Source organism: Roseobacter sp. GAI101 (assembly GCF_000156335.1).
Classification (GTDB): domain Bacteria; phylum Pseudomonadota; class Alphaproteobacteria; order Rhodobacterales; family Rhodobacteraceae; genus Sulfitobacter.
Window position 1 is genome coordinate 568,382 of sequence record NZ_DS999213.1, and the last position, 44,938, is coordinate 613,319.

The 44,938-nt window shown below is 58.6% G+C and carries 42 protein-coding genes and 3 pseudogenes; 18 read left to right on the forward strand and 27 right to left on the reverse strand.

What is annotated here, in order from left to right; translation table 11 throughout:
• From RGAI101_RS22310 to RGAI101_RS02635, 4 genes are all read left to right on the forward strand, one after another.
• Positions 1 to 827, forward strand: an 827-nt coding sequence (locus tag RGAI101_RS22310) for a cbb3-type cytochrome c oxidase subunit I (protein WP_254655232.1), incomplete at its 5' end; no start/stop codon positions are given.
• Position 828: 1 nt separating this feature from the next.
• On the forward strand, positions 829 to 1,464 hold the full coding sequence (locus tag RGAI101_RS02625) for a cytochrome c oxidase subunit 3 (RefSeq protein ID WP_008226731.1): 636 nt from the start codon (positions 829 to 831) through the stop codon (positions 1,462 to 1,464).
• Positions 1,461 to 1,772: a cytochrome o ubiquinol oxidase subunit IV gene (locus RGAI101_RS02630; protein WP_008228337.1), complete on the forward strand. Its 312-nt coding sequence runs from the start codon at positions 1,461 to 1,463 to the stop codon at positions 1,770 to 1,772. Before RGAI101_RS02625 ends, RGAI101_RS02630 begins: the two co-directional genes overlap by 4 nt.
• 110 nt (positions 1,773 to 1,882) lie before the next feature.
• Complete coding sequence (locus RGAI101_RS02635) at positions 1,883 to 2,275, forward strand: tautomerase family protein (RefSeq protein ID WP_037227189.1); 393 nt, start codon at positions 1,883 to 1,885, stop codon at positions 2,273 to 2,275.
• Between the two features lie 100 nt (positions 2,276 to 2,375).
• Here RGAI101_RS02635 and RGAI101_RS02640 read toward each other — a convergent pair whose 3' ends face one another.
• Both RGAI101_RS02640 and RGAI101_RS02645 read right to left on the reverse strand, forming a co-directional pair.
• The gene (locus RGAI101_RS02640; RefSeq protein WP_008228047.1) at positions 2,376 to 4,088 is read right to left on the reverse strand and encodes a ubiquinone-dependent pyruvate dehydrogenase; all 1,713 of its coding nucleotides are present in this window, start codon (positions 4,086 to 4,088) and stop codon (positions 2,376 to 2,378) included.
• 27 nt (positions 4,089 to 4,115) lie between these two features.
• Positions 4,116 to 5,747 carry an FMN-binding glutamate synthase family protein gene (locus RGAI101_RS02645; RefSeq protein ID WP_008227544.1) on the reverse strand — a complete coding sequence of 544 codons (1,632 nt, stop codon included), beginning with the start codon at positions 5,745 to 5,747 and terminating at the stop codon, positions 4,116 to 4,118.
• 395 nt (positions 5,748 to 6,142) lie between these two features.
• On the opposite strand from RGAI101_RS02645, the gene RGAI101_RS02650 reads away from it, so the two are divergent.
• Together RGAI101_RS02650 and cls are read left to right on the forward strand one after the other, a co-directional pair.
• Entirely contained in the window at positions 6,143 to 6,862 is a 720-nt protein-coding gene (locus RGAI101_RS02650) for an endonuclease/exonuclease/phosphatase family protein (RefSeq protein WP_050763235.1), read from the forward strand.
• Positions 6,859 to 8,292, forward strand: coding sequence for a cardiolipin synthase (gene cls, locus RGAI101_RS02655; protein WP_008227572.1), 1,434 nt, complete (start codon positions 6,859 to 6,861; stop codon positions 8,290 to 8,292). Before RGAI101_RS02650 ends, cls begins: the two co-directional genes overlap by 4 nt.
• Before the next feature lie 38 nt (positions 8,293 to 8,330).
• Here cls and RGAI101_RS02660 read toward each other — a convergent pair whose 3' ends face one another.
• From RGAI101_RS02660 to RGAI101_RS02670, 3 genes are read right to left on the reverse strand one after another with little or no spacing between them, the layout of a single operon-like run.
• Positions 8,331 to 9,119: a class II glutamine amidotransferase gene (locus RGAI101_RS02660; RefSeq protein WP_008229041.1), complete on the reverse strand. Its 789-nt coding sequence runs from the start codon at positions 9,117 to 9,119 to the stop codon at positions 8,331 to 8,333.
• Between the two features lie 10 nt (positions 9,120 to 9,129).
• Positions 9,130 to 10,527 (reverse strand): sensor histidine kinase, encoded by a 1,398-nt coding sequence (locus tag RGAI101_RS02665; protein WP_008225811.1) that lies wholly within the window; start codon positions 10,525 to 10,527, stop codon positions 9,130 to 9,132.
• Positions 10,514 to 11,191, reverse strand: coding sequence for a response regulator (locus RGAI101_RS02670; protein ID WP_008226234.1), 678 nt, complete (start codon positions 11,189 to 11,191; stop codon positions 10,514 to 10,516). Before RGAI101_RS02670 ends, RGAI101_RS02665 begins: the two co-directional genes overlap by 14 nt.
• Positions 11,192 to 11,356: 165 nt before the next feature.
• On the opposite strand from RGAI101_RS02670, the gene RGAI101_RS02675 reads away from it, so the two are divergent.
• The 6 genes from RGAI101_RS02675 to RGAI101_RS02700 all read left to right on the forward strand — a co-directional run bounded on the left by RGAI101_RS02675 (position 11,357) and on the right by RGAI101_RS02700 (position 16,515).
• Complete coding sequence (locus RGAI101_RS02675; RefSeq protein WP_008228312.1) at positions 11,357 to 11,920, forward strand: HdeD family acid-resistance protein; 564 nt, start codon at positions 11,357 to 11,359, stop codon at positions 11,918 to 11,920.
• Between the two features lie 72 nt (positions 11,921 to 11,992).
• A complete protein-coding gene (locus RGAI101_RS02680) occupies positions 11,993 to 12,643 on the forward strand; it encodes a DUF1003 domain-containing protein (protein ID WP_008226530.1) in 651 nt (216 codons plus the stop codon).
• Positions 12,630 to 15,218: a bifunctional lysylphosphatidylglycerol flippase/synthetase MprF gene (gene mprF / locus RGAI101_RS02685; RefSeq protein ID WP_037227191.1), complete on the forward strand. Its 2,589-nt coding sequence runs from the start codon at positions 12,630 to 12,632 to the stop codon at positions 15,216 to 15,218. Before RGAI101_RS02680 ends, mprF begins: the two co-directional genes overlap by 14 nt.
• Positions 15,219 to 15,231: 13 nt before the next feature.
• Positions 15,232 to 15,555, forward strand: coding sequence for a YidH family protein (locus RGAI101_RS02690; RefSeq protein ID WP_008226975.1), 324 nt, complete (start codon positions 15,232 to 15,234; stop codon positions 15,553 to 15,555).
• Positions 15,542 to 16,177: a hypothetical protein gene (locus tag RGAI101_RS02695; RefSeq protein ID WP_157044615.1), complete on the forward strand. Its 636-nt coding sequence runs from the start codon at positions 15,542 to 15,544 to the stop codon at positions 16,175 to 16,177. The genes RGAI101_RS02690 and RGAI101_RS02695 overlap by 14 nt, the downstream gene beginning before the upstream one ends.
• Before the next feature lie 38 nt (positions 16,178 to 16,215).
• Positions 16,216 to 16,515 (forward strand): YrhK family protein, encoded by a 300-nt coding sequence (locus RGAI101_RS02700; RefSeq protein ID WP_008226365.1) that lies wholly within the window; start codon positions 16,216 to 16,218, stop codon positions 16,513 to 16,515.
• Between the two features lie 20 nt (positions 16,516 to 16,535).
• Here the strand turns inward: RGAI101_RS02700 and RGAI101_RS02705 are convergent, their stop codons facing one another.
• The 9 genes from RGAI101_RS02705 to RGAI101_RS02745 form a co-directional block, all read right to left on the reverse strand.
• On the reverse strand, positions 16,536 to 18,083 hold the full coding sequence (locus RGAI101_RS02705; protein WP_008227633.1) for a DHA2 family efflux MFS transporter permease subunit: 1,548 nt from the start codon (positions 18,081 to 18,083) through the stop codon (positions 16,536 to 16,538).
• On the reverse strand, positions 18,080 to 19,084 hold the full coding sequence (locus RGAI101_RS02710; protein ID WP_008225068.1) for an HlyD family secretion protein: 1,005 nt from the start codon (positions 19,082 to 19,084) through the stop codon (positions 18,080 to 18,082). Before RGAI101_RS02710 ends, RGAI101_RS02705 begins: the two co-directional genes overlap by 4 nt.
• Before the next feature lie 64 nt (positions 19,085 to 19,148).
• On the reverse strand, positions 19,149 to 19,673 hold the full coding sequence (locus RGAI101_RS02715) for a DUF1269 domain-containing protein (protein WP_008226952.1): 525 nt from the start codon (positions 19,671 to 19,673) through the stop codon (positions 19,149 to 19,151).
• A 51-nt stretch (positions 19,674 to 19,724) separates the two neighbouring features.
• Positions 19,725 to 19,970, reverse strand: a complete 246-nt coding sequence (locus tag RGAI101_RS02720; protein ID WP_008229466.1) for a hypothetical protein — start codon at positions 19,968 to 19,970, stop codon at positions 19,725 to 19,727.
• Positions 19,971 to 19,996: 26 nt separating this feature from the next.
• On the reverse strand, positions 19,997 to 20,779 hold the full coding sequence (locus RGAI101_RS02725; protein WP_008227139.1) for a 3-hydroxybutyrate dehydrogenase: 783 nt from the start codon (positions 20,777 to 20,779) through the stop codon (positions 19,997 to 19,999).
• A gap of 1 nt (position 20,780) precedes the next feature.
• The gene (locus RGAI101_RS02730; protein WP_008226964.1) at positions 20,781 to 21,401 is read right to left on the reverse strand and encodes a cytochrome b/b6 domain-containing protein; all 621 of its coding nucleotides are present in this window, start codon (positions 21,399 to 21,401) and stop codon (positions 20,781 to 20,783) included.
• 6 nt (positions 21,402 to 21,407) lie between these two features.
• On the reverse strand, positions 21,408 to 22,154 hold the full coding sequence (locus RGAI101_RS02735) for an acetoacetate decarboxylase (protein WP_008225289.1): 747 nt from the start codon (positions 22,152 to 22,154) through the stop codon (positions 21,408 to 21,410).
• Positions 22,155 to 22,168: 14 nt separating this feature from the next.
• The gene (locus RGAI101_RS02740; RefSeq protein WP_008227580.1) at positions 22,169 to 23,272 is read right to left on the reverse strand and encodes a DUF3734 domain-containing protein; all 1,104 of its coding nucleotides are present in this window, start codon (positions 23,270 to 23,272) and stop codon (positions 22,169 to 22,171) included.
• A gap of 179 nt (positions 23,273 to 23,451) precedes the next feature.
• Entirely contained in the window at positions 23,452 to 23,859 is a 408-nt protein-coding gene (locus RGAI101_RS02745; RefSeq protein ID WP_037227194.1) for a hypothetical protein, read from the reverse strand.
• 233 nt (positions 23,860 to 24,092) lie between these two features.
• Here RGAI101_RS02745 and RGAI101_RS02750 point away from each other — a divergent pair, with 233 nt between their 5' ends.
• A complete protein-coding gene (locus tag RGAI101_RS02750; RefSeq protein WP_008227377.1) occupies positions 24,093 to 25,040 on the forward strand; it encodes a mechanosensitive ion channel family protein in 948 nt (315 codons plus the stop codon).
• Between the two features lie 475 nt (positions 25,041 to 25,515).
• On the opposite strand, the gene RGAI101_RS02755 is transcribed toward RGAI101_RS02750, so the two are convergent.
• From RGAI101_RS02755 to RGAI101_RS02805, 13 genes and pseudogenes are all read right to left on the reverse strand, one after another.
• Positions 25,516 to 26,850 carry a DUF6538 domain-containing protein gene (locus RGAI101_RS02755; protein ID WP_008229413.1) on the reverse strand — a complete coding sequence of 445 codons (1,335 nt, stop codon included), beginning with the start codon at positions 26,848 to 26,850 and terminating at the stop codon, positions 25,516 to 25,518.
• A 500-nt stretch (positions 26,851 to 27,350) separates the two neighbouring features.
• The gene (locus RGAI101_RS22315; protein ID WP_254655312.1) at positions 27,351 to 27,776 is read right to left on the reverse strand and encodes an alpha/beta fold hydrolase; all 426 of its coding nucleotides are present in this window, start codon (positions 27,774 to 27,776) and stop codon (positions 27,351 to 27,353) included.
• Positions 27,661 to 28,050 carry an alpha/beta fold hydrolase gene (locus RGAI101_RS22320; protein WP_254655233.1) on the reverse strand — a complete coding sequence of 130 codons (390 nt, stop codon included), beginning with the start codon at positions 28,048 to 28,050 and terminating at the stop codon, positions 27,661 to 27,663. Before RGAI101_RS22320 ends, RGAI101_RS22315 begins: the two co-directional genes overlap by 116 nt.
• The gene (locus RGAI101_RS22325) at positions 28,047 to 28,508 is read right to left on the reverse strand and encodes a hypothetical protein (RefSeq protein ID WP_008228425.1); all 462 of its coding nucleotides are present in this window, start codon (positions 28,506 to 28,508) and stop codon (positions 28,047 to 28,049) included. The genes RGAI101_RS22320 and RGAI101_RS22325 overlap by 4 nt, the downstream gene beginning before the upstream one ends.
• Before the next feature lie 257 nt (positions 28,509 to 28,765).
• Positions 28,766 to 29,035: pseudogene (locus RGAI101_RS21475) on the reverse strand (transposase); the annotation flags it as partial.
• Between the two features lie 150 nt (positions 29,036 to 29,185).
• On the reverse strand, positions 29,186 to 32,143 hold the full coding sequence (locus tag RGAI101_RS02770) for a kinetoplast DNA-associated protein, putative (RefSeq protein ID WP_008226643.1): 2,958 nt from the start codon (positions 32,141 to 32,143) through the stop codon (positions 29,186 to 29,188).
• 50 nt (positions 32,144 to 32,193) lie between these two features.
• Positions 32,194 to 32,667 carry a recombinase family protein gene (locus RGAI101_RS02775; RefSeq protein WP_254655234.1) on the reverse strand — a complete coding sequence of 158 codons (474 nt, stop codon included), beginning with the start codon at positions 32,665 to 32,667 and terminating at the stop codon, positions 32,194 to 32,196.
• A 356-nt stretch (positions 32,668 to 33,023) separates the two neighbouring features.
• The gene (locus RGAI101_RS02780; protein ID WP_037228929.1) at positions 33,024 to 34,163 is read right to left on the reverse strand and encodes an alpha-hydroxy acid oxidase; all 1,140 of its coding nucleotides are present in this window, start codon (positions 34,161 to 34,163) and stop codon (positions 33,024 to 33,026) included.
• The gene (locus RGAI101_RS02785; protein WP_008229154.1) at positions 34,163 to 34,906 is read right to left on the reverse strand and encodes an SDR family oxidoreductase; all 744 of its coding nucleotides are present in this window, start codon (positions 34,904 to 34,906) and stop codon (positions 34,163 to 34,165) included. Before RGAI101_RS02785 ends, RGAI101_RS02780 begins: the two co-directional genes overlap by 1 nt.
• An 8-nt stretch (positions 34,907 to 34,914) precedes the next feature.
• A complete protein-coding gene (locus RGAI101_RS02790; protein WP_008227597.1) occupies positions 34,915 to 35,679 on the reverse strand; it encodes an SDR family oxidoreductase in 765 nt (254 codons plus the stop codon).
• A 2-nt stretch (positions 35,680 to 35,681) separates the two neighbouring features.
• Positions 35,682 to 36,980: a M24 family metallopeptidase gene (locus RGAI101_RS02795; protein ID WP_037227199.1), complete on the reverse strand. Its 1,299-nt coding sequence runs from the start codon at positions 36,978 to 36,980 to the stop codon at positions 35,682 to 35,684.
• A gap of 59 nt (positions 36,981 to 37,039) precedes the next feature.
• Positions 37,040 to 37,849, reverse strand: a complete 810-nt coding sequence (locus RGAI101_RS02800; protein WP_008228919.1) for an SDR family NAD(P)-dependent oxidoreductase — start codon at positions 37,847 to 37,849, stop codon at positions 37,040 to 37,042.
• Between the two features lie 21 nt (positions 37,850 to 37,870).
• Positions 37,871 to 39,616, reverse strand: coding sequence for an ABC transporter substrate-binding protein (locus RGAI101_RS02805; RefSeq protein ID WP_157044616.1), 1,746 nt, complete (start codon positions 39,614 to 39,616; stop codon positions 37,871 to 37,873).
• Between the two features lie 295 nt (positions 39,617 to 39,911).
• On the opposite strand from RGAI101_RS02805, the pseudogene RGAI101_RS02810 reads away from it, so the two are divergent.
• The 5 genes and pseudogenes from RGAI101_RS02810 to RGAI101_RS02830 form a co-directional block, all read left to right on the forward strand.
• Positions 39,912 to 40,857, forward strand: a pseudogene (locus RGAI101_RS02810) (sugar ABC transporter substrate-binding protein).
• Positions 40,858 to 40,937: 80 nt separating this feature from the next.
• Positions 40,938 to 41,735, forward strand: coding sequence for an SDR family oxidoreductase (locus RGAI101_RS02815; RefSeq protein WP_037227201.1), 798 nt, complete (start codon positions 40,938 to 40,940; stop codon positions 41,733 to 41,735).
• 66 nt (positions 41,736 to 41,801) lie between these two features.
• Positions 41,802 to 42,776, forward strand: coding sequence for an ABC transporter permease (locus RGAI101_RS02820; protein WP_008225204.1), 975 nt, complete (start codon positions 41,802 to 41,804; stop codon positions 42,774 to 42,776).
• A 12-nt stretch (positions 42,777 to 42,788) separates the two neighbouring features.
• Complete coding sequence (locus RGAI101_RS02825) at positions 42,789 to 43,790, forward strand: ABC transporter permease (protein WP_008228582.1); 1,002 nt, start codon at positions 42,789 to 42,791, stop codon at positions 43,788 to 43,790.
• Positions 43,787 to 44,938, forward strand: a pseudogene (locus RGAI101_RS02830) (sugar ABC transporter ATP-binding protein); the annotation flags it as partial. The gene RGAI101_RS02825 and the pseudogene RGAI101_RS02830, both read left to right, overlap by 4 nt.

The following is a 44,938-nucleotide window of genomic DNA, read 5'->3' on the forward strand; positions in this document are numbered from 1 at the left end:
ATTTCACCGTTCACAACAGTCAATTCGTCGTCGCGCATTTTCACAACGTGCTGCTGCCCGGCACTCTCTTTGCGGTACTGGCCGGGATCTATGTCTGGTTCCCGAAGTTCTTCGGTTTTCGGCTGAACGAACGCTGGTCCGCCACAACAGCGTGGCTGTTCATCATTGGCTTCACCTTCGCTTTCATGCCGCTTTACATGGTTGGTTTGATGGGCCTGCCGCGCCGCAGCCCGGCCTTCGACGATCCCAGCTATATCCCCTATATGATTGTGACGATGGGCGGGGCACTTTGCGTGTTTGCAGCGCTCTGCACCTTGATCGGCACCTTCGTTGTCTCTGCAAAGCGGCGCGAAGAGCTTGCGGTGCCGGGTGGTGATCCGTGGGACGGACGTACGCTGGAATGGGCCACGCCCTCCCCGGTGCCGGAATGGAATTTTGCGTTTCTGCCAGAGGTGAAATGTCAGGATGCCTTTGCGGTCGAGAAGGCGCAGGGCAAGGCCTACAAGATTGAGCGCGAGGATTTCGAGGATATCGAACTGGCCCCAAAAAGCTGGATTGGCCTGACGATCATCGTGTTCGGCACGCTTTTGGGTTTTGCCATGGTGTTCTGGATCTGGTGGCTTGCGGTGCTGTCTGCCGTTGCTTTGCTGGCGCACGCCATCGGCCTTGGCTTCGTACGTGACGAAGGCGAAATCATTCCCGCAGACGTGGTTGAACGCACCGAACGCGACTGGATAGCGGCGGCACGGCAGGGGCAGTGCACCGACCGAACCGATGAAGTGTCAGCGCGCAATCGCGGCTTTTCTGCCCGCATCACGGAGGCGTAACGTGACCACATCGACCTCTCACCTCAAAAGCCATCCGGGGCTCAACCTTGGGGCCGCGCACGGGCAAGCCCACGAAGATGCAGAACCTGTCGTATTCGGATTCTGGATCTTCCTGATGAGCGATCTCGTCACCTTTGCGATGTTCTTTGCCGTCTATGCCACGTCCCTTCAGGCCACCGCCGGAGGGCCGGGCAACGCTGATATTGTCGATGTGACCAGCATCGCGCTGCAAACCGCTGCACTGCTTGTCAGTTCGTTGCTGTTCGGCATTGCGACGGTCGCGATGAAACACGGATCAGCCGCCCGCACCGTGATCTTCTGGCTTATCGCCTCACTCGCCTTCGGGCTTTGTTTCCTCGGCCTTGAAGTCCGCGACTTTATCGACGCGGCGGAGAAGGGGGCGGTGCCTATGCGATCCGGTTATCTCAGCGCTTTTTGGGCGCTGGTCGGACTGCACGGACTGCACGTGGCCGTGGGAAGCATCATGATCCTTGTCGTCTGCGCCCAGATCGCCTTCTTCGGCTTTGCGTCAGACGTCAAAACCCGCGTGCTCAGGCTTGGGCTTTACTGGCACTTTCTTGATATCATCTGGATCGGGATTTTTTCTGTCGTCTTTCTGCCGGGGCTGCTGACATGAGCGAAAAGAACCAACGCGCACATGATCTGCGCATGTATTTCACCGGGTTTGGATTGGCGGTCACACTGACAGCCCTCTCATTTCTGACTGCCATCCTGCAACCCTTCGGGCCCGTTGGCCTTTTTGCAACCCTCGCCGTGCTGGCCATCGCGCAGGTCGTCGTCCATTTCCGCTTTTTCCTGCACATCGACCTGTCGCGCCAGGCGCGCGAGGATCTGCAGCTGATCCTGTTCACCGGGCTTCTCATCGCGATCATGGTCGCAGGAACAATATGGATCCTCGGCGATCTCATGACACGTATGATGTGACGCACCGGTGAGACGGAAAGGTGCCTGTCGGCCCAGAGCCGAAGGCGCAGCGTTCTGTGGGTCGCAAAGCCCCCGGACACAAATTTTCTCTACAACAAAGGAAAGACAACATGCCACTAGTACGAATTGACATGATCGAAGGACGCTCGGACGAGCAGCTTCAACGCCTTCTGGATACGATCCAGAATTGCGTCGTCGAAGCGTTCGGCGTTCCTGAGACTGACCGCTACCAGATCGTCCACGAGCACAAGCCCGGGCGTATGGTGTTCCTCGATACCGGGCTGGGATTCGAGCGCAGCGATCAGATGATCTCGATCCAGTTCTTCACCAGTCCCCGGACCCATGTCGAAAAGATCAAGGTTTACAAGCTTCTGTCCGAAAACCTGCAAAAGGAATGCGGGCTGGATCCGAACGATCTCTTGATTTCGGTTTTCACAAATCGAGAAGAAGACTGGAGCTTCGCTCAAGGCGAGGCGCAATATGTGACAGGCGAGCTGCCCTGACGACGAACGCCCCCTGAGGGCGATTAAGACGGAAACGGCCCGCAGATGGTGCTTCATCTGCGGGCCGCTTTTTTAAAGACCGTCGGCCGGGCCGCCGACCCTACCTCAGGAAGTTGTCGCGCAGGAGCGATACGACCTCGCGCGTGCGACCGTTCAAGACAGCCTTGATCCCGAACAGTGCCGTGCTGGCAACTTGGCCAGCCTTGATCTTTGGCGGCATGACAAGCTCCATCTCGCTGGTGCAGACGTCAAGGATCGCGGGACCGTCGGCGGCCAGCCAGTCTGTCATCGCGCCCTCAAGCTCGTTCGCGTTCTCGACGCGCCAGCCCTTCAGGCCGCAGACCTCTGCCAGCTTGGCAAAGTCAGGGTTTTCCAGATCGGTGTAGCTGTCCAGCAAGCCTTCCACGCGTTGCTCCATCTCTACAAATCCAAGAGATCCGTTATTGTAGATCAGGATCTTTACCGGCAGTTTTTCCTGCTTCAGCGTTAAAAGGTCGCCCATCAGCATCGTCATCCCGCCATCGCCGCTCATCGAAATGACCTGTCGGCCCGGATAGGCGGCTGCTGCCCCCATCGCCTGCGGGTAGGCATTTGCCATCGTGCCGTGCAGCAGGCTGGTCAGAAACCGCCGCTCACCATTGGCCGTCAGATGCCGCAGCAGCCAGACCATGGGGGACCCGCCATCTGCGGTGAAAATCGCGTCTTGCGCGGCCAGGCGGTCAAGCGTGTGGGTAACGAATTGTGGATGGATCAGCGTAGGATCGCTTTCTTCCGCCTCCCCGACATATCCTTTGAGGTCCTCTTTCCACTGCTTGCGTGCGGCGTCCAGGTGCGACGTGTCGGTCTTTTGATCCAGCCTGTCCAGCAGCGCATCAATGGTTGGGCCGACGTCCCCGACCAGACCCATGCCCACCGGTGCCCGGCGTCCGATATGGGTCGGGTCGTGGTCGATCTGAATGACCTTGTCCTGGCCGGGATAAAACTGGGTATAGGCAAAGTCCGTCCCGAGGCAGAGCATGATGTCAGCGGCATCCACTGCTTCAACCCCGGCCTTGTTGCCCAAGATACCGATCATGCCGATGTTGTAGCTGTTGTCGGGTTCGATGAACTCCTTGGATCGGCTTGTATGCGCAATGGGCGCCGCCAGTTTTTCAGCCAGCGCGACGAGCTGGCGCTTTGCTTCCCGCGCACCGATACCTGCATAAAGCGTGACCTTCTGCGCCGCATTCAGCCGTTCGGCCAAGGCGTCAAGTTCTTCGTCGACAGGGCGCAGGTTTGATTTGGGTCGGTGAACGGACCAGGACAGGTCATCCTTGGTGTCTTCTTCGAACATGTCGCCGTTGACGATCACGACCGCAACGCCGCCCTTGGTCAGCGCCGCCTGTGCCGCCTGCACCACGATGCGGCGCGCCTGATCGGGATGAGAGATGTATTCGCAAAACACGCTGTATTGTTCGTAAATCTTGCGCTGATCCAGTTCCTGCGGGAACCCAAGGCCGGTCTCAACGCGGGCGACGTCGGATGCGATCAGCAGGACAGGCGCGCCGTTTCGGTGGCTTTCGAACATCCCGTTGACAAAGTGCAACGTGCCCGGGCCGCAGGTGCCCGCACAGACCGCCAGTTCACCGGTAAAGTAGGCCTCGCCGCCCGCTGCCAGCCCGCCGACCTCTTCGTGGCGGACATGGACCCACTCAAGGTCGGATTTCCGCACCGCGTCCGTGAAATGGTTGATCGTATCGCCCACAATCCCCCAGCAGCGCTTTGCGCCAGCCTCAAGCAGGGTGTCTACGATGATTTCGGATACTTTGGTCATTTAGTTGGTCCTTGTAATAAGCGTGGTTCAGCTTGCCCGAGCCCGCGCAAGATCAATGGCAGGGCGGAAACTTTCGGCTTGGGCCGCGCGCCAGAAATCGGCGTAGATCGTGTCATCCGGCGCATCGAGAAGCGCGCCATCGGGCAGGAAATGGTGGACCTGATCCATCGGCAGGGCCTTTTCGGGTCCGACGCGATGCATCATGTGATGCGGTTGCAGTTCGCTGGGGTGGTCCAGACCAGCGGAAGCCACGATTTCCATCAGCGCATCGACGGTCTTTTCGTGAAAACGGGCCGAGCGTTCGCCCTGTACCTCGGGGACCAGTCCACGCTGGCGTGCAGGGTCCTGTGCTGTCACGCCGGTCGGGCAGGTGCCCAGATGGCAGCGTTGCGCCTGAATGCAGCCCACGGAAAACATGAAGGCCCTCGCCGCGTTGCACCAGTCCGCGCCCTGCGCAGTGTTCCGCGCCAGGCCCATGCCCGAATAGACCTTGCCGCTGGCCGCCAGCCTCACATGCGGCTTGACCCCCGCGCCGACAAGGGCGTTGCGCATCAGGATTAACCCTTCGGACAATGGCATCCCCACCCAGTCCGACAGCTCGACCGGTGCGGCACCTGTCCCACCTTCACCGCCGTCCACGACGATGAAATCCGGGTGAATCCCCGTCTCGACGATGGCTTTGGCAATGGCAAACGGTTCATGGGGGTGCCCGATGCAGAGCTTCAGGCCGACGGGCTTGCCGCCCGACAGCTCGCGCATCTGAGCCGCAAATTCCAGCATCTCGATCGGTGTGGAGAAGGCGGAATGGCCACGCGGCGACAGGCAATCCTCGTGCGCGGGAACCTGACGGATCTTTGCTATCTCCTCGGTGACTTTGGCGGCGGGCAAAAGACCGCCGTGGCCGGGTTTTGCCCCTTGGCTCAGCTTGATTTCGGTCATCTTGACCTCGTCGCGCTGTGCGGTTTCGGCAAACATCGCGGGGTCGAAATTGCCGTTCTTGTCACGCGCGCCAAAATAGCCCGAGCCCAGTTCCCAAACGATGTCTCCGCCGTGCTCAAGGTGGTAGGGGGACAACCCTCCTTCGCCGGTATCGTGGTAATATCCGCCTTTTTTCGCACCAAGGTTCAGGGCACGCACGGCATTGGCCGACAGCGCGCCAAAGCTCATCGCCGAAATGTTGAGGACGGACGCGGAATAGGGCTTGCTGCACTGGTCCGAGCCGACGCCCACGCGGGGCGACTTGACCGGGTCTTTGGTGGGCGCGATTGAGTGGCCGACCCAGTGATAGGTATCTTCATCGGTGTTGCGCTCGGTCCCGAAGGGTTGCGTGTCGGTCAACCCTTCGGCACGCGCGTGAACAAGGCGGCGCGCCGCAAGAGAGAAGGGCTTGCCGCCGATATCGTCCTCGACAATGTAGCTGTGCAGGTAGGGCCGCAGATCGTAAAACAGCCATCTTATCCGCCCGGCGACCGGATAGTTTCGCGTGATCGTCCAGCGTGACTGGAAAGCATCGTATAGGCCCAGCAACACGACAAGCGCCAACACGACCACGAGCCATGTCCACCCGTAGGCCAGCGCCACGACGCCCAAAACCGCAGCGGCAATCGGTACCACCGCCCGTTTCGCAATATCCAGAAGGCTTTTCAGTCGGTCATTCATTGCGTCGGTCTTTCTGTTCAGGGCTTGTCTTGCGTGTGTCTGTTCGAAGGTATTGAAGTTAGACTTTCTCTAAGCTTGTCCAAATTCTTACATTTTTTTCAGATACGTATGAGGCGCAGTCTTGTTACCTTTTCTGCACGTTTCTGGTTGCAGAACCGGTCATGGGCGAAAGCGGTAAAGGATTGAGAGATATGGGCTCAGCGAAACGCTCCGCTCTGGTGCAAAGCGGCTGTTGGGTGTTTTATGAAACCTGCAATGAGAATGTATGAAGCAGCCCGATCCGTAGTCGCCACTCGCTCGAGAGGTCGAAACTTCCGTTCAGGATTTTCGCGGGAACCGGATGATCGTCAACGTTGTCTGGCGCCGCGCGCATCCTGCGATGTCCGGTGCAAAAGATGAACGCGCGTCAGGGGGCGGCTGAAAGGCATACCATACGGGTCGCAAGCTATAATATTCGCAAAGCCGTCGGACTGGACTGGCGACGGGATCCCCACAGGATCGCTGACGTTCTGGCCGAGGTTGATGCCGATGTCATTGCCTTGCAGGAAGCGGACAAGCGGTTGGGCGCGCGCGCAGGTGTACTGCCTCTTCAACGTCTGGAGGCCGAGCTTGGGTACCGTATGGTCGAGGTTTCCATGCGCCCTCACAGCCATGGCTGGCAGGGTAATGCGATATTGGTACGGTCGCACCTGCGTGATTACGTTGCCGAACGGATCAGCTTGCCAACGATGGAACCGCGCGGGGCCGTATCCGTTCGTCTGCAAGAACCCGAGCTTGAAATAATCGGCCTGCATCTTGGCCTGACACCGGGGATGCGGCGAAAACAGATGTTGAACCTGCAAAAGCTGATGGCGGAACGGGAGCACCCGGTGCTGCTGGCTGGCGATTTCAACGAATGGAACACCGGTCGGATGCCATTTGCGCCACCCAGCACAGTCGTGACGCCGGGGCCAAGTTTTCACGCGCGCAGGCCCTCGGCCCAGCTTGACAGATTCGTTCTGGGGCCGGGACTACGCTCCGTCTCATCCCATGTGCATCAATCGCCGCTCTCGAAACGGGCGTCTGACCATTTGCCCATCGTTGTCGATATCGCTTTCACAGGGATCTTCAAATGACTGAACTTTTGATTTTCGTGCATCTGGCTATTTTGATCGGCTTCACGATCAGAATCCTGCTGCGCGATGATCTTTCGCCCCAGGCGCGTCTGGCCTGGTTCATCCTGATTGCCGCGCTGCCTTATGTCGGAAGTGCGATCTATTTTCTGTTCGGCGAAATTGATCTTGGCCACCACGCCAACAAGCGCCATCGTGAGGTGCTGGACCAGATCCACAGCAAGGCAGCTCCGCTTTTCGGCACACCCGCCGAGACGGACCGCCTGATCGATCCGCTTTACAGTTCTGCGTTTCGCTACGCGGGATCCATCAATGGATTTCATGCGGTTGACGGTAACCGGGCAGAGTTGATGGCCGATGCCGCAGAGACGAATGCGCGTCTGATCGCAGATATCGACGCGGCGCAAAGCCACGTTTACGTTCTTTACTACATCTGGCTGGACGACACGACCGGGACAGATATCGCCCGGGCGTTGATCCGCGCGGCGGAACGGGGCGTGATATGCCGGGCGATGGCCGATGGATTGGGGTCGCGTGCGTTCATCAGGTCGTCGCTTTGGCAGCGCATGAAAGAGGCGGGGGTTCTTACTGCCACAGCGCTGCCGTTGGACAATTTGATCCGCACGGTGCTGACAAGCCGTATCGATCTGCGCAACCACCGCAAGATCACGGTGATCGACAGCAAAATCACCTATTGCGGCAGCCGGAACTCTGCCGATCCGGAATTCCGCATCAAGGCCAGATATGCCCCCTGGGTCGATATCATGCTGCGTTTCGAAGGTGCGATCGTGGCACAGAATGAACTGCTTTTCATCAGTGACTGGATGCAACCCACCGGAGAAAAATTTGAAGATTTCAACGTGGTACCCCACGCCATTCAGGGCGGCTTTCCCGCTCAGGTCATGGGGGATGGCCCGACCGAGCGGCGCGGTGCCACGCCGCAGCTTTTTTCTGCGCTTATTGCCTGCGCGCGGGAAACACTGACGCTGTCGACGCCGTATTTCGTGCCGGATGCCACCGTCTACGAAGCGCTGTGTTCTGCAGCCCATCGCGGGGTCAAGGTCACGTTGATCTTTCCGAAAAACAACGACAGCTGGGTCGTCGCTGCGGCAAGCCGCAGCTATTATCGCAAATTGCTGTCAGCCGGATGTTCGATCCACGAGTTCACAGGCGGTCTATTGCACGCGAAGACGCTGACACTGGACGGTTGCGTCACCCTCATAGGATCTTCGAACCTTGATTTACGCAGTTTCGATCTGAACTACGAAAACAATATCCTTCTGCAAGACGCTGACATCACCCGCGCCGTGCGACACCGGCAGGATGACTACATCGCCAGCTCTGATCCTGTGACCCTTGACGAGGTGAAGGCATGGCCACGGTATCGGCGTATCTGGAACAACACTGTCGCGACCATCGGCCCCGTTCTTTAACGTTGTTTTGATGCGGCGAAGTCGTCGCGCCCCCGTGATCAGGCGATGCGCTGCGCCTCGATCACGCCGTCCTTGAGCATCATCACCGTTCCACGCTCCAGCGGCTCCCATCCCTCGGGATCCAGCGGCACGGACGCAATCAGATGAAGCGGGCCGGACACCTCCGAGATACTCGCTCCCGCCGCGTCCCATCGCTGACCTGCGTGACGCTTTCCAAAGCTACGGATGTTCAGGCCGGGCTCTCGCGGTTCGGTCACGCCGTCTTTGGTCTCAAAACGGCGACGGTCTGCATGCACAAAAAGCCGCTCTCCGTCGAAGAACAGGAAATTCGCACTCCCTAATTCGCGCATCTCTGCGGCGAAACGGGCGAAGATATCGAACCGTTCCGCCGGATCGTAGGGCGCAGATGCCTGCAGACGGTCCAGCAGCAACAGGAAGGCCAATTCTGAATCGGTATCGCCGATCCTTTGCCCAAGCAGGTGCCGCGTGTCCTCGCGGTCTTCGATCCCCGGCAATCCGCCGTTGTGCGCAAAGGCATGGCCGCGTCCATGAAGCACGCGGTCGAAAGGATGGGTATTGGCCAATTCCACCCCGCCGACGCTTGCACGGCGCACATGGGCGATAAGGTGTTTGCAAGGCCGCTCGTTGCGCACGACCATGCGGGTCAGCTCGCTGGTCGCGGCGGGATCGGGTTCGCGGAAGATGTAGCAGTCGCGTTCCTGCGCGAAAAGAATACCCCAGCCATCGCGGTTTCGGTGTTTCTCGCCGCCTTCGGCAGCAAAGAGGTCAAGTTCGTATCGGACCGTATGCGGCTCGGTTGCGCTCATCGCGAACAACTCACATATGATCCTGCCTCCCATCCTTGTCAGCAAAGGCGGGCAGGCTCACTTCGACGATCAGGCCGGGATGATTGTCTTTCAGCGCAACACTACCGCGATGTTTTTCCACGATTGCACGAACAAGCGCGAGGCCAAGCCCACTTCCCGGTTTGGACCGGCTGGGGTCCAGCCGGTGGAAAGGCTCAAAGGCACGCTCTTTCGAGGCGTCCGGGATTCCGGCCCCCCTGTCGGCCACCGTTAGGAATATTTGTGTGCCCGCACGGCTTAGTTGTACGGAGATCACATTTCCTTCGGGACCATGGGTCACTGCGTTCTCAAGCAGGTTTGCCATCAGTTGCTGAAGCATCTGGCCGTCGCCCATGACGACAAAGTCCTGTCCTTCCTCAACCTCAATCTGGGCGGTCTGTCCTGCATCCTCTGCAATCGGTGCAAAGGTGTCGACCATATCGATCGCCAGTTCCCGCAGATCGACGCGCGTGGTCAGATTTTCCGTCCCGGCCGCCTCAATCCGGGAAAGCTGCAAGTACGATTCGAAAATGACGCGCATGTTCTCCAATTCGGACTGCGTGTCAGCAAGCGCATCAGTCGGATCCTCGTTTCGCTCCGCCAGGGACGTGGCCCGTTCCAATGCGAGATAGGCACGGCCCAGCGGGGATTTGAGATCATGTGCCGTGGCAGCCGCGGTGTTGCGGGTTGTCGCAATCATCCGTGACAGCCGGTCAAAATGCTCATTCATCTGGCGCGCGATCCGGTCTATCTGCGTGGAGCCGCCATGTTCAGATATCCGAACGTCCGAAGCGCCTTCGCTGGTCAGGGACAAGGCGGTTTCGATTTCCTTGAGACGCCGCAGGCTTTTTGCGCTGAGAAAATAGCCGAACGCTAACATCGTCAGAACAACGATAAAACCGCTCAGCATGAGCGTCCGGAATACTAGAACCTGCGTGCGATAGAGAAGGTCCAGCCGCAATCCGACAGTCAATTTTCTGTCGTTCAGGTATCCTGTGAAATGAATATACTCCTTGGTGAAATCCTCGGGCGATGCAGCGGCGTGATCAAGCGGTCCGATCTGCAATCCCGTGCCATTGGGTATGGTCTGGATATTGCCGACAAGCAGAGTGTCGCCCTCATCAAACAGGGCCACTGCGTGATGAGCACTCTTGATGCGTTGTGACAGGTTGGTGATTGCCTCAACGACGTGGTCCTGTCCCTCGCTCTCATGCTCGGCGGCAAGGATGTCCCAACGGTGCTGGACGTCATCGCCCAGTTCCGCAATCAGGCTCCGCTCGACGTAGATCAGCGTCACCCATCCAAAGACGACCAGCACAACGATAAAGACAAGAGCGGATCGCAGTACAGCCGCGAACGCATCCCCCGAAAGGATATCACCGCGGTCCATGCATCGAATATCCCGTGTTGCGGATTGTGTGGATCAACGGCGTATCAAAGGGTTTGTCGATCTTGGCGCGCAGCCGGCTCAGATGCGTTTCGACGACGGTTGTGTTGGGTTCAAAGTTGAAATTCCACACCCGCTCCAAAAGCTGTGTGCGTGTCACGATCCTTCCAGAATTACGCATCAGGATTTCGAGGATCGAGAATTCCTTGTTATGCAGTTCGATCAGGTTCCCTTGCCGCGTCGCGGTCCGGGCGAGAAGATCAAGCGTCAGGTCATGCACCGTCAGAGAAGGCTCGGCAGTTGTCTCGCTCTTGCGGCGGACAATAGCGTCGATGCGGGCGGTGAGTTCGGAAAAATGGAACGGTTTTGTCAGGTAGTCGTCACCACCGGCGGCAAGCCCTTCAACCCGGTCTTCCACTTGCCCCAAGGCCGTCAGAAAGAGGACCGGCAATGATTTCTTCGACGCGCGCAGTGCCTTGAGGACAGACAGCCCGTCCATCCCCGGCAGCATCCGGTCGAGGATTGCCATGTCGCAATCGTTGTAAAGACAATAGCTCAGCGCGTCCCTCCCATCTGAGACGTGATCGACCGAATGACCATTTTCTGAAAGGCCGGCAACGATGTAGTCGGCAATCTTGGGATCATCTTCTGCAAGCAGGATTTTCATTTGTGGCATTCTCCTTGATGCCTTTCTAATGATTGTGAGCGCCGTTTTTCCAGTCAAACCCGGTTCTTTGCACGTTTGTAAGGTTCGCGCGAAGCGGGAGCTATGGGCTATCCTTAGACATCTTTGAAGATGGGCCCCGTAGGTGTCCCTGATGGAGTCGATAAAATGCAGACATATCTATCCAACCTGAAAGCCTCTGTCCGGCCTGACATGGCCCGTAAAGATAGCACCAAACTGAGACAGGTCGGCATCATCCTGCTTGTGATCGGTGTCGTTGCGATTGTCCTGCCTCATCTTGCTACCCTTGCGGCCGAACTTCTGACTGCGTCGATGCTCGCACTCTGGGGCGCGATCGGTCTTTGGTTTTCATGGGCGATACGGCCAGCGCCCGAAGCCCGGATTGGCTTTGCGGCCTTCGGCCTGATGTTCGCCATCGGCCTTGCGTTGATCCTGTTTCCCTACGCAGGCATTGCCGCGCTGACGGTAATCATCATCCTGGCGTTCCTGATCGAAGGGCTTCTTTCGATCCTCTTTGCCCTGCGCAGCAGCGCTTATGTCGGGAACTGGGGATGGCTTGTCTTCAGCGGGCTATGTTCCTTCGCTGCGGGCCTCGTCATCCTGTTTGGCTGGCCTTGGACAGCAAGCTGGACCTTGGGTCTGATGCTGGGCCTGAACTTTTTCTCGACCGGCTTGTCGCTGGTCATGCTGGCAAATCCTGCAAAAAGATAACCGACGATGAAGAGAAAGAGGGATCGGGCTGAGGCACCGTGCACCTGCCATGTCTGTGGAAAAAGGGTGCCTATGTTAGAGGCGCGGTCCTTCTCCAGCCTGCGTCCAGGCGTGTCCGCCGTCATCGCGGGCGAGGTGCCGTGCTGGGCCGAAGGGGCGGTGATCTGCAAGACTGATCTGGCCCGGTTCCGCAGGCTCTATATCGAGCGTCTTCTTGAGGGTGAGCGCGGAGAGCTCGACGAACTTGACCGGCAGGTCATTGCAAGCCTCGAGTTGGATCGACCCATTTCGCAAAATACCGAAGAGGTGCTTTCCGAGCGTATCAGCTTTGGCGAACGTCTGGCCGACAAGGTGTCGGAGTTCGGCGGCAGTTGGACATTCATCGTCGGATTCCTCGTGCTGCTTGTCGCATGGATGACCACAAACGCGCTGCTGCTCGGGGCAAAACCCTTCGATCCTTATCCCTTCATTCTGCTCAACCTGCTTTTGTCCTGCGTGGCGGCATTTCAGGCGCCAATCATCATGATGAGCCAGCGCCGTAAGGATGCCAAGGACAGGCTGCGCGCGGAGAACGACTACCGGGTCAATCTGAAATCCGAGCTGGAAATCCGTTTGCTGCACGAAAAGATCGACCACCAACTCGCACATCAATGGAAGCGGCTCGCAGAATTGCAGCAAATCCAGATCGACCTTCTTGAGGAAGCCGTCAATGACCGACGCTAAGACTCCTACATTCATGACCCGTATCCTCGCCCTAGTCGAACATCGGGCCTTCAAGATCACGATCCCCGTGGCCATCGGGGTCATTGCGTTGTTCGTTCTGCACGATCTGGCAAGCCACGTGCGATGGACCGATGTGCGGACCGATCTCGCCGCAGCGCGCCCCATGGCGCTTCTGGCGGCTGTGGGCTGCACAATGATAAGCTTCGTCGGTATAGCAGCCTATGACTATCTTGCTCTGCGGGCGGTTGCGCCAGGATCCATGCCGATGCGTGTTCCTATGGTAGGGGGTGCAGCGGGATACGCGGTCTCTGGTCTGCTCGGGGTGTCCTACCTGACCGGCACGGCGGTCAGATATCGGGTCTATTCAACCTTCGGCCTCGACATCGTCAAGATCACCGCGATCGTCGCAATTGCGTGGACGGGCTTCGTCGCAGCCCTGCTTCTGGGCTTCGGGGTGCTGTTGACGCTGCATCCCAAGGGGCTGAGCGCGGTCATCAATGTCTCGCCCACCGTTGAGACGGCACTTGGATGTGCCATGCTGGCCGGGTTTGGTGGCTACCTGCTTTGGTTGGCGACGGGCAAAAGGCACCTTGGATCGGGCGACCATGCCATCGCGTTGCCGGGGCCGATGCAGGCCATCGGCCTGACGCTGGCGGGGGTTCTTGACCTTTCGGGGGCTGGCCTGACGCTTTACGTTCTGATGCCCGCCGACATCGTGCCGAACTTTGCCGTTTTTGCGACCGTGTTCGTCGCGGCGGTCGGGCTTGGTATTCTCAGCCATGCGCCCGGCGGGTTGGGCGTGTTTGAAGCAACGATGATCGCGGGGCTTGGGGCCGCCGGGCGCTCTGACGTGCTGGCGTCGCTGGTGCTCTACCGGATGATCTATACCGTGCTGCCGTTTCTGGTGGCCTCACTGGGGCTGGCCATCGCGGCAGCACTGGCCAATCGCGGAAAGCTGCACGGCAGCTCCCGCGTGCTCTGGCGTGCGGTCAAACCCATTCTGCCAACCCTTGCCGCTGCTCTTGCCATGCTGGCGGGCACCATCCTTCTGGTATCTGGGAACCTGCCGGGCGAAGGCTCCCGGCTGGATATTCTGCGCGAGATTTTGCCTCTGGGTGTGGTGGAAGCGTCGCATCTTGTGGGCAGCCTTGTGGGTGCCTTGCTGATCGTCGTGGCGGCGGGGCTTTACCGCAAGCTTTACCGGGCGTGGCTTTTCGCCGTGTCGCTTGTCGCCATCGGCTTTGTCGTGTCACTGGCCAAAGGGCTCGACTGGATCGAAGCCTTGACGATGGCTGCAACGCTCGGGGCCTTGACCATGATCAGACCCGCCTTCTATCGGGCCGAGGGAAGCTCGGTGTTCCGTCTGGACAGACGATGGATGCTCAGCCTGTTGATCCTGTCTGCGGCGATCACCTGGGTCGGTTTTTTTGCCTACGATCACGTCGAGTACCGCAACGCCCTTTGGTGGCAGTTCAGCTGGAACGGCGACGCGCCGCGCTTCCTGCGGGCCAGTCTTGTGCTTGCAATCGTTGTCGCGGCGGTGATCGTTAACTCGCTTATTAGCAACCGTAAGTCGGTCCGCGCCCTGCGCGAGATCCCCGATGTTGTCCGGCGGCTGGTGGCAGAAAGTGACGACACCGAAGCCAACATGGCGCTGACAGGGGATAAGCTGTTTCTTGTCTCGCCGGATGAAAAGGCCTTTATCGCCTATGCCGATACCGGCACATCGCTGATTGCCAAGGGCGATCCGGTGGGCGACAGGAAAGCCGGACAAGCACTGATCTGGTCCTTGCGCGAACGCGCCTGGCGCGACGGCAAACGGGTGGCGTTCTATTCGGTCTCGCCAGCTTATCTGCCGACCTACCTCGATCTTGGCCTGTCGATCCTCAAGATCGGTGAAGTGGCCCGTGTTGATCTGAGTACCTTCACGCTCGACGGCTCCCAGCGCAAAGGCCTGCGCGGCGCGCGCAACCGTGCCGCGCGTGACGGGTTCATGTTTGAGGTCGTTCCGCGTGACGCCGCGCAAGCGATCCTGCCGGACTTGCGGCGCATCTCTGACGCCTGGCTGGCGCAGAAACAGGGCGAGGAGAAGGGGTTTTCGCTGGGTGCCTTTACCGATGATTATATGAGCAACTTCGACATGGCCGTGCTGCGCGACCCGGATGGACGTATCGTGGCCTTCGCCAATCTCTTTCAAGGTGCTGAGCGTAACGAACTGTCGCTCGATCTCATGCGCTATCTGCCCGACGCGCCGCATTTTGCGATGGACGCGCTTTTTGCGGAGATGATGCTCTGGGGCAAGGCGCAGGGTTTTCGCTGGATGTCGCTGGGGGCCGCGCCCTTTGCGGGTGTCGAAAACCGCGCTCTTGCGCCGCTCTGGAACCGTATCGGCGGGTTCATCTTTGAACACGGCGAACACTTCTACAATTTCGAAGGCCTGCGCGCCTTCAAGGAGAAATTTGATCCGGTCTGGACCCCGAATTACCTCGCTTGCCCCGGCGGGCTGGCCGCGCCGCGCATTCTGTATGAGGTCAACGTGCTGGTCTCGGGCGGTCTGCGCGGGCTGATCAAATAGAAGGAGCCGCTTGATGATCGTCAATTTCGAAACGCACGCGTCGAACGAAAGAACGTTTTTGGCTTGGGTGCGGACAGCCGTTGCCATTGTCGGCTTTGGCCTCGCGGCGGCGCGTCTTGGGGCGAAGAATGTACCGCTCTGGTCGACATACCTGCTGTTTGGGGCGGGTGCTGCGGTCGTGATCATTGCCTGGCTGCGGATGCGTCATGTCCGCAAGCGGATCGACCTCAAGGAGTCTTTGCCGGACGATGACGGCCCGGCAGAGGCGTTTCTGCTCCTGCTGCTGATGGCCCTGTTTGTTTTGCTTGGGACCTTTGCTGTCCATGTCACGCCCTGAGCCCGGACCAAACCGAAAGGGTCCACCCGGTCTGCGGCAATTTCCATTCACGCTTGGCTTCCTGTTGGTCATGGTGGTGGCGAACGGCCTTGCCGGTTCGTTCACCGGGCCGCTTGATCCGCAAATACTGGCCAAATGGGGTATCGGTGTGGATGCCCTGCGGGGCTTTGACATATCGCGGTTCATGACCGCCATTTTCCTGTCGCACGATCCGTCGATGCTGGCACGTCAGTTCTTCTTTGCCGCAGGAGTAATCGGACTGACAGAATGGATCTGGGGCAGTTGGCGTGCCGCTGCGCTATTCTTTGGATTGGACATTGTATCAGCTGCGGCGCTGATTGCTGTCATCGCGTTCTTTCCGGTGCTTGATCCATTGGCAGAGGTCACGGATGTCGGCATGTCCCTGGGTGGATTTGGATTGATCGGCGTTCTGCTTTCCATGTGGCGGCACCGATGGATCGGGCTGATCGGTGTCAGTGTTCTTGTGGCGACGAAATATGCTTTTGCACCGGACCCCGTTGCGGACGGCGGGCATGTCATCGCTCTTATGATCGGCTTCTGTGTCGGTCTTGCCCGGTTCCACATTCCGGGCCTTTCCGCCTTCCCATCAACCCAAGTCTGACGCAAAAGCCGGACGCCAAGCATTTGAGGAATGACCGAATGAAACTGTTCGATCCTAGAAACCACCACCTGAGCGCCCGGCATCGCAAGATACACGCGACCACCGAGCTGCTTTATAATTTCGTGGATTTTCTTGCCGCCTTGCTGTTCGTGATCGGCAGCGTCCTGTTTTTCAGCGAAAGCACGACCTATCTGGGCACCTGGCTGTTTCTGATCGGCTCAATCCTTTTCGGCACCCGCCCGACCATCAAGCTGTGGCGGGAGTTACTGTACCTGCGCGAGGGCATAGATCCCGATGCGCCCCCGTCGCAGGATACGAGCGATCTGCGCCTGAACTGACCCTGCTCCCCGCCTCTCGGTCAATGTGCCATGGCAGGCGCGGCGTGTGCTTTGGGGCGTTGCAGGATCAGCACGACTGGCAGCATCAGAAAGGCTGCGATCCCGGTCAGCAGAAACGCATCCTGAAACGCAAGCAGACTGCCCTGTTGCTGGATCTGCCCAGCGATGAATAATGCGCCCTCTGACGAAGAAGGATCAAGGTCGAGTGGCGCCAGATAGCTCTGTGCTGTTGTGTCGAAGGGTGTAATACCCGCCGCAAGTGTCGCGTAGTGGTACTGCATCCGGCTCGCAAGCTGCCAGCCCACCAGGGCGATTCCCAGTGACGATCCCAGAGACCGTGTGACACCGTAAATGCCGGAGGCTTCGTCCTGCCGCTCGGGGCCGATATTCTGGAAGGCCAATGTGGACATCGGAACAAAGAACAGACCCATGCCGAGACCTGACACCATGCCCGGCAGGGCAAGCTGCCAGAAGTCCGCGTTGAGATTGAGGAATGCCAGCAGGATGTTACCCGTACCTGTCAGGATAAGTCCCAGCATCAGCAGCTTGCGCGGATCGAAGCGATTAACCAGTACCGCCCCCGTCAGGATCATGGATGCTCCGGCCGCAATGCCACGCGGGATAAAAAGGAAACCGGCATCCAGCACCGGGTAGCCGAGGAGACCCTGCACAAACAAAGGCAGGATGGCGATAGACCCGAACATTGCCACGCCAAACCCCATGATCGCCACGTTGGCACCAGCAAAGCTGCGGTCGCGTAACAGCGAAAAGTCGATGATGTTGTCAGCTTTGCCCCGGCCCCGCCAGACAAAAACTGCACCGCAGGCGATCAGCGTGAGCGCAGCGATCTGGATCAGTTTGGAGGCAAACCAATCGCGGCTTTCGCCAAGGTCCAGCATCAATTGCAGTGACGCAATCGCCGCAATCATCAGTGCAAGGCCGACCCAATCCACCGTGAGCCGCTTCGTGTCTTCACGTTCAAGCTCGCCCGTCATCATCATCAGCGCGAAGGCCGCCAAGGGCAGGTTTACGTAAAACACCGCACGCCAGGAGAAATACTCGGTCAGAAGCGCGCCCAGCGTCGGGCCCAACACCGGCGCGACCACGACCCCAAGACCGAAAAGCGCCATCGCTTGCCCGCGTTTTTCCTTGGGAAAACTCTCGAACAGGATGGACTGCGACAGTGGGATCAGAAATGCGCCGAAGATGCCTTGGCCAAGGCGGCAGGCGACCATGACCTCGACGCTCCAGGACAGGCCGCACAGCGCAGAAAACGTGGCGAACCCGATGATGGCGGTTGTGATCAGCCTCCGACGACCGACCATCCGCACAAAAAAGCCGGTCAGCGGCATGACCACGACAGAGGCAACGATGTAGCTGGTCAGAATCCAGACGGTTTGATCGTTGGTGATGCCGAAAGCGGCCTGAATCTGCGGCAGGGCCACGTTGACGATGGTGCTGTCGAGCACCTCCAGCACCGCGGTCAACACGACCGCCAGCACGATGGTCCAGCGGACAGCCTCGCCCGTGCTGCGGCGCGGTACGGAAATGTCAGGGGCGGCGGTCACTTTGTTGCATCCAGACCCGATGTATCGATTTCGACGCTGACGGTCGCACCGGCCCGCAGTTGCAGCGCCGGATCGTCCGGGCGACTGTCTAGGCGAATACGGACGGGAAACCGCTGTGTGACCTTGACCCAGTTGCCACTCGCGTTTTGGGGCGGCAGCAACGAGAAGATGGTACCAGAGCCCGCGCCAAGGCTGTCGACTGTCCCGCCCAACGTCAGACCGGGATACATATCAATGCTGACCGTGACAGGTTGATCGGGGCGCAGGCGGGCAAGGTCGGTTTCCTTGAAATTTGCGGAAATCCACCAATCGCCATCCTCGACGAGTGAAAACTGCGGTACACCGGCGGCCACAATTGCTCCGGGACGCAAATCGAAATTCGCGATCCAGCCGGATGCGGGGGCCGTCACCTGCGCCCGCGCCAGATTGATCTGTGCGGCAGTCAATTGTGACTGCGCCGCGCGGACACTCGCATTTTCCTTGCCGGGGGCGCCCGCCCGCTTTTGTCCGGATTTCAATGCAGCTTGGGCGGTATCAAGCGCCGCTTGCGCCTGATCGCGCGCCGTTGTCGCCTGATCGAGCGCTGCCTGTGACACGTCGCCCATTTTGAAGAGCGCATCTGTACGGTCGTAGGTGTCTTGCGTATCGGTCAGGGCCGCGCGTGCGCTGTCGACTTGGCCGGTCAGTGAGGTCAGGCCCGTGATCTCGGCCCCAGCTTGCTGGACCGCCTCGTCATAGCGCGCCTCAGCGGCCTGTACCGCCAGTTCCAGATCGTCTGTCTTGTTTGAAAACAGCAGATCACCCGCCGTGACATACTGGTTTTCAACGACGGCAATCTGGTCAACCGTGCCGCCAACCTGAGGCGCGATCGTCAGCACGTTGGCCTGAAGATAGGCATCGTCGGTGGAGGGATGGATGCTTTCATATTGCCACCGGAGCCACAGGCCGCCGCCGATTGCGGCAACGGTGGCAACAAGAAGGATTGGTTTGAGATATTTCATGATCTTGCCCGGACGATTTTGGCGGAGCTACCCGGGGCAGGTCCGCCAACCTGTTGTGACGCGCCTAGGCTTTTGTAAGCGCTGCAGCTTCAGTTTTGGCCTTGTGGGCCTCATCGAAGGCGCGGCGCAGATGGTTCTCCGCATCCGTATCGAGGTTGGTGCGCAGCACGCGGCCCCCGTGTTCCCCCAACCGCTCAATCACCCGGTCGGACGCTTCCCGGCGCATCATCATGAACAGCGCTGCCTGCCCCGGCTGGAGCACGCTCGCCACGTCTTTCATGAAGTCGTCATTGATGCCGTAGTCGGTCAGTGCACCGGACAGAGCACCTGCACCAGCACCGACTGCCACACCGAGAAGCGGGTTGAAAAAGAGCACACCAATCAGAAGGCCCCAGAACGCGCCGCCGGTTGCCCCCGCGGTCCACATATTGACCATCTGGTTCAACTTGATGTTGCCGGTATCGTCTGACACGGCGACAACTGCATCGGCGACATCGACAAGATACTCCTGCGCCATGGTCATAAGTTCGGCGCGCGCCTCTTCGGCTCTTTCGGGTGTATCGTACCCGATGACGATAAGTTCTGACATGTTCTGGTCCTTTCAAAGTAGAGTAAGGTCCGGTGCTCGGACCCGGTTTGATCACATGCTGTCGAGAAGGTGGCGCACCGAGCGTTCAAGATTGCTGATGTGGTGCCCGTGGGCTGCTTCGCTGGCCTCCTCTTCGTCCAGCCTCGCTTGCAGCTGCTCGTAGTGATCCTTCAGCTCTTTCGCGGACAGATGCGCCCGGTCGTGTTGAAAGTGCGCTTTCGCGGCAAGCTTTTCCTCGACCGTCTTAAGCTTTGCGCCAAGCGCTTCGAGGCGAGTGTGTAAACCTTGAGTTTCCATTTAAGATTTCCTTCTCTCGCGGATGATTAGTTCATGTACCAGCCGTGGCTGACCACCAGCGACTGACCGGTCAGCGCGTTGGTCGGGAAGGCCGCAAAGACATGCGCCACTTCGGCGACGTCTTCGATGGTGGTGAATTCCTGATCGACGGTTTCACCCAGCATGACCTTGTTGATCACCTCTTCTTCCGAGATGCCGAGGTCACGCGCCTGTTCGGGGATCTGCTTTTCGACCAGCGGCGTCTTGACGAAGCCGGGGCAGATCACGTTGGCGCGGATGCCGTGCTTGGCCCCTTCCTTCGAGATGACGCGGGCCAGACCCAGCAGGCCATGTTTGGCTGTGACATAAGCCGATTTCAGCGCGCTGGCTTCTTTCGAGTGGACGGAGCCCAAGAAGATGATCGACCCGGAGCCTGCCTTTTGCATATGGGGCATCACTGCCTTGGACGTCAGGAAGGCCCCGTCCAGATGGATCGAGAGCAGCTTTTTCCATTCGTCGAAAGGAAAGTCCTCCAGCGGATGCACGATCTGCACACCGGCGTTGGACACCAGAACGTCGATCTGGCCCCAGTTTTCGATGACCTTCGCCACCCCGTCATTGACCTGTTTCTCGTCGGTGACGTTCATCTCGACGGCCATGGCTTCGCCCGGCCCTGTCGCGGTCAGGTCATCCGCGGTTTTTTGTGCAGCGTCCAGTTTCAGGTCGGCGATGACAACCTTGGCACCGTCGGCCACGTAGCGTTTCGCGATGCCGAGGCCGATGCCGCTGGCACCGCCGGTGATGATGCAGACTTTGTCTTTGAGGTTCATATCAGGAGTCCTTTTTTGGCGCGTGGCCCAGTGACCACATGGAGCGCAGGTGAAAATCGGTGAAGAAGTGTTGCAGCATGGCGAGGCTTGCGTGGCCGATCAGGTAGGCCCAGGCAAGGTTCGCGAGGGTCTCATGAACCTCCATGACGAAGTCCATGAAACCGCCGTCGTCGCCGAAGAAGTAATAGAGCGTGCCGGTTCCGGCCATTGCGGTGATCAGCAGCATACCCAACCCATGCACCGCACTGGCCATCGGGCTGGCGCCGTCATGCGGCGGCAGGCGCATTTCGCGCAATGCCGCCGCGTGGTGTTTGATGTCCAACCACAGGGCCGCGCGCCGCGCGCCTGAGAACCACGGGAACAGCAGGCCCCAGGGCGTGCCCCGGGTGCGGGCTGTCACCACAACCCAGAACAGCAGGATGAACGCAAAGGCGGTCAGGCCGCCATATTCATGAACCTCGAACAGGAAATTACCCGGTTTCCCGTTTTCGGGGTGTTCCATGCCAAGACTGCTGAGTAGCTGGACAACAACCGCCAGCGCCAGTCCCGCGTGGACCAGACGTGTCGCATGGGAGTGGCGTGATGCGGCGGGATCGGTCGAATTTTGGTAGGCCGTGTTCATCTGCCCTTATCCTTTCTCTTGCATGTAATCGTGAACGACCTCGCCCAATCCCAGGGTCAGATCGGTCAGCAGGTGAACAGCGGAGACGACTTCACGCACGGGAAGGTCGGCGACCGGGGCCAGCGCATGGCTGTGCAACTCAAGGCCGGCGGGGCCTTCCCAGGCACCTTTCAGGGTCACGTCCTTGGTGTAGTAGCGGACGAGTTCGCAGATGCGCGGGGTACAATCGACGTGCGGGATGATCTTGAGCATGAAGTTCGGCGCGTCGAAGCCCTTGAGAACCTTGTTGTGATCAAGGGCGCGGTGCTTGTAGCCCATCGTGCCCGTCGCCACCCGGACCGAGCCGACATCAAGCGTACCGACCAGCGTGTCCTTTTCCACCCGAAGCGCCGGATCGGCAAGCTTTTTGGGAAAGCCCCAGATTTCACGCCCGCCCGCAATCGGTGCGTCGTCGTTCAGGAACATCGAATGAACGTAGCCGCCCGCGACACCATCCAGCGTAACCGGGATCACCTGGCCGCTTTCGGTATAGTCGCCAAATCCGGTGGAATCCGGCATGCGGATGAATTCGTATTTCACCAGCGGCTCGGGAATTTCCAGCGGCTCCGGCACCACGCGGCGCAGCGCTTCCATATCGGTCCGGTAGGTGATGGTGAGAAATTCGCGATTGACGAACTTGTAGGGCCCCTTGGGATAGGAGGGGCTGGTCAGTGGCATGGCGAAGGCGTTCGCGACAACGTCGGTCTGTTTCATGGTAAGGTTCCTTTTTATTCGTCTGTTCCAATATCGAAGACCTGCAAGCCGTCGGTTCCGACGGTGCGCGAGGTCCACGTTTCATGTGTGAGTGTGCGGGCGACATCCTTGCGGCCTGCCGCCCAGTGATCGGACATCGACTGGCGCGAGAACTCATAATCCTTGCCGCTGCCTTCAAAGCCCTGCTTGTGGTGGATCAGGTGCACCAGCGTGACAGGGCAAGCGGGTCCGGCCTTACGCAGAAGCGTCAGATCAGGATCGTTTTGCAGAGCGGGGGGCAGCTTGTCCGCCAATCGTGCAGCCGCAGCGCTGAGCGCGTGCAACTGGCGATAGCGATCCGTGGTCAGGCGCGTTCGGCTGGAATAGCGAATGTCCTTTTCGCGCTGCTGAACGTCGATGAGATTGGCGGGAACCGGGCTGCGCGCATCGAAGAGATCAATCTGAAAGATACACAGTGGCTGGTCGCCCTCTGCCTCTTCCATGACAAATTGCAGAGGCGTGTTCGACACAAGGCCGCCGTCCCAGTAGAAGCGCCCGTCGATTTCAACGGGTGGAAAGCCCGGCGGCAGGGCACCGCTTGCCATGATGTGGCGTGCGTCAATGCGGGTATTGCGGCTGTCAAAGTAGATGAAATTGCCGGTTTCGACATCGGTTGCACCCACGCAAAGGCGCATATCGCCACTATTGATGCGGTCGAAATCGACCATTTCCACCAGCGTGGCTTTCAACGGGGCCGTGTCGTAGATGCTGAGAGCCGGGGCCGAAGCGAACGGCCATAAGGCGGAGGGCAACCGCGCCGTGAAAAAGCCCGGCGCCCCCATCATTGTAACTTCGGCTGCGGCCAATTCGGAATAGGCGCGACGCGCAGCAGGCGGCCAAAACGGTGTTGGCATTGCCAGATTTGCGGTGATCCGCTTCCAAAAAGTCTGAAGCGCGCTCGTCCGGTCCGCCTTGGGATTCCCACAAATCAGGGCTGAATTGATCGCCCCGATTGAAATGCCCGCGATCCAGTCGAAATCATACCCCGCCTCGTCAAGAGCCGAGAAAACGCCGGCCTGGTAGGCACCCAAAGCACCTCCGCCCTGCAAGACAAGTGCGTTGTTTTCTGGGTTAGGCATTTGGAATGTTCCTTGAAGGCAGCTCGTTTGGTGTTGAGCCACATCTAGGACCGCTTTCCTGCACACGCTTTTCGGAAAGTTTACAAGAACGACAAAATCACCAAGCCAATGAAAAGAATAAAAAAAACCGCCTCCTTTCGGTGGCGGGCCTGATTGCTTTCGTAAGGTTGGGCGGGGACCTAGTCGCCACACATCCAGTCGTGGCACTGATACGATTTGGGCGCTGCACCACCAAAGACGGCGCCATAGACTTCGCGCTCAAAGTTGCGGATGTTCGACTGGCTGCGATGGCTGGCTGGCGCGTCGTCATTCAGATAGGTGCAAAACGCGGTGATCATGATATCAGCAACGTCCGTCTCGCTGGCTTCGGGAAAGTCAGTGCGGACCTGTTGCGCAACAGGACGCAGCGAACGTCCGTCAAGTTCGGCGGTGCCCACGGTCTGCGCGAGTTTGGGCAGGTCAAACGTTGAAGCACCGGCCGCAGCAAAGACAGGCGCCGGGTCTTTGCACTCGAAAGCCTCTGCTGCAGCCATTGCAGGCAGAGCAAGGCAGAGTGTCGAGGCGAGGGCGGCGAGTGTGAGTTTCATCAGAGTGTCCTGTCAATCAGTGCGGCCGTGAGCTGTTTCATCACAGTCAGGCGGGTGCGTTCCATTTCTCACAACGGTTTTTGCCGGATCATTTTGCAACGGGTCTTTCCGAGACTTTACAGATTTGACAGATTCGGCATTCTGCCCGCATGCGGGGTCTTCGCTGGTTTCAAACCGCCGGTGTTCGCGCATTCTGATTGCGCAAGGCGCCCCGATCACTGGATGAGAATCAAATGAACTGGACAAACGTGGAAAACTGGACGGCGCATTTGCATCCAGATAGATGGTCCGGCGCACTGATCATCCTCGCCCTGTTCATCTTTCTCGGTTTGGTGTTGTCGCGCCTGATCAAGCACATGATCCGGATGGTGGTCGAGCGCGATCATGACAACCGGCTGGACCGCATGGCGATTGCCTTTCTGTCAAAGGTCGCAAGCGCTTTTGTCTGGATTATGATCCTGATGTTCTACGCCCATATGATTCCAGCGCTCGACCGCCTTGCCACGGCGCTTCTGGCAAGTGTGTCGGTGGCTTCTGTGGTATTTGGACTGGCCGCGCAGTCGACCCTGTCGAACTTCGTGGCAGGCTTCAGCCTGATCTTTTACCGTCCGTTCCAACTGGGGGACAAATTGCAGATCAATGCCCCAGCTGGTGTGGAAACCGGGATCGTCGAGGATGTATCGCTCGGCTACACCATCCTGAAAACCTACGATAACCGCCGTGTCATCATCTCGAATTCCGCTATTTCCAGCACAACCATGGTCAATCTTTCCGCGCGCGAACTGCGGACAATGGCAATCATCCCGATTTCCATTGGCTATGACGCAGACATCGACAAGGCCCGGTCACTTATCCTTGAGGTGGCATCGGGAATTTCGCAAATCGAAGACATAGCAGGTTGCCCTATTACCACGCTGAATTCCTCAAGCGTTGATTTCAGTCTGCGTGTCTGGTGCGCAGACTCCGGCATCGCCGCTGGCGCAAAGAACGAAGTGCTGGAGGCGGTCAAGAAACGTTTCGACGCGGCCGGCATCGAAATCCCCTACAGCTACCAGAACGTCGTGATCAAAGAATTGCCTGAGCATGCGCAGGCCACGCCCCCCGTGACCAGCACGACCACGGCTACATGTGACCTTCCCCCGCGATCAGGGCCGGTTAATGAAGGTGGTATAGGATTCTGACCGGCCCAACTGCCGCCGAGCGCCTGTCTTTGGGTGTGACAGGGTGGCGGAAAACACGACCTGAGCATATACCGTGCGATGGGGTTTTCCCGAATGGTGCCAGATCCCAGGAGATGTCGCATGCTCTATGCCACAACCATGCAGGCGGCTAGATTGTCCGTTGCCCCGACGGAGGAGTGGCCAGACCGTCCGTACGAATCAAAGTCGTAGCCACTGTAGCTGTGCAACTTGTGTGCAATCCAAGGTGAAAGTCCGCAAAGCGCGCGAAAGCAGCCTCCTGCGGAAACGAAGCGAACTCACCCTTTGTCCCGCGTTGCGGACTCCCTTCCAAAGCACAGTGAACATCCGCTTCCCGCCAGACTGACAAGAGTTCCGTGTCTTCGCAGGATTGGGTGCGGTCTTTCGGTGGAACGAAGCAAATGTGAGTGCTACTCTGCAAAGAATTCGGCAAGCTCTACGGCACATTCGACCTCACTCACCTCAAATGGTCGGGCACCGGCAGCATGATCCTCTGGCTCAGCTCGAACTTTCGCGCCAGGACCATCGCGTCGCCATACACCTCCCGTTTGCGCGCAGCACCGACGCTGTGGCCCATCATCTCGCCCCGGTCGTCCGTTTCGATCCCGATGGCCTTCAGCCGCTGTTCCCAAGCATGGCGTAGCCCGCCGATCGTGTGCTTTGGCGACGGCAGCAGGCCGTTCTGGCGCAGGTATTTGTTCACCGCCGCCGAATAGCTGCTCTTGCCGCGATAGCGGGGAAATCCATCGGGATTCCGGCGCGCCGCCGCCAGCGCCAGACCGACCAGCGGCATTTCCCGGGTCGAGATCACATTCTTGATTTCCCGCCGATGCTCGCCTTCGGTGTTGCTGATGAGAATATGCGGAATCTCAGCGTCGAGAACGATCGCGCCCGGTGGAAGATCCACGATCTCGGATTGCCGCCCGCCCGTTTCGATTGACATCAACAGGATGTCGCGCGCCTCGTCGTTCAGCCGCGCCAGCGCACCCGGCTGCAACCAGTGCTCGACGATCCAAGAATGCGGCATTTCCAGCTTGCGCCCCTTCACCGCATGCCGGTCGCGGATCGTGATGCCGGCATAGGGGCGCGGCGCGTCGATCATCAGGATGTCCTCGAAGTAGGCGCTCAGCATCCCCGCCATATTCGAGAAATCCTTGTTGGCGGTGTCGGCGGACTGCCCCGACTGCGCCATTTTCTTGCGCCACCAGCTTCGATGCCGGAGCGCCGTGCCGTTGTCGATTTTCGCAACCTCGATGTCCTCACCTATGGCCGCTTGCAGGTTCTTGGTGGCCCGCAGGCGTGGATTCCGCCAGAGCCGTATCTGTTCGGGCGATTTGAAACGGTTGTCGTGCGTCCGTATCCGCTCGACCTCGTCCACGAGTTGCGAGAGCCGCAGGGAGGGTGCCTCGGCACCGCCCAACAGCGCCACGGCCGCCTCCGGAGGGTCGTTCGGACGCAAGGCTTCGATTCCTTCGAGAATGCGCGCCAGCGACCCTTGGGCGATCTCATCGACGGGGCGATACGTCATTCCCCGCGAGGTGGCAAACGCGATGGCCGCGGCGAAGGCACCGTTTCCGGCAGTATCCGGGTGTGGGTGTCCGCCAATCGCCAGCAAGCTATCCAGTTCGGCCAGGACCGCCGCCTCTGCCGTCGGCAGACGGACACGCGCCTCGCGTTCGCTTCCCGTCCTCAGGCTGCGATGGATCTCCGTCGGCAGGCTCAGGCTTCTGTATCGCTTCGGCACGCGCATCCGAAGATGCCAAGTCTCGCCCCGTTTCTTGATGCCAGCCATCGTCGTTCCCTTCTATTTCCAACTATGAAGCGCACCACGCGGCCCCCGCAAGGTCGCGCTGGACTGCTCCACAGTTTGCTCCACATTTTCCGGGAAGGATTAAGATCAGGTTCGATCTAAGCCATTGTATAAGAATAACTATAATCTATTCAATGATCATGCTCGAATCCCTGTCTGTCCGCCACCATACCTCTTTGTTGGATTTGAATGGGCCGCTTTAAGCGGCTTTTTCTTTTTTTTCTCATTTTAGTCGATATCTATTCCTTGAGTGGTGCGAAGTGTCTCACTTTTGACTGGCTCTATCCGGCAAGCTGACAAAGAAACTGGTCGAGAACCTCAACGGTGGGCGGCATGGCGGCGGCAATGGGCTCTATCCGGTGGTCGCCCCCACAGGTGCGCGACGCTGGATCGTGCGATTGGGAGTCTCAGGATGGATCGGCGCGTTTCGAAGTCTTAGGTCGGCTTGCTGGCTTGGCGTTCCGTCCCGTCCAAATCCCAAGTTAGGCGAGAATCTCAGAGATTGCAGCGCAACAGTCGGACCAAGCTGGCTCATCGCCAACAAGCACATGGTTGCGGCTCTCAAGTGGGACAAATTGAGCGCCTGGAATACCCGAAGCGAGATCACGGCCCATGGAAAGCGGTATTCTCTCATCGTATTTTGAATGTACCACGAGCGTTGGTGCGTTCACTTGGCCCAGCCGGTCGCGCACATCGATGTGTCCAAACGCGTCCTGAAAACGGGCTGCATTGCGCGGAGAGGTCGTCTCTCTCTGCGATTCGTCGAACCATGCGAGTATATCTGCGGTCGCATCACGCATGAACGTCCGAGAAAAGATGTGTCTGTAAGCCGGATTGCCCGTACTCCAGCCCAATTCCGTCAGCGCCATGACCGCCTCCCGCCGGGCGTGTTCTTCGGGATCGACCATGGATCTCCACACTGCGGCGTATCCCCCCGACCAAGATCAAGGCCGAAACACGCTCGGGATGGCGGACCGCATACGCGATAGAAACCGCCGCGCCCTGCGAAATGCCGAGAAGCGGAAAGCGATCAAGTGCAAGCTGGTCCGCGACCGCTTCGGGGTCTTCGACAAAGGCTCCGAAACTCAGGTCATCCACATCCCAGTCGGACAGGCCGCAACCGCGCTCGTCATATTTTATAAATCTGCGCCCCCGAGTTAGGACTTTTCCAATCAGCCTCAAGATGCGTGAGCCAGTTTGCGGCCCTTAGCAAAAGGGTTCCCTGTTTCAACGATGGCATAGGCGATTTTGGTCCCATACCGAACCTCGCAAAACCCGATCCGCTGAGCTTTGAGAGCTTCAGCCTCGAGCGCTCGGAAATGGGCGTTGGCAGGCTGTGGGCCCGCTTGGGTGCTGGATACTAAGGCGGAGGACGCAGACCGGTATGCTTCGGCGGCGTCGGGATCGGCCTCGTGCCACAGGTGTCGCCATTTCTTAGCGGCGACTTCGTTGATATCCGGATGGGTCGCGAGTTGACGCAGGATCGCGACGCGTGACGTTTCTGCGTCTTCGCGTTCGCTGCGAAGCCATGCGTCGAACAAATCGCTCCCGGCCCCGTCGAGACCGTCGAAGAGTGTCTCCTCGAAAAGACGAGCCATCTCTACAAGGTTCGCGATCGGGGTCCGGTCGAGCGCGCGCATGCGGTCGTGGATCGCTTAAAGATTGACATCGAGGTTCGCCGTGTCCAATTCCACACGTTCCCGATCAGCGATGATCTGTATCCAGTCCGGTCTGTCGACGACTGGCCGCAACTTGGACAGTGCCCACCGAAGCGCGGCACGGGGATCATCGGGAAGATCCCAGAACATTTCGCACAAACCCTCGCGCCGATGTGGACGGGCAGTGGCGGACAGAAACGCAAGAAAGGGACGGGCTTTGCGTGATGCGGGCAGCGTGGATAAGTCGCATAGATGGAGATCGTCTTGTTGTCGGGGGCTTCTGCCGACAACCCGATGATGATCCGAGCAAACCCGCCCATGTCGCTCCATCTTTTCCATCGGTTGTAGAGCATCTTGTGGGGGCCATACTCTCGCGGCGCATCGCGCCAGCGCAAACCATTGCGATTGAAGAAGATAATGCCCCTCAAGACACGCCGGTCATCAACGCGTGGCACGCCACGGCTCTTCGGAAAACAGGGCCGCAGCCGCTCCATCTGAGCTTCGCTCAGCCACTATAATTTACTCACCAAGCCCCCTTTGGGTCGGAGGCGGTGAATCATGCAGGCCGCGTAGTCTCAAGCCGATTAATAGGTCCTGAGCCAGGCATACTCAGCAGAAGGTAAACCACCCTCAAATATTCCTGGATCAAACACCCCCAGTCAGGAAAGCGCCTCCAGCTTTTCTCTGGCGGCTTTTGCGTCTTCGGCTTTTTCTTTCTGCGCAGCGACCGCCTTTTCCACGACCTGTTCCTGTTGCTCTCGAAGTGCGGCGATTTTGTCAATAGTCGCGATCATCGACTTAACCCGATCACCAATAGTGGGGTCTTTCATTTTCTCGCTTGTCGGTGACAGCCTATCCAGGGCATCTGTCGCCGCCTCAAGTTCTTGTTCGACCACCCTCAGAGACGCATTCGCGAGCCGGGTACCCTCGGCCGCCTGTTCGTGATCCAGCGACTTCTTGAGCGCGTCTTCTTTGGCCAGCGCAAGGTCCAGAGCCTTTTTCTTGTTCACATTCGTAGCGTCGCTCTCACTTTCCTGACGCGCGATTGCAGTGGCAAGCTGGGCGCGTCCAATGCCAACCATGAGCTTGTCTTCGCGTTCCGACGCTTCAAAGCGCGCGACTACGCCCTCTGCAACGTTTGAAGCTTCGCGGGCATTAGCCTCGGCGCGGTTACGCGCCCCGCCAAGGTCGACAACAAGATTGATGGCTTTGTTGAATTCGGGGGACGACTGATCGACGCCGTCGTCAATCAGCTTCTGAAGAGCCTCGGCGGCCTCTTGCTCTGCCGTTTCTGCGGCAAGGAGGACTTCGGCGGCTTTGTTTTTAGCGGCTTTAAGGGTCGCTGCCTCCTTGCCAAGTTCGGCACGCTCGTACTCCAGATGCGCGGCGACGGCTTGCATGTCTTCTTCCCAGGATTTTCGTGCTGCGGACAAAGCCTCTGGACCTTCCTTTGCGGCTTCTTCCAAAAGGGTTGCCGCAGACTTGGGGCCTTTTGTGTCGTGCTGGCCGACGGCTTCAAGGGCGATGGCCTGAGCCAGTTTTGCTTGGTCGGATGCGACTTTGGCCGCTTCAAGCGCAATCTTTGCAGCGGTGTATTCGCCAGCGGTTTTCGCGCTGTCTATAGCGGCCTGCTTGGCTTGGTCCGCCTGTTCCTTGGAACTGGCAACCACGGCTTCGGCATAGGCGTCGTCCATCGGTTTCAAGGCGCTGTCCGCATTTTCTAACGCCGCCTTCCGGGCAGCAGAGAAGGTCTGGATCTGGGCATTGAGTGCTGTTTGCGTGTCAAGAAGAAACTGGTGATTTCTCTGGGCGTCAAGGACGGCGTTCTGCGCTGCGCGCAGCAGGTCGTTTGCGGCCCAAAGCGCTGCTTTTGCTAATTTTTTGTCTGCATTGGAGGCATTATTGGCAGCCGGGGGAACTGCGGCGACATTACCTTGTTCAATTCCCACCTGGCCTTGGCAGGCCGCGACGACACCGTTCGAATTGAGAATGTCTTTGCCCAGTTCCATGCGTACGGTGGCGAAGTCGCTTTCCATCTGGGCCATGCCGTCGAAAGCCATCTTGGCGCGCGACCAGTTCCGCGCCCGTGACTGTAATTTCGCCAAAGTAGTGTGGGCGGCAGCGTTATCGGAATCCCAAGCTGGAAGGCTTGCGGCCTCTGCAAGAATGGCCTTTTCATAGGTGTCTTTTGCAGCATCGGACTGAGCGGAGGCGGCTTCAACCGCCTTGGCGCTGTCTCGAACTTCCTGATCTGCCTCGGTCAATTCTGCTTCCGCACGTGCAAGGGAATGACTTTTGTCGGCTAAAGCGGCATCTTTGCCGGATTTTAGCGGCGTAGCGGTGTTTTCTTCCAGAAAACTTTCACCGGTCACGCTGGAGTTCGGATAGGCTGTGACAAGCCTGTAGGTTCCATCTGGAAGCCCGCGCATGATCATGGTTGCCGCGCGCACGTTCTTTTCGATGCCGGTCGATTTGATCCGGTCGCGCATAGTAGCCGCGTTGTCCAACGCCGTCTTGCTGGTTTTTAGCTGGCCGGAAGAGGGCAGTTGATCGGTCGTGCCAAGCTTGACATATTTTGAGCCATCATGGACGGGGATCGCTTGATGCCCGATTACCGGTTTGGCGGCGTCGACAACCACCTCTTTCTTGATACTCGCGCCTTCATCAATCTCGCCTCTGCGGCGTGCTCCCTGCACGTCTATAAGAAGTTCTTCGATCATTTGCATTTCGTCGAAGGCGCTTGCAAACCGGCTGCCGACGTTGCTCGCGTTGGGGCCTTGTTCTTGCATCAAGGCGACTTCGACATTCTCGCCGGTGCGCAACGTTTCGGTCATGGTTGCGGTACCCTTGGCGGGTACATTGTCAGGTGCAAAACCCGTGGCAACCCTGCGGACCTGATCGTCGTCGGTGGTGTGGGCACCGTGGCGAGAGGCGTGGTGGGCAAGGGATCGCTGACCGTGACTCTCTGCCAAGGCATGCATCGCTGCATTTTTCGCGTCTCGTGCGGTGCGCGAGGCATCAGTTTCGTGCAAGACCTGTGCTTCGTATTCGGCGGCAATCTGTTCCTGAGCAGCGCGCACCCTTGTGTCGTAGTCGTCAATGTAGCGTTTGGCGGTTTCAATCTCCGAGCGCGTGCGCGGATCAAGATCTTCGGTCAGTGGTTTCGTGGCCAGTTCGCGGAACTTTTTGTCTGGTGGTGGAACCATCGCATCAACGATGCGACCGATATTGATCCCGTCCTCGTCCTTTAGAAGGATATCTTGAAGATGCGCCTCTTGGCGTTCGGCGACGGCCTGCTTTGCTTTTTTCTTGTCTTCCTTGGTTTTGGCACCAATTTCGGCGGCGGTCATCAGCCTGCCTGTCTTTTCCAGATTTGTTTGAAGGTTTGCGACAATCTGCTGACGCGTCAGATGTTCGGGATCGCCCTCGGCGTCTGTTCGCTTTTCCGCCGCCTTGATCTTACCTGATAAGGCCGCCAATTCCGCCTGGCGTTCGGCTTTACGAGCATCATCCCAAGCCCGCCTGCCCAATATGTAACTGTCGATGAATGCGGCCTGTTCTTCAGTCAATGTCATCTGTCGCTCTCCAATATACCGAGCTTTGATCGGTGTTTCCACAGGCAGATTTAACCGGGATAATGCGCAATACGCCCTTGGTGCACACGCAATTATGCGCATGGGGGAGAGTGTAGAAACAGGTTTATGATCTGTCCATCATTAAGGCGGGTGCAGTGGTGTGTGAGCGGAGGCGTTGCACCAGCACTATTGGCTTCCCGAAAGTTGGTGACCCTGAAGAGGGTCCTTGTTATTGAAGACGCAAGGGGCACTGGTCCGCACACGCGACCTTCTTTCGCTCCTGTGCCTGATTGGCTCAACTCTTTGACCTTAGTTTCATCGACAACCTTCGGGCGTTCCTTGTACAGTCCTTTAGATTTTGCTTTCGCGATCCCCTCTGTCTGGCGTTTACGAATGATGTTTCTCTCAAACTCAGCGAAATCCCCCATCATTTGCAGATGGAGCGTAGTAAAGGCATCGTCTGACTTGGCAGAAAACGTCGGGCTTTCTGTTTTAAAGGTTATCGAGACGAATTTGTCATTCAGCCGCTGAATGATCGACTGCAGATCGTGGAGATCTCTGGCCAACCGGTCGATGCTTTGGACGACAACAGTGTCATCTTCTCGAACTCATTCCAGCATTGCGTTGAGCGGTCTTTGGTGCTTTTGCCGGATAGCTTTTCTTCAAAGAGCTTATCAACGGCCCCCAAGTCCTGCCGGTCGAAAGTTTGTTCTACGGTACTGACACGGCGTTAACCACGATAGATATGACTTTCTCCTTAGGGTAGACCAAAGCTGACGGCTTCAGCCTTTGTCGCTAAACTACCGTCGAAACGGCCACCGAATGGTGTGGATCCGCAGACACTGCTGGCTGACACATTCGACCGCATCAAAGACTACGGAAGTCCTGAATTGCGACGGCATTAATTGCGTCCAATGTACAACTATCGAACGGCAGTGAGCCCTGCAGCATCAACAGTTTCAAAAGATGTGATACCAAGTTGGCCCAACGCGCGGACCAATTCCAGGTGAAGGATTTCCTTGGCACGCTGCGCGCCAGCAGCCCCACCGGCACCGACGCCGTAAGCCATTGCCCGACCTGTCAACGCAAAGTCCGCGCCATGGGCTTTTGCGCGCAGGATGTCCGCACCTCGGCGGATACCGCTGTCCAGAATAATCTTCATCCGTCCACCTAAAACATCTGCGATGGGCGGCAATGCCTCGATGGTTGGCGGTCCGAAAGCGACCTGACGACCGCCGTGGTTGGACACAATAATGCCGTCACAGCCCAGTTCCGCACATTTGGCTGCATCCGAAGGATGCAGGATACCTTTCACGAGCAGCGTTCCTTTCCACCGGTCGCGCAGGCGCTTGAGGTCGTCCCAGGTGAAACCGGGCGTGATCAGTGTCTTCTGAACGTCTGCGTAGGAGGTCGCACTTTGCAGTAAGTCCGCATAGTTGGCGATATTGGGTCTGCCGTGGCGCAGCGTGCCTAGCGACCAGATCGGGTTGGCGATCAGGCCCGCAACGACCTCGGGGGTGATCTTGAAGGGCACAGCCAGCTGATTGCGAATGTCGCGGTCGCGCTTGCCGGCTGCGGGAACATCCGCGGTCACCATCATCACCTTGTACTCCGCGGCCTCCGCACGAGCGATCAACCCTTCAGTCACCGACGGATCGCTTGAGACGTAAAGTTGAAACCAGCCATTTCCGGCGGCAGCTTCGGCCAGCCGCTCCAGCGTGGTGGAGGATGCAGAACTGGCTGTATACGGAATGTTTTCGCGGGCGCAGAGCCGCGCGAGGATCAGATCGGCATCGGGCCAGAAGGCGTTATGCATCCCGATGGGGGCCATGCCGAACGGCAGATTGTAGGTCTGGCCGAATAGCGTGGCGCGCGTGTCGATATCGGATACGTCGACCATGTACCTCGGCGTCAACTCCACCTCTTCGAAAGCTTCAATGTTGCGCCTGAGGTTTCGCTCGGATTCTGCGCCGCCATCGACCAGATCAAAGGCGAAACGCGGGATCCGGCGCTTGGCGCGGGTCCGCAGATCGTCGATGGAGGCGGCACGTTCCAAGCCCATCAGATCGACCACCCACCGTCGATGGCAAAGGCTTGCCCGGTGGTAAAGCCAGACATGTCGCCTGCAAGGTAACAGACCATTTCGGCGATTTCCTCGGGCTGGCCAAGCCGCCCCATAGGCTGGCGTTCCTTGAACGCGGCAAGCGCCTTGTCGAAATCGCCAGTGGCGGTCAATCGATCATTCAATGACGGGCTTTGCACCGTTCCCGGGCAGATCGCGTTACACCGAATGCCGTCCTTGACGAAATCGGCTGCAATGGCCTTTGTCATGCCGATGATCGCTGCTTTCGATGCGCCATAGGCAAATCGCCGGGGTGCACCTTTTTCACTCGAGACGATGGACGCGATATTGATGATGGATCCGGACCCAGCCTCAAGCATACCTGGAAGAATGGCCTTTGTGATACGGAACATCGCTTTTGCGTTGAGGTCGAAAGCGCGATCCCAGACTACTTCGTCGCAGTCTAGGATCGTGCCATCATGCACCCATCCGGCGCAGTTCAAAAGGATATGTACGGGCGGAACCGAGGCGACAAGCGCCGCGACTGCCTGTGGATCCAGTACGTCCAATTGATGGGCGGTGATATTGGGCGATGTTTGCGCAAGCGCCTCGACAGCCGCACCATCAATATCGGTGGCAATTACATGCGCCCCGCGTGCGGCCAGTGCCTCGGCGCTGGCACGGCCAATGCCGTTTGCCGCCGCTGTGACCAGCGCGGTTTTTCCCTTGAGTATATGTTCCATGTCTTCTCCTACCTAGCGAGCCAGCCGCCATCGACGGTGATCACGCTTCCGTGGCAATAATTGGCGGCGCTTGAGGCCAGAAATAGAGCTGCCCCTGCGATTTCAGAAGGCTCTGCAAAGCGACCCGCAGGGATCCGTTCCAAAAGCGCCTTTGAGCGATCAGGATCATCCCGCAGGGCCTGCGTGTTGTCCGTGGCGGTGTAGCCCGGTGCGATGCTGTTCACATTGACCCCGTGCGGTGCCCATTCGTTGCACAATGCCTTGGTAAGCCCGATCACAGCGTGTTTGCTGGACGCATAGGCTGGCACGCGCAGCCCGCCTTGCGAGCCAAGCACCGACGACACGATCACGATCTTGCCCGAACCTTGGGCAACCATGCGCTTGCCTGCCGCTTGCGACAGCAGCCAGACCGAGTCGAGGTTGACAGACAGCACCCGGTGCCAGTCTGCGAGCGGCATGTCGGTGCTGTCCTCGCGGTAGATGGTCCCGGCGTTGTTTACCAGAATATCGAGCCCCCCAAGCGCATCGCTGGCAAAACGCACGACGTCCTCGGCGGCTGCCTGGTCCATCTGGTTGAAATCAGCCTGGACCGCCACGCCCTTGACGCCCAAGGCTTCGATTTTGGCAAGCGTGCCTTCGGGTGCGTGGCTGCGATAGGTCAGCGCCACATCGGCCCCGGCACCAGCCAGGCCGAGGGCTATGCCCTCGCCGATGCCAGTTGCGCCGCCGGTCACCAGGGCCTTGCGGCCAGTCAGGTCAAACGGATTTCCCATGATCAGTACCGATTGGCGATGGGCAGCTCTTCGGCAGGGAAGAGCGAAATGACCTCGCAGCCGGTTTCGGTCACAACCACTTCTTCCTCGATCCGTGCGGCGGAATATCCGTCGGTGGCCGGGCAGTAGGTTTCAAGCGCAAAGACCATGCCGGTTTTGATTTCCATCGGGTGATCCATGCTGACGGCACGGCTGATGATGGGGCGTTCATGGAGCGCCAAACCCAGACCGTGGCCGAATTGCAGACCGAAAGCTTGATCCTCGTTCGCAAAGCCAAGGCTTTCTGCGGTGGGCCAGACTGCAGCCACTTTGTCCGTCGAAACGCCGGGTTTGATCATCGCAATCGAGGCGTCGATCCATTCGCGGGCCTTCACATAGGCATCGTTCTGCGACGGTGTTGCGCGCCCTACGTTGAAGGTGCGGTAATAGCAGGTTCGATAACCCTGATACGATTGCAGAATGTCAAAGAAGGCCTGATCGCCGGGGCGGATCAGACGATCCGTGAAATTGTGGGGGTGCGGATTGCAGCGCTCGCCGGAAATGGCGTTGATCGCCTCGACGTCGTCCGACCCCATCTCGTAGAGCATCTTGTTGCTGAGTGCCACGATATCGTTTTCGCGCACGCCGGGTTTCAGCTCTTCATAGATCATATGGTAAACGCCATCGACCATTGCGGCGGCCTGCGTCAAAAGCTGGATCTCGTCCCAGTTCTTGATCTCGCGGGCAGACAGCATGATCTGTTGTCCGTCGACAACGTTCAGCCCTTCTTCTTGCAGGGCGTGGAACATCGCGGTTTCGGCATAATCGACGCCGACAGGCATATCGCCCATGCCTGCATCGCGGATCAATCCGGCTATCTGCTTGGCGTATTTCTTCATCAAGCCGAACTCGGGCGGGATCGTGCCGCGCATGCCGACCACACCGGCGAGACAGTGGCTAGGCTCAAGCCAATCAGAATGCCGCTTGTGGTGCTCGGCAGCAGATCCAAAGTCCCAGACGTAGGGGCTGTCGTCGCCCGTCAACAGGCAGAAACGGCACATCTTGTCGCGTTCCCATTCACCGATCTTGGTGGCGCTGACATAACGGATGTTGTTCACATCAAACAGCAGCAACGTGCCGGCATTGGATGCCTGTAACGCCTGACGTGTGCGTGCAAGACGGTAGCGACGTAGGCGGTCATGATCGACCCTGCGTTCAAAATCGACCGAGGTGTGACCCCAGGCGGGCAAGCGGTCACGCCATTCCCAGTTGGGTTCAAGGTCTTGCGGGGTAAGCAGGTTGGGCATGAGGGCTCGTGACATCTTTGTCTCCTTCGAGGGGTTATTCCCCTAATTTTTCAGGTGTTTAGGCCGGGCGGCGGTTACTGGATGCACCAGCCGCCGTCGATGTGGACCATCTGACCGGTCATGTAATCGCTGTCGTCAGAGGCTAGAAAGGATGCGGTGCCGACGATATCCTTGGGATAGGAGACGCGCTTGATCTGCAGGGCATCGCGTACAATGTCGTCGTAGGCCTGGCCTTCGCGCTCTTTGAAGCCGATATCGACCAGGTCCTTGTCAAGCTGTTCCCACAGCGGGGTGACAACGACGCCGGGCGCATAGCCGTTCACGGTGATGTTGTGTTCGGCCAGACCGATCGCGCCGCAATGGGTCAGTGCAAGGCAGCCATATTTCGATGTGCAATAGACGGTCACGTCGACCAGCGGTTTGCGCGAGGCTATGCTGCCCACGTTGATCAGCTTGTAGGGGTGTCCTTCCATCGGGCCCTGCTTGATCATCTGGCGGGCGGTTTCCTGCATGCCCAGCCACATCGCCTTGGTGTTGACGTTCATGATCATGTCCCAGTTGTCTTCGTCGATATCCATGAAGAACCGGGGTTTGTTCAGGCCCGCGTTGAAAACGCCCACATTAATTGATCCGAACGCATCGACGGTGGCTGTAACGGCTGCCTCATTGTCCTCACGTTTGGTCACGTCCATCTTGACCGCGATCGCTTTGCCATTTCCGGCACCGTTGATCCGGTCGGCGGTCTTTTGCGCCTCTTCCATATCCAGATCACCTAGGCACACATTGGCCCCTTGTGCCGCGAACGCCTCTGCATTGGCAGCACCCATGCCGCGTGCGGCTCCGGTGATAAGAATGTTCTTACCTTTCAAACGATTGGGGTCCATGATCTCTCCTCCTAGATATTATTACGTCCGGTTCGTGGCCATCAGCGCGTCGGCGCGTGCTTGCGCCGTCCGCAACGCTTCGCGCGGGGTCGTTATTCCACGCAGCATGTCGTGAAATTCCTCGCCGCAAATCTGGATGATGCCGCCAATTTCAGGGACGGGCGGGCGCGGCCAGAATTGAAGTTCATCGCGCAAAGACATGGCATCCACCGCCTCGAAAATGGATGAGACGCTGCGTACGTCGGGGTCTGCGCCAACCGAATAGCGCGCATTCGTCAGGCTGCCGTTTTGCACGTAAAGCTTCTGCGCCTCGGGCGAGGTGAAAATGCTGAGCGCCTCGACTGCGGCGGAAACGCGATCCGGCGCGAGGTTGGCGGGAATGCCCAGGACATAGCCGCCGACCGGTGCAATCTGGCATGCACCCGGTCCGGCGGGATGTGGCAGATATCCGGTTCGACCGTGCGCCGGCGAAGTTTCATCCTGCTCGAAATAGGGGGCAAGCAGCGTGTAGCCGTAGGCCATGGCGATATTGCCCGCAGCGTAAGAGCGGATCCGCTCGTACCACGACATAGACAGGATGTCGGGCGGAGAGTAGTGCAGCAACTCCAGAAGAAACTCTGCGGCGCGCAGGCCCGCGTCGGTGTCGATTGTGGCGCGGTAATTGCCTTCAGCCAAATGATCGGTGTTAAACCCACCCGCAATTTCGGGCAGATCCAGTACGGGCTGACCGAAATCCGCCATCGTCATTAGAACGGTATGACCCAAGGCCGTGCCCCGCGCGGCGTTCCAAGCGATGCCGTATCGACCGCGGGCTGTGTTGTGCAGGGTTTTGGCCGCCGCCAGCAGTTCGTCAGTCGTTGCAGGTGCCTCCAGCCCGGCCTCGGCAAAGAGGTCGCGGCGGTAGAACAGCAATTCCGGCGTGGTCTGTGCGGGGACCGCGTAGGCGCGACCGCCCCAGTGTGCAGCCTTCCAGCCTGCCGTGTGGAAATCCGCCGGATCAAGCCGCTCGAGATCCATCACTTGATCAAGCGGTAACAAGACGCCTTTCTTGGCGAACTCCCCGATCCAGGGCAGGTCGATGGCGATGATGTCGTAGCGGCTGGTGTCGCGTCTTGCGTTGCGCAAGGCTTCCTCGCGCAGGCGGTCGATGGAAAAGGCACGTTGGCTGATCTTGGTGCCTATGACCTGTTCGAACTGGCGTTTAAGGTTGTCCATCACCATGAACGTCGGATCGCCATGCACCAGAACCCGGATACCGCCTGAAATCTTCAAAGGCTCTGCCCGGACGCTCAGGGGTGGAATGGATTGGGCGGCCTTGTAGCTGCCGCCGTAGTAGTAATCACGGGTGCCTTCGGTCGCGACAGGGCCGCCGAAAGTGCGCTCCGCAAGGCGGTGGACCCGGCTCGCCAGTTGCATCCATTGATGCAGCAGCTTGTCGCTGGGATGCATCGAAAAGCTCTTGCCGGTTTTCGTGCGCGGCCGCTGTTCGATCAGCCCCGCGTTCAGCATCTCCTTCATCCGGCGGTTCGCCGTGGCATAGGGCACTTGGCTTGAGGCTATGAGGGAGGTCGGGGTGACCGCCTTACCCTCGAAATGCCAGCGCAGCAGATGCAGGGCCATGCGCAGATGGCCGTTCGGCGCGATGATGTCCAAAGTCGCTTCCAGCTCGTCGCTGAAATCCTCGACGAAGGACAGGATTTCCAGCGCTTCGGTCGGCACCTGTGGCGCGGCCTGAGTGCCCTGCGTATGTCCGTGCATCGAATTCATCGTCTGTGCCGACCTTTTCAAAGGATGGTGCGCACGCGGTTTCGGATTGATATCAAAACTGGATGTTTTAGATTTTTTCACGCCATGCTCTCCCAGGATGTTCAAAGTGGAGATCAAAGCATATGTCCAAAAAATCCAAAATGGGGTAATGAATGTCCAATATGGATATATTCTCTAAGCTCTGAAGGGATTGGAAACGGCAGGGTGAAACGCAATCGCATGACATAATCAGCGATTGAACAGCGTCCGGGAGGGGCGACTGGGAAATCTGCAGTCACTTTGGGAGGAGACCAAAATGAAACTTCGCACGACACTTATCGCTTCGACCGCCATCGTTCTGGCGGGTGCCGCAAGCGCTGAAACCATGAAAATCGGCATCACGCAGAACAACGTGGGCGTCGACAGCTACCAGACCACATATGAAAATGCGTTCATCGCAGCAGCAGAGGGCAGCGCGGACGTTGACGCGGTTGTACTTGATGCAGGCGGTGACGTAGCACGCCAGATCGCCCAGATCGAAGACCTGATCCAGCAGGACGTCGATGCCATCATCATCTGGCCTACCAACGGAGAGGCGGTCATACCCGCCGTGCGCAAGGCGCATCAGCGGGTATCCCGGTCATCGTGACCAACTCCAACATCGCCGAAGCCGGGTTTGACTTCGTCAAATCATTCTCGGGGCCAGACAACATCACGCAAAGTGCCCGGTCGGCCGAAATCATGTGCGACAGTTCCAAGGAGATGGGCATCGAAGCGAAGCCCAGGTCGTGCACATCACCGGCCAGCCCGGCTATACCACGGCGATCGAGCGCGCCAAAGGCTTCGAGGACCGTCTGCCCGAGGTCTGCCCGGACGTGAAGGTCGTCGACACGCAGCCCGGCGACTGGAACCGCGAAAAATCGCAGCAGGTGATGGAAGCCTTCCTCGTCAAGTATGACGACATTGACGGCGTCTATGCCGGTGACGATAACATGGGCGTCGGCGCATTGAACGCGGCCAAGGCGGCGGGCCGCGACGGCATCATCTTTGTCGGTGCCACCAACTTTGCCGTGGGCTATGAAGCGATGGGCGCAGGCGACTATTGGGGGTCGATCTATCAGTCCCCCGTGGACGACGCCAAAGCGGCGCTGCAGACCGCGATTGATGTTCTCGAAGGCAAGGATGTGCCGTTCCTGAACTACTTCGACACACCTAAGATCACTCAAGACAACATGGGCGACTACACCAAGCCCGTTTTCTGAGGTGCCTCCCCGTTCGGGGCGCAACGTTCTGCGCCCCGAACGCCTTGTTTTGAAAACGAAATTGAAGGAGGACTTTGCCCGTGGGACGTGTTCGAAATCGTGTCTGCATTGTGACGGGTGCCGCCCAAGGTATCGGTCGCGCTATCGGCGAAGCGCTGCTGGACGAAGGGGCGAAGGTTTGCTTTGCTGACATCAACGGCGACAAGGTCGCGGAAGTGGCAGAGACAAACCGCAGTCGCCTCAACGGCCAAGGGGGTGAAACCACATCAATCAAGGTGGATGTGACCGACCGGGATCAGGTTCGCGCGATGATCGCGCATACGGTTGAAACCTTCGGCAGGCTGGATGTGAAATTCAATAACGCCGGAGTGAACAAGCCGATGAATTTCATGGATGTGACCGAGTCCAACTGGAATTTTATCATGGGCGTGAATGGCCTTGGCTGTCTGATTGGCATGCAGGAAGCCGCGCGCCAGATGATCGCCCAAGGGGGCGGGGGCAAGATCATCAACACCGCCTCGGTCGCGAGCCGTCAAGGATTCGACAATGTTGCGCCCTACTGCGCGTCGAAATTTGCCGTGGTGTCGCTGACCCAATCCGGTGCCCGTGACCTGGCCAAGCACGATATCACAGTAACAGGCTTCGCCCCCGGAGTGGTGGCAACCGAGATGTGGGAACAAGTCGACAAGGACCTGATGCAGATCGGTGCCGCCGAACAGCCCGGCGAGGCGATGGAGAAATTCTCTGCCGAAATTTTGAAAGGGCGCGTCGCCAAACCCGTGGACATCACGGGGACCACAACCTTCCTCGCGTCGAAAGACAGCGATTACATGACCGGACAGATCGTAATGATAGACGGCGGCATGATTTTGGTCTGACGACAGTACCCGGCGGACAGATTGCCGGACCCACTACAGAACGCAAGCGACCTCAGGGAGGAGATCATGAGCACACTCAGCAAACAGAAGATCGGGGGTATTCTGGCAAAACAGGGCATCCTGATCGCCTTCCTGGCGTTCATGGTCGCCTTCACTATCGCCAACCCTAAATTTCTGACGCCCGACAACATCCTCAGTGTGGTGCGATCCTCGGCAATCCTCGGGGTCATGGCGTTGGGGGTGACCTTTGTGGTGATAAGTGGCAACCTGGATTTGTCCGTCGGGTCGATGATGTCCTTTTCGACGATTGTGGTTCTCGACCTGCACGACAAGATTGGTCCGGTGATGGCGATCTTGGCGATGTTTGCCATGACGCTGGCCCTCGGGGCGGTGATTGGCTTCTTGGTAGGGTATCTCAAGCTCAATTCGCTGATTGTCACGCTCGGCATGCTGTCGGCGATCCACGGCCTGACGCTGACCTATTCCGGCGGCAAAAATATGGATATCGCGGACAAGGAGGGAACCTGGTTCAGCGTATTCGGGCAGGGAACGGCCCTGGGGTTGCCCGTGCCAATTCTCATCTTCGTGGCGCTTGCAGCGATTTTGGGCCTCGTCCTATCCAAGACGAGTTTCGGGCGAAAGGTCTATGCGGTGGGCGGCAACGGCACGGCGGCCACGTTCTCTGGGATCCGCCGGGCGCGCACTGTGTTTCTGTGCTATATTATTTCGGCGGGCTGTGTCGCCACGGCAGGCCTCATTCAGGCCAGCCGCTCGCTGGGGTCGCAAAACACCGTCGGGCAGGGGTTAGAACTTGAAGTGCTTGCCGCCGTTATCCTAGGCGGCGCGTCCCTTTTGGGAGGGTCCGGCACGATTTTCAAGACGGTGATTGGTGTTCTGATCCTTGGCTTTATCCAGAACGGTCTACTTCTCGTCGGCTTGCAGTTCTACGTCCAGTTCGTTGTGACCTGGGTCATCATCATCCTTGCGGTCTGGCTTGATATCGCAGCCAAGCGCGGCAAGCTTTGGTCGCGGATCGCTTGAGGGGAAAATAGCATGAAATTCGGTACATTTTCCAACGCACTCAAAAGCGGTGCCATCTGGGGCTTCATCCTGATCGAGCTGATCTTTTTCAGCGTCGCCGGCGAATTCCTGTCGCTGTCGGACAAGGCGTTCATGGATTGGGAAAACATGCTTTTGTTGCTCAAGCAATCCGCCCCGATCGGGATCATCGCGATGGGGATGACCATCGTTATGGTGAACGGTAACATCGACCTTAGCGTCGGTGCCACCTTCGCCATCGCGGCGATCGTGCTGCTCGACAGCCTGACATGGCCGATCTTCGCGGGGCTTGGAGATTGGGTGATCCCGGTGGCGTGGCTGCTGGCACTGACGGCGGGTACCGTTTTAGGCGCGCTCAACGGGTTCATCGTCTGGAAGACCGGCGTCGATGCCTTCATCGTCACGCTGGGGTCCATGCTGGGCTACAGGGGCATTGTCTTCATGTTCAACGGCGAACAGCCCACCAGCCACCTGAACTGGACCCTCGTTGATTTCGCCGAAGCAGAATTCTTAGGGCTGGCGACCGCGTCGTGGTTCCTGCTGGCTTGCACCTTCGTGCTCTGGTTCCTGATGGCCAAGACGGTACATGGGCGGAACGCCTATGCCATCGGCGATAACCGCGAGGCGGCCGTGAATGCGGGCATCCGGGTTGGGCCTCATATCATGATCAACTTCGCGATCATCGGTTTTCTGGCGGCGCTTTCGGCGGTGGTCTTCTACTCTGAATCCGGGTCCGTCAATCCCAACGACGGCCAGCTTTACGAGCTTTGGGTGATCACCGCCGTCGTTCTGGGCGGGACCAAGATCACCGGTGGCGCAGGCAGTGTCATCGGCACCCTGGGCGGTGTCATCGCCATTCAGCTCTTGCGCAAGGGGTTGGGCCACATCGGGGCTGACACATCCACCGTGAACCTTGTCATCGGTCTGATCCTGATCGCGGTGCTTATTCTGGATCGGCAGCTCAACGTGAAGGGCAAAGAGGAGTTGAAAATATGACCACTTCAAAACCCGTTCTCCGCCTTGAAGATATCGTCAAGACTTTTCCCGGCGTCCGTGCCCTTGATGGGGTGTCCTTTTCCGTCATGCCGGGCGAGGTGCATGCCTTGATGGGGGAAAACGGCGCTGGCAAGTCAACGCTGATGAAAGTGCTGGGGGGCATCCACCAGCCCGACAGTGGTGCGATTTACATGGGCGACGACCGTGTGGTGATGGCGGGCCCGCTTGAGGCAAAGGCCAAAGGCATTGTCTTTATCCATCAGGAACTTAGCCTTGCCGAAGAGCTGAGCGTTGCCGAGAACATCTATCTGGGCGAATTGCCCCGCAAAAGTCTAGGACGCGTGGATTGGGCGACATTGGCCGACCGTACGAACGCGATCCTGAAGAAGCTGAACGTCGGCTTTGACGCCAACACGCGTGTGGGCGATCTGTCCATCGCGAACCAGCAGATGGTCGAGATCGCGCGCGCGCTGACCGTGGATGCCAAGGCGGTGATCTTTGACGAACCCACGGCATCGCTGACAGACGCGGAAAAGGTGGTTCTGTTCGACGTCATCTCTGATCTGAAATCTGATGGGGTGGGCATCATCTATATCTCGCACCGGATGGAAGAGATCTTCAAGATCACTGACCGCATCACCGTACTGCGCGATGGCCAGTATCAGGGCACCGTAAACACAGCTGACAGCACCGAGGAATCTGTGACCCAGATGATGATCGGCCGCACACTCGATCTCAGCCGGAGTACCGCGACTCACGAGCTTGGCGATGTGGCTCTTGAAGTGCGCGGGCTCAGCTGCGGAAAACTCTACCAGAATGTAAGTTTCAACGTCCGCAGAGGCGAGGTTGTGGGTTTCTACGGGCTGGTCGGCGCGGGCCGGACCGAGATCGCCGAGACACTTTTTGGACTGCGCAACCCGTCGGCGGGACAGATTATGCTGGATGGCGAGGAAGTCCGCATTCATTCACCTGCCGATGCCATCGCGCGCGGTATTTCACTGGTGCCCGAGGACCGCAAGGGTCAGGGTCTGGTGCTTGGGATGAACTGCCGGGACAATATGACTCTGCCACAGATTGATGACCTCAAGACAGGCCCGTTCGTGGCCGAAGTGCCGAGATCGCGATCTTCGACCAGTATCGCGATCAAC

Bases quoted from the DNA above. Each gene is read 5' to 3' on its own strand.
- RGAI101_RS02800 (WP_008228919.1), bottom strand. From the start codon at position 37,849: ATGGACCCCAATCGTTTGAAAGGTAAGAACATTCTTATCACCGGAGCC.
- RGAI101_RS02795 (WP_037227199.1), bottom strand. From the start codon at position 36,980: ATGTCACGAGCCCTCATGCCCAACCTGCTTACCCCGCAAGACCTTGAA.
- RGAI101_RS02805 (WP_157044616.1), bottom strand. From the start codon at position 39,616: ATGAATTCGATGCACGGACATACGCAGGGCACTCAGGCCGCGCCACAG.
- mprF (WP_037227191.1), top strand. From the start codon at position 12,630: ATGACCGACGCTAAGACTCCTACATTCATGACCCGTATCCTCGCCCTA.
- RGAI101_RS02720 (WP_008229466.1), bottom strand. From the start codon at position 19,970: ATGGAAACTCAAGGTTTACACACTCGCCTCGAAGCGCTTGGCGCAAAG.
- RGAI101_RS02645 (WP_008227544.1), bottom strand. From the start codon at position 5,747: ATGAATGACCGACTGAAAAGCCTTCTGGATATTGCGAAACGGGCGGTG.
- RGAI101_RS22315 (WP_254655312.1), bottom strand. From the start codon at position 27,776: ATGGTCGATCCCGAAGAACACGCCCGGCGGGAGGCGGTCATGGCGCTG.
- RGAI101_RS02715 (WP_008226952.1), bottom strand. From the start codon at position 19,673: ATGTCAGAACTTATCGTCATCGGGTACGATACACCCGAAAGAGCCGAA.
- RGAI101_RS02640 (WP_008228047.1), bottom strand. From the start codon at position 4,088: ATGACCAAAGTATCCGAAATCATCGTAGACACCCTGCTTGAGGCTGGC.
- RGAI101_RS02790 (WP_008227597.1), bottom strand. From the start codon at position 35,679: ATGGGAAATCCGTTTGACCTGACTGGCCGCAAGGCCCTGGTGACCGGC.
- RGAI101_RS02665 (WP_008225811.1), bottom strand. From the start codon at position 10,527: ATGGACCGCGGTGATATCCTTTCGGGGGATGCGTTCGCGGCTGTACTG.
- RGAI101_RS02700 (WP_008226365.1), top strand. From the start codon at position 16,216: ATGAAACTGTTCGATCCTAGAAACCACCACCTGAGCGCCCGGCATCGC.
- RGAI101_RS02725 (WP_008227139.1), bottom strand. From the start codon at position 20,779: ATGAACCTCAAAGACAAAGTCTGCATCATCACCGGCGGTGCCAGCGGC.
- RGAI101_RS22325 (WP_008228425.1), bottom strand. From the start codon at position 28,508: ATGCGCGCGCTCGACCGGACCCCGATCGCGAACCTTGTAGAGATGGCT.
- cls (WP_008227572.1), top strand. From the start codon at position 6,859: ATGACTGAACTTTTGATTTTCGTGCATCTGGCTATTTTGATCGGCTTC.
- RGAI101_RS02710 (WP_008225068.1), bottom strand. From the start codon at position 19,084: ATGAAATATCTCAAACCAATCCTTCTTGTTGCCACCGTTGCCGCAATC.
- RGAI101_RS02755 (WP_008229413.1), bottom strand. From the start codon at position 26,850: ATGGCTGGCATCAAGAAACGGGGCGAGACTTGGCATCTTCGGATGCGC.
- RGAI101_RS02730 (WP_008226964.1), bottom strand. From the start codon at position 21,401: ATGAACACGGCCTACCAAAATTCGACCGATCCCGCCGCATCACGCCAC.
- RGAI101_RS02630 (WP_008228337.1), top strand. From the start codon at position 1,461: ATGAGCGAAAAGAACCAACGCGCACATGATCTGCGCATGTATTTCACC.
- RGAI101_RS02675 (WP_008228312.1), top strand. From the start codon at position 11,357: ATGCAGACATATCTATCCAACCTGAAAGCCTCTGTCCGGCCTGACATG.
- RGAI101_RS02825 (WP_008228582.1), top strand. From the start codon at position 42,789: ATGAAATTCGGTACATTTTCCAACGCACTCAAAAGCGGTGCCATCTGG.
- RGAI101_RS02785 (WP_008229154.1), bottom strand. From the start codon at position 34,906: ATGGAACATATACTCAAGGGAAAAACCGCGCTGGTCACAGCGGCGGCA.
- RGAI101_RS02670 (WP_008226234.1), bottom strand. From the start codon at position 11,191: ATGAAAATCCTGCTTGCAGAAGATGATCCCAAGATTGCCGACTACATC.
- RGAI101_RS02740 (WP_008227580.1), bottom strand. From the start codon at position 23,272: ATGCCTAACCCAGAAAACAACGCACTTGTCTTGCAGGGCGGAGGTGCT.
- RGAI101_RS02660 (WP_008229041.1), bottom strand. From the start codon at position 9,119: ATGAGCGCAACCGAGCCGCATACGGTCCGATACGAACTTGACCTCTTT.
- RGAI101_RS02680 (WP_008226530.1), top strand. From the start codon at position 11,993: ATGTTAGAGGCGCGGTCCTTCTCCAGCCTGCGTCCAGGCGTGTCCGCC.
- RGAI101_RS02695 (WP_157044615.1), top strand. From the start codon at position 15,542: ATGTCACGCCCTGAGCCCGGACCAAACCGAAAGGGTCCACCCGGTCTG.
- RGAI101_RS02650 (WP_050763235.1), top strand. From the start codon at position 6,143: ATGAACGCGCGTCAGGGGGCGGCTGAAAGGCATACCATACGGGTCGCA.
- RGAI101_RS02635 (WP_037227189.1), top strand. From the start codon at position 1,883: ATGCCACTAGTACGAATTGACATGATCGAAGGACGCTCGGACGAGCAG.
- RGAI101_RS02820 (WP_008225204.1), top strand. From the start codon at position 41,802: ATGAGCACACTCAGCAAACAGAAGATCGGGGGTATTCTGGCAAAACAG.
- RGAI101_RS02780 (WP_037228929.1), bottom strand. From the start codon at position 34,163: ATGGGCTTGGAACGTGCCGCCTCCATCGACGATCTGCGGACCCGCGCC.
- RGAI101_RS02745 (WP_037227194.1), bottom strand. From the start codon at position 23,859: ATGAAACTCACACTCGCCGCCCTCGCCTCGACACTCTGCCTTGCTCTG.
- RGAI101_RS02750 (WP_008227377.1), top strand. From the start codon at position 24,093: ATGAACTGGACAAACGTGGAAAACTGGACGGCGCATTTGCATCCAGAT.
- RGAI101_RS02690 (WP_008226975.1), top strand. From the start codon at position 15,232: ATGATCGTCAATTTCGAAACGCACGCGTCGAACGAAAGAACGTTTTTG.
- RGAI101_RS02735 (WP_008225289.1), bottom strand. From the start codon at position 22,154: ATGAAACAGACCGACGTTGTCGCGAACGCCTTCGCCATGCCACTGACC.